This window comes from Diplocloster agilis (assembly GCF_019042275.1).
Classification (GTDB): Bacteria; Bacillota; Clostridia; order Lachnospirales; family Lachnospiraceae; genus Diplocloster; species Diplocloster agilis.
In genome coordinates this window covers 57,672-115,342 of the sequence record NZ_JAHQCW010000006.1, presented here as the reverse complement: position 1 = coordinate 115,342, position 57,671 = coordinate 57,672, and the positions used below count along the sequence as shown (strand labels likewise).

General features: G+C 50.0%; 54 protein-coding genes (1 of these 54 only partly in view). 38 read left to right on the top strand and 16 right to left on the bottom strand.

The genetic code is table 11. The features are described 5' to 3' along the window. Positions 1-22 precede the first annotated feature (22 nt). The 9 genes from KTH89_RS05590 to KTH89_RS05550 all read left to right on the top strand — a co-directional run bounded on the left by KTH89_RS05590 (position 23) and on the right by KTH89_RS05550 (position 11,399). Complete coding sequence (locus tag KTH89_RS05590; RefSeq protein ID WP_238720981.1) at positions 23-2,791, top strand: discoidin domain-containing protein; 2,769 nt, start codon at positions 23-25, stop codon at positions 2,789-2,791. Between the two features lie 294 nt (positions 2,792-3,085). Further along, entirely contained in the window at positions 3,086-4,990 is a 1,905-nt protein-coding gene (locus KTH89_RS05585) for a M56 family metallopeptidase (protein WP_238720980.1), read from the top strand. A 67-nt stretch (positions 4,991-5,057) separates the two neighbouring features. Continuing rightward, positions 5,058-5,408 carry a DsrE family protein gene (locus KTH89_RS05580; protein ID WP_238720979.1) on the top strand — a complete coding sequence of 117 codons (351 nt, stop codon included), beginning with the start codon at positions 5,058-5,060 and terminating at the stop codon, positions 5,406-5,408. Positions 5,409-5,558: 150 nt separating this feature from the next. Further along, a complete protein-coding gene (locus tag KTH89_RS05575; protein ID WP_158342799.1) occupies positions 5,559-6,869 on the top strand; it encodes a phenylacetate--CoA ligase family protein in 1,311 nt (436 codons plus the stop codon). 3 nt (positions 6,870-6,872) lie between these two features. After that, positions 6,873-8,615 (top strand): indolepyruvate ferredoxin oxidoreductase subunit alpha, encoded by a 1,743-nt coding sequence (iorA, locus tag KTH89_RS05570; protein ID WP_238720978.1) that lies wholly within the window; start codon positions 6,873-6,875, stop codon positions 8,613-8,615. After that, on the top strand, positions 8,615-9,184 hold the full coding sequence (locus KTH89_RS05565; protein WP_158342797.1) for an indolepyruvate oxidoreductase subunit beta: 570 nt from the start codon (positions 8,615-8,617) through the stop codon (positions 9,182-9,184). Before iorA ends, KTH89_RS05565 begins: the two co-directional genes overlap by 1 nt. An 11-nt stretch (positions 9,185-9,195) precedes the next feature. Beyond that, positions 9,196-9,603 (top strand): ACT domain-containing protein, encoded by a 408-nt coding sequence (locus KTH89_RS05560; RefSeq protein WP_158342796.1) that lies wholly within the window; start codon positions 9,196-9,198, stop codon positions 9,601-9,603. Between the two features lie 33 nt (positions 9,604-9,636). Next, positions 9,637-10,938, top strand: a complete 1,302-nt coding sequence (locus KTH89_RS05555) for a phenylacetate--CoA ligase family protein (protein ID WP_238720977.1) — start codon at positions 9,637-9,639, stop codon at positions 10,936-10,938. Positions 10,939-10,958: 20 nt separating this feature from the next. Continuing rightward, complete coding sequence (locus tag KTH89_RS05550) at positions 10,959-11,399, top strand: ACT domain-containing protein (protein ID WP_158342794.1); 441 nt, start codon at positions 10,959-10,961, stop codon at positions 11,397-11,399. Between the two features lie 763 nt (positions 11,400-12,162). Here the strand turns inward: KTH89_RS05550 and KTH89_RS05545 are convergent. Then, a complete protein-coding gene (locus KTH89_RS05545; protein ID WP_238720976.1) occupies positions 12,163-12,618 on the bottom strand; it encodes a MarR family winged helix-turn-helix transcriptional regulator in 456 nt (151 codons plus the stop codon). A gap of 306 nt (positions 12,619-12,924) precedes the next feature. Between KTH89_RS05545 and KTH89_RS05540 the strand changes: the two genes are divergently transcribed. The 4 genes from KTH89_RS05540 to KTH89_RS05525 are packed head-to-tail and all read left to right on the top strand — an operon-like array spanning position 12,925 to position 18,034. After that, entirely contained in the window at positions 12,925-13,395 is a 471-nt protein-coding gene (locus KTH89_RS05540) for a MarR family winged helix-turn-helix transcriptional regulator (RefSeq protein ID WP_158342792.1), read from the top strand. Next, complete coding sequence (locus KTH89_RS05535; protein ID WP_238720975.1) at positions 13,392-15,548, top strand: ABC transporter ATP-binding protein; 2,157 nt, start codon at positions 13,392-13,394, stop codon at positions 15,546-15,548. The genes KTH89_RS05540 and KTH89_RS05535 overlap by 4 nt, the downstream gene beginning before the upstream one ends. After that, entirely contained in the window at positions 15,545-17,389 is a 1,845-nt protein-coding gene (locus KTH89_RS05530) for an ABC transporter ATP-binding protein (protein WP_238720974.1), read from the top strand. The genes KTH89_RS05535 and KTH89_RS05530 overlap by 4 nt, the downstream gene beginning before the upstream one ends. A gap of 39 nt (positions 17,390-17,428) precedes the next feature. Next, positions 17,429-18,034, top strand: a complete 606-nt coding sequence (locus KTH89_RS05525) for a cytidylate kinase-like family protein (protein WP_238720973.1) — start codon at positions 17,429-17,431, stop codon at positions 18,032-18,034. A gap of 469 nt (positions 18,035-18,503) precedes the next feature. Here KTH89_RS05525 and KTH89_RS05520 read toward each other — a convergent pair whose 3' ends face one another. Continuing rightward, complete coding sequence (locus KTH89_RS05520; RefSeq protein ID WP_158342789.1) at positions 18,504-18,833, bottom strand: hypothetical protein; 330 nt, start codon at positions 18,831-18,833, stop codon at positions 18,504-18,506. 846 nt (positions 18,834-19,679) lie between these two features. Here KTH89_RS05520 and KTH89_RS05515 point away from each other — a divergent pair. From KTH89_RS05515 to KTH89_RS05490, 6 genes are all read left to right on the top strand, one after another. Next, a complete protein-coding gene (locus KTH89_RS05515) occupies positions 19,680-20,048 on the top strand; it encodes a GntR family transcriptional regulator (protein WP_158342785.1) in 369 nt (122 codons plus the stop codon). Then, on the top strand, positions 20,045-20,896 hold the full coding sequence (locus KTH89_RS05510; RefSeq protein WP_238720972.1) for an ATP-binding cassette domain-containing protein: 852 nt from the start codon (positions 20,045-20,047) through the stop codon (positions 20,894-20,896). The genes KTH89_RS05515 and KTH89_RS05510 overlap by 4 nt, the downstream gene beginning before the upstream one ends. Before the next feature lie 11 nt (positions 20,897-20,907). Further along, complete coding sequence (locus tag KTH89_RS05505; protein ID WP_238720971.1) at positions 20,908-21,636, top strand: hypothetical protein; 729 nt, start codon at positions 20,908-20,910, stop codon at positions 21,634-21,636. A gap of 1 nt (position 21,637) precedes the next feature. After that, on the top strand, positions 21,638-22,108 hold the full coding sequence (locus KTH89_RS05500) for a GNAT family N-acetyltransferase (RefSeq protein WP_275061752.1): 471 nt from the start codon (positions 21,638-21,640) through the stop codon (positions 22,106-22,108). 140 nt (positions 22,109-22,248) lie between these two features. Further along, the gene (locus tag KTH89_RS05495; RefSeq protein ID WP_158342781.1) at positions 22,249-22,464 is read left to right on the top strand and encodes a hypothetical protein; all 216 of its coding nucleotides are present in this window, start codon (positions 22,249-22,251) and stop codon (positions 22,462-22,464) included. A gap of 531 nt (positions 22,465-22,995) precedes the next feature. Beyond that, positions 22,996-23,199: a cold-shock protein gene (locus KTH89_RS05490; RefSeq protein WP_158342780.1), complete on the top strand. Its 204-nt coding sequence runs from the start codon at positions 22,996-22,998 to the stop codon at positions 23,197-23,199. A 125-nt stretch (positions 23,200-23,324) separates the two neighbouring features. Here the strand turns inward: KTH89_RS05490 and KTH89_RS05485 are convergent, their stop codons facing one another. Then, positions 23,325-24,605: a Gfo/Idh/MocA family protein gene (locus KTH89_RS05485; protein WP_238720970.1), complete on the bottom strand. Its 1,281-nt coding sequence runs from the start codon at positions 24,603-24,605 to the stop codon at positions 23,325-23,327. 245 nt (positions 24,606-24,850) lie between these two features. Here KTH89_RS05485 and KTH89_RS05480 point away from each other — a divergent pair, with 245 nt between their 5' ends. Beyond that, positions 24,851-26,566 carry a hypothetical protein gene (locus KTH89_RS05480; RefSeq protein WP_238720969.1) on the top strand — a complete coding sequence of 572 codons (1,716 nt, stop codon included), beginning with the start codon at positions 24,851-24,853 and terminating at the stop codon, positions 26,564-26,566. Between the two features lie 6 nt (positions 26,567-26,572). Here KTH89_RS05480 and KTH89_RS05475 read toward each other — a convergent pair whose 3' ends face one another. Continuing rightward, positions 26,573-27,127 (bottom strand): chromate transporter, encoded by a 555-nt coding sequence (locus KTH89_RS05475; RefSeq protein WP_238720968.1) that lies wholly within the window; start codon positions 27,125-27,127, stop codon positions 26,573-26,575. Continuing rightward, a complete protein-coding gene (locus KTH89_RS05470; protein ID WP_238720967.1) occupies positions 27,124-27,699 on the bottom strand; it encodes a chromate transporter in 576 nt (191 codons plus the stop codon). Before KTH89_RS05470 ends, KTH89_RS05475 begins: the two co-directional genes overlap by 4 nt. Before the next feature lie 238 nt (positions 27,700-27,937). Between KTH89_RS05470 and KTH89_RS05465 the strand changes: the two genes are divergently transcribed. The 3 genes from KTH89_RS05465 to KTH89_RS05455 all read left to right on the top strand — a co-directional run bounded on the left by KTH89_RS05465 (position 27,938) and on the right by KTH89_RS05455 (position 32,185). After that, the gene (locus KTH89_RS05465) at positions 27,938-28,822 is read left to right on the top strand and encodes a LysR family transcriptional regulator (protein WP_238720966.1); all 885 of its coding nucleotides are present in this window, start codon (positions 27,938-27,940) and stop codon (positions 28,820-28,822) included. Between the two features lie 50 nt (positions 28,823-28,872). Further along, positions 28,873-30,648, top strand: coding sequence for a diguanylate cyclase domain-containing protein (locus KTH89_RS05460; RefSeq protein ID WP_238720965.1), 1,776 nt, complete (start codon positions 28,873-28,875; stop codon positions 30,646-30,648). Positions 30,649-30,850: 202 nt separating this feature from the next. Continuing rightward, entirely contained in the window at positions 30,851-32,185 is a 1,335-nt protein-coding gene (locus tag KTH89_RS05455; protein WP_238720964.1) for an MATE family efflux transporter, read from the top strand. Here the strand turns inward: KTH89_RS05455 and KTH89_RS05450 are convergent. Together KTH89_RS05450 and KTH89_RS05445 are read right to left on the bottom strand one after the other, a co-directional pair. Then, complete coding sequence (locus KTH89_RS05450) at positions 32,182-33,420, bottom strand: MFS transporter (protein ID WP_238720963.1); 1,239 nt, start codon at positions 33,418-33,420, stop codon at positions 32,182-32,184. The two genes, KTH89_RS05455 and KTH89_RS05450, sit on opposite strands and share 4 nt — an antisense overlap. Positions 33,421-33,543: 123 nt before the next feature. Beyond that, entirely contained in the window at positions 33,544-34,182 is a 639-nt protein-coding gene (locus tag KTH89_RS05445; protein ID WP_158342773.1) for a TetR/AcrR family transcriptional regulator, read from the bottom strand. A gap of 497 nt (positions 34,183-34,679) precedes the next feature. Here KTH89_RS05445 and KTH89_RS05440 point away from each other — a divergent pair, with 497 nt between their 5' ends. Continuing rightward, positions 34,680-35,810, top strand: a complete 1,131-nt coding sequence (locus KTH89_RS05440) for an aldo/keto reductase (protein ID WP_238720962.1) — start codon at positions 34,680-34,682, stop codon at positions 35,808-35,810. A gap of 221 nt (positions 35,811-36,031) precedes the next feature. On the opposite strand, the gene sdaAA is transcribed toward KTH89_RS05440, so the two are convergent. Beyond that, positions 36,032-36,907 (bottom strand): L-serine ammonia-lyase, iron-sulfur-dependent, subunit alpha, encoded by an 876-nt coding sequence (gene sdaAA, locus KTH89_RS05435; RefSeq protein WP_408639956.1) that lies wholly within the window; start codon positions 36,905-36,907, stop codon positions 36,032-36,034. Then, a complete protein-coding gene (gene sdaAB / locus KTH89_RS05430) occupies positions 36,904-37,575 on the bottom strand; it encodes an L-serine ammonia-lyase, iron-sulfur-dependent subunit beta (RefSeq protein ID WP_158342770.1) in 672 nt (223 codons plus the stop codon). The genes sdaAA and sdaAB overlap by 4 nt, the downstream gene beginning before the upstream one ends. Positions 37,576-37,769: 194 nt before the next feature. Between sdaAB and KTH89_RS05425 the strand changes: the two genes are divergently transcribed. From KTH89_RS05425 to KTH89_RS05400, 6 genes are all read left to right on the top strand, one after another. Further along, entirely contained in the window at positions 37,770-38,027 is a 258-nt protein-coding gene (locus KTH89_RS05425; protein ID WP_158342839.1) for a TfoX/Sxy family protein, read from the top strand. Positions 38,028-38,038: 11 nt separating this feature from the next. Beyond that, the gene (locus KTH89_RS05420) at positions 38,039-39,412 is read left to right on the top strand and encodes an MATE family efflux transporter (protein WP_238720960.1); all 1,374 of its coding nucleotides are present in this window, start codon (positions 38,039-38,041) and stop codon (positions 39,410-39,412) included. 16 nt (positions 39,413-39,428) lie between these two features. Next, positions 39,429-40,106 (top strand): response regulator transcription factor, encoded by a 678-nt coding sequence (locus tag KTH89_RS05415; RefSeq protein WP_238720959.1) that lies wholly within the window; start codon positions 39,429-39,431, stop codon positions 40,104-40,106. Between the two features lie 6 nt (positions 40,107-40,112). Further along, positions 40,113-40,985: a sensor histidine kinase gene (locus KTH89_RS05410; protein WP_238720958.1), complete on the top strand. Its 873-nt coding sequence runs from the start codon at positions 40,113-40,115 to the stop codon at positions 40,983-40,985. A gap of 98 nt (positions 40,986-41,083) precedes the next feature. Then, positions 41,084-41,767 carry an ABC transporter ATP-binding protein gene (locus tag KTH89_RS05405; RefSeq protein ID WP_238720957.1) on the top strand — a complete coding sequence of 228 codons (684 nt, stop codon included), beginning with the start codon at positions 41,084-41,086 and terminating at the stop codon, positions 41,765-41,767. Continuing rightward, positions 41,760-44,306 carry an ABC transporter permease gene (locus KTH89_RS05400; RefSeq protein ID WP_238720956.1) on the top strand — a complete coding sequence of 849 codons (2,547 nt, stop codon included), beginning with the start codon at positions 41,760-41,762 and terminating at the stop codon, positions 44,304-44,306. The genes KTH89_RS05405 and KTH89_RS05400 overlap by 8 nt, the downstream gene beginning before the upstream one ends. Before the next feature lie 144 nt (positions 44,307-44,450). On the opposite strand, the gene KTH89_RS05395 is transcribed toward KTH89_RS05400, so the two are convergent. After that, positions 44,451-45,968, bottom strand: a complete 1,518-nt coding sequence (locus tag KTH89_RS05395) for a M56 family metallopeptidase (protein ID WP_238720955.1) — start codon at positions 45,966-45,968, stop codon at positions 44,451-44,453. Beyond that, positions 45,965-46,336, bottom strand: a complete 372-nt coding sequence (locus KTH89_RS05390; protein ID WP_158342763.1) for a BlaI/MecI/CopY family transcriptional regulator — start codon at positions 46,334-46,336, stop codon at positions 45,965-45,967. Before KTH89_RS05390 ends, KTH89_RS05395 begins: the two co-directional genes overlap by 4 nt. A 572-nt stretch (positions 46,337-46,908) precedes the next feature. On the opposite strand from KTH89_RS05390, the gene KTH89_RS05385 reads away from it, so the two are divergent. The 3 genes from KTH89_RS05385 (at position 46,909) to KTH89_RS05375 (ending at position 49,089) form a co-directional block, all read left to right on the top strand. Further along, the gene (locus tag KTH89_RS05385; protein ID WP_238720954.1) at positions 46,909-48,450 is read left to right on the top strand and encodes a DUF6056 family protein; all 1,542 of its coding nucleotides are present in this window, start codon (positions 46,909-46,911) and stop codon (positions 48,448-48,450) included. Between the two features lie 125 nt (positions 48,451-48,575). Then, on the top strand, positions 48,576-48,797 hold the full coding sequence (locus tag KTH89_RS05380; protein WP_238720953.1) for a hypothetical protein: 222 nt from the start codon (positions 48,576-48,578) through the stop codon (positions 48,795-48,797). Then, entirely contained in the window at positions 48,778-49,089 is a 312-nt protein-coding gene (locus KTH89_RS05375; protein WP_158342760.1) for a YbjQ family protein, read from the top strand. Before KTH89_RS05380 ends, KTH89_RS05375 begins: the two co-directional genes overlap by 20 nt. Positions 49,090-49,319: 230 nt before the next feature. Here KTH89_RS05375 and KTH89_RS05370 read toward each other — a convergent pair whose 3' ends face one another. Both KTH89_RS05370 and KTH89_RS05365 read right to left on the bottom strand, forming a co-directional pair. Further along, positions 49,320-50,114, bottom strand: a complete 795-nt coding sequence (locus KTH89_RS05370) for a helix-turn-helix domain-containing protein (protein ID WP_238720952.1) — start codon at positions 50,112-50,114, stop codon at positions 49,320-49,322. Positions 50,115-50,274: 160 nt separating this feature from the next. Next, positions 50,275-50,556 carry a GNAT family N-acetyltransferase gene (locus tag KTH89_RS05365; protein ID WP_238720951.1) on the bottom strand — a complete coding sequence of 94 codons (282 nt, stop codon included), beginning with the start codon at positions 50,554-50,556 and terminating at the stop codon, positions 50,275-50,277. Positions 50,557-50,709: 153 nt separating this feature from the next. Between KTH89_RS05365 and KTH89_RS05360 the strand changes: the two genes are divergently transcribed. Then, positions 50,710-51,045, top strand: coding sequence for an MmcQ/YjbR family DNA-binding protein (locus KTH89_RS05360; RefSeq protein WP_158342757.1), 336 nt, complete (start codon positions 50,710-50,712; stop codon positions 51,043-51,045). A gap of 5 nt (positions 51,046-51,050) precedes the next feature. Here KTH89_RS05360 and KTH89_RS05355 read toward each other — a convergent pair whose 3' ends face one another. Further along, complete coding sequence (locus KTH89_RS05355) at positions 51,051-51,509, bottom strand: YdeI/OmpD-associated family protein (RefSeq protein ID WP_238720950.1); 459 nt, start codon at positions 51,507-51,509, stop codon at positions 51,051-51,053. A gap of 58 nt (positions 51,510-51,567) precedes the next feature. Beyond that, a complete protein-coding gene (locus tag KTH89_RS05350; protein ID WP_158342755.1) occupies positions 51,568-52,152 on the bottom strand; it encodes a manganese efflux pump MntP in 585 nt (194 codons plus the stop codon). Positions 52,153-52,347: 195 nt separating this feature from the next. Here KTH89_RS05350 and KTH89_RS05345 point away from each other — a divergent pair, with 195 nt between their 5' ends. Both KTH89_RS05345 and KTH89_RS05340 read left to right on the top strand, forming a co-directional pair. Next, positions 52,348-53,799 carry an alpha-amylase gene (locus KTH89_RS05345; protein ID WP_238720949.1) on the top strand — a complete coding sequence of 484 codons (1,452 nt, stop codon included), beginning with the start codon at positions 52,348-52,350 and terminating at the stop codon, positions 53,797-53,799. A gap of 37 nt (positions 53,800-53,836) precedes the next feature. Continuing rightward, the gene (locus KTH89_RS05340) at positions 53,837-54,880 is read left to right on the top strand and encodes a DUF3089 domain-containing protein (RefSeq protein ID WP_238720948.1); all 1,044 of its coding nucleotides are present in this window, start codon (positions 53,837-53,839) and stop codon (positions 54,878-54,880) included. A gap of 92 nt (positions 54,881-54,972) precedes the next feature. On the opposite strand, the gene KTH89_RS05335 is transcribed toward KTH89_RS05340, so the two are convergent. After that, positions 54,973-55,782 (bottom strand): DUF368 domain-containing protein, encoded by an 810-nt coding sequence (locus tag KTH89_RS05335; protein WP_238720947.1) that lies wholly within the window; start codon positions 55,780-55,782, stop codon positions 54,973-54,975. 377 nt (positions 55,783-56,159) lie between these two features. On the opposite strand from KTH89_RS05335, the gene KTH89_RS05330 reads away from it, so the two are divergent. Together KTH89_RS05330 and KTH89_RS05325 are read left to right on the top strand one after the other, a co-directional pair. Further along, positions 56,160-57,203, top strand: coding sequence for a sensor histidine kinase (locus tag KTH89_RS05330; RefSeq protein ID WP_238720946.1), 1,044 nt, complete (start codon positions 56,160-56,162; stop codon positions 57,201-57,203). Beyond that, on the top strand, positions 57,200-57,671 hold the 5' portion of the coding sequence (locus KTH89_RS05325) for a response regulator (RefSeq protein ID WP_158342750.1). 242 nt of this gene lie beyond the right edge of the window; only the first 472 of its 714 coding nucleotides appear in the window; it begins with the start codon at positions 57,200-57,202; its stop codon lies beyond the right edge, outside the window. The genes KTH89_RS05330 and KTH89_RS05325 overlap by 4 nt, the downstream gene beginning before the upstream one ends.

The window sequence follows — 57,671 nt, the reverse complement described above, 5'->3', positions numbered from 1 at the left end:
TTCCTAGAAAGGAGAGCTTACTATGGGAGTTGGGAAAGTATTGGCGGGAGTAATCTGTCTGGTGGGATTCATGGGTTTTTCGGGGGGAGTCTGTCTCGCGGCGGAGACGGACGCTTCCGGTTGTACATTATATGTTGACCAGTTAAACGGTTCCGATGAAAATAACGGGGAGTCTTTGGAACAGGCGTTTCAGACGCTGGAAAAAGCCAGGGATACCGTAAGGGGGATGGAGCAGACAGCAGACATTACCGTCTGTGTGCACGGCACCTACCGTCTGGCGGTTCCTTTTACGCTTACGCAGGATGATTCCGGGAAAAACGGCCACAGGATCACATACAAAGGCCTTGAGGGGGATAAACCTGCGGTTTTGACAGGCGCGGTTCCGATAGAAGGATGGGAACTCTATGATGAGGCCGGGGGAATCTATCGGGCTCAAACCGGTACGGACCATTACACCAGAGATTTGTTTGTAAATGGTCAAAAGGCTGTCCGGGCGAGAGAAGTCAATCCGGACGGATTTCAGATGGACGCTTCCTGCGGATTTATCTGTCCGGAGAGTGGCAGGTTCAGTGAAATGGGGGCTTGGGGAAATATCCCGGATATCGAGATCTCCCAGCTTGTGAAGTGGACGAATCAAAAAGGGACCGTTGCGCAGATTCGGGATGGTAAAATATATATGAAGCAGCCATTCTGGGACAGCACCAGAAGACTGGCGCAATGGGGGATCGGTATGACAGAGCCGGCTGTGATCGAAAACGCATATGAGCTTCTGGACGAGCCGGGGGAGTGGTATTTGCAAAGGGACACCGGTTATCTTTATTATATTCCAAAAGACGGAGAGGATATGGAATCACTTTGTGTGGAAATGCCAATCCTCGAACATCTAATTGAGGCGCGGGGAGACATAGAACAGCCGGTACAGAATCTGGTGTTTGAAGGAATTACGTTCACCGGTACGACGAATCTGGCGCCGCTTCGGGCAGAAGGATGGCCGGATCACCAGGCGGGGGTCTGCGAACATCTCGGCTCAAACGCAGAAAGCTATGATGAAAAGGGGACTGCGGCTCTGGAGTTTGACTGGGCGCATGGGGTAACGGTCCGGGCGTGTACCTTTACCAATTTGGGTAATGGAGGAATAGCGTTTGATCTGGGCAGCCGGGAAAATCTGATTACGCAAAATACTTTAACCGGAATCGGCGGCAATGGAATCATGATCGGCGACATAAACTGGGGCGGAAGCGGTCTCAATGAGATCGGCCAGAGCGATCATCATCCGGAAGATGAGCGCTGTGTCGTCAGGGATAACACCGTCAGCTATAACCATATTACCAGGATCGGAGAGGATCTCACCAGTGCGGTCGGCATCATGGTTGGATATACATATGGCACGGTTATCGATCACAATACATTGGAAGACCTGCCTTATACGGCAATCTCACTCGGCTGGGGCTGGGGAAGCTCCGAGGAAGGTAATGTCAGAACGGATCTGACGGGATATAATCAGGTAACCTATAACCGGATCGCTAACTATATGAAGACCAACCTGGACGGCGGGGGAATCTATACCCTGGGGCAGCAGGAAGGCTCTGTGATACGTTATAATTATCTGTCGGGCCAGGACAATGAATATGCGTACATTTACCTGGATAATGGAACCGAAGATTATCTGGTGGAATATAACGTGATCAGCAGTGAAGAAGGGGGAAGAGGGACCCATTGGTATATGAGTAATAACATGGGAGGCGCATCGGAGATCCAGACATTCCGTAATATGTGCCGGTTCAACTACTATTCTTCCGGACTGAGTGTGTTTAATAATTCTCCTTACTGTACAGTGGGAGGAAATAAAGAACTTATCCCCGGACAATGGCCGGAGTATGCGCTTGAGATCGCGTCTAACGCTGGCATAGAAGGTTTAACAAACTCGGAACCGCCGGATTTTACAGATAATTTCGCCCTATGTCAGACGGCATTTTCAAGTAACTGTTACCAGAATAACCAGCTCTACGCGGCGGAGCGGGCCGTCGACGGGGATGAGAATACCAGATGGGCCTCCGATGAAGGCCAGGAATACTGGTGGCTGCAGGTGGATTTCACAAAAGAGAGAACGTTTAACCGGGTCGTCATAGATGAAGGCAGTTACAAAGGACGGATCAGAGATTATACGATTCAGTATTGGGATGGAAACGGATGGATTTCCCTGTACAGGGAGCAGACCCAAAACGCTTCAAAAACAATAGCGGTTGAAACTGTCTCAGCCTCGAAAATCAGACTTTGGATCGATGAGGCCGCTGTAGGTCCGACTATCAGTGAATTTGCGGTATACTATCAGGAACCGGAAGAATTGCTGTCGGAGAATGATTTTGAAGATAATATAGGTTCGTGGATGAAACTGGGCAGTGTCAAACTGAACACAGACAGGTTAAATCCGTTCGCAGGAGAGCGTTGTCTAATCATATCGGAGAGGACGGCTGAGTGGCACGGAACCCAGCAGAAAATAAAAGACCAGTTGGAGCAGAAGGGAAAGGGAACCTATCACCTGAAAGCTTATGTGAAATTATCGGAAGGTTCGGGGCATGCCAAAGTACAATTGAACCTGATTGACCAGGATGGTGCGCACTATCCAACGGTTACCGGGGAAGTCAGTTCACAAGGATGGACTTTAATAGAAGGGGATGTGGAGGCGGACTGGACAGGCCGGCTGCAAGACGGTTATTTCGCTGTCAACACGGTGGACGTCATCGATGCGGATCTTTATCTGGATCAGTGCAGTGTACAGTGGGTCCCTTAGAAGGCTAAAGTAAGTTATGCGGCGAGCCATAGATTTTGACTTTTGAATCGAAATCTATGGCTCATTTTATTCCACACGAGGAAAGTGCGCCTATGGAATAAAAAGACCTCGAGGGGATCGCACTGCGGCGGAAAGGAAGATGCCGCTTACGCGGCCCGCCGCAGGCGGAGAGTTTCGCAAGCGAAACTCTTTTTTTGTTGTAGTAACGGTCTATTCGTGATAGACTATAGAAAAGAATGGTCTATTGATATTAGACCAGGCCGGACAAATTTCGGGGATATGGGGGAAAACAAGATGGAAAAACTCTTTCTTACAATCTTAAACATGAGTATAACCGCAAGTTACGTCATTCTTATCATTCTGGCAGTACGAATGCTGTTAAAAAGGGCGCCAAAAATATTTTCCTACATACTTTGGTGCGCGGTGCTGTTCCGTCTGGTCTGCCCATTATCTATAGAAGGAATGTTCAGTTTGCTGCCTTCCGGAAATGCGGCAATTCCGGAAGTGACTGTGTATCAGGAGCCTGCCATGCCGGAAAATCCAAACCCTAATACAGCGGATAATTCCGGACAGGCCTTGCAGACGCCTGTCCGCCCGGCTGACAAAACACTACCTCAGCTGGGTATGATGGCGGCCGCAGTGATCTGGCTGTCGGGAATAATCGGAATGCTGGCTTACAGCATCCGGTCCCTGGGCAAGATGAGGAAGCTGCGAAGAACAGCCTGTCTATACAAAAAGGACGAAATCCAGGGGATACTTACAAGACGGAAAATAAATATCTATGAAGGGAAGCATGTGCAGACGCCTTTTGTAATGGGAATTCTCCGTCCGGCCATATATATACCAATCGGATTGGAAGAATCGGAGCGAAGCTACATTATATGCCACGAACAGGTCCATATCAAGCGGTTTGATTACCTGATCAAACCGCTGGCTTATCTGATCCTGTGCATTCATTGGTTTAATCCGCTGGTCTGGGTATCATTTCTGTTGATGGAAAAGGATATGGAATTATCCTGCGATGAACGGGTCCTGCACGACATGGGGAACCAGATCCGAAAGGAATACGCCTCGTCCCTGTTAGCGTTGGCCTCCGGACGAAGGGCCTTAAACGGAGGCCCTCTGGCTTTCGGTGAAAATGATATAAAAAGCCGAATCCGCAATGTGTTAAATTATCACAGGCCGGCTTTCTGGGGGATCCTTGGATCGGCGGTGGTGCTGATTATCGTATCTGCCGGATTGATATGCAGTCCTGCTGCCCGGGAATCCATGAAATGGGCAAAAAATTTAAGCTCGGAAGACATCACTAAAATCGAGCTGGTGGTTATGCCGGCAGACGAAGAAAAGCAATACCGTGTATTTGCTCCGGAAGAATATCCGGAGATAGTAAAGCTTATGAAGGACTCACGCGGCCGGTATGTGAGGGAACCGGAAGAGCTGGCCGGAGGAGAATTGAGTTTTTATATAACCACAACGGACGGGGTGAGGCACCGGTACGCCAACAGCGGCAACGTCTATCTGGTAATTGACGAGGACAGCTACCGCGCTTCCTACGGCTGGCTGTCCCGGTGGGACTACGAGGGCGATGACAAGCTGCCGGAAGGATTTTTTGATGGCGCACAGGATAACGGTGAAGAAATGACAGGCGGTGCGGACACCGGCGGGATTACATTTCCTTACTCCATGGGAATTACGCCCGTTACCCTTGCGGACAAAAGCAGTGTCGACGTGGAACTGGTAATGACAGATGGAAAATTATGGAGATCCGACGATCCGGACTTTATGTACGGCGGTTATTTTCAGGACGGAGAGAACTATGTGGGAAAGTTTGAACTGCGCACGCTTAAGGACGGCCGCGTCCTGGATCAGATGCCGGTACAGCTGTCCCAGCCGGAACTGTGCTTTTACGGCCCGGTGACCCTTGTGACGGCCGACTATAACGGAGACAAAAACCCGGAATTTACTCTTGGAAGCTGGGTGTGGAGCGGAGGAAACGAGTATAATCTATACAGTATAGACACCGGCGGCCGCCTATCCCTACTTAGCTACATCGAACGCCATGACGAAAGAGAAGCGTCCGTATTGCTGGATCAGCCGGCTCCAGGAAGCTTTGCTGTAAATTGGTATAACCAGCAGTCTGGAGAAGACGAGGCGGTTCTCTATCACTGGAACGGTAAAAACTTCGAGCAGGAGGAGTAAAATATAGTATAATAGAAAGGTAAACGGATAATAGGAAGGATAACAATAAAATGAGAGGAGATCTACTATGAAAGTGATATATCACATCGATGAGTCGGAAAAATGGAATATGGTATTGGACAATGTTACGAATATGCTGAATTATGGAGCGGAAAACAATACCGCCTTTGAAATTGAAATAGTAGCAAACGGGATAGCGGTCACCGGACTGTTCCGGCAGGAAGCAAAGGAAGCGAACCGCTATGCAAGGATGGAAGAGCTGCATACGAAGAAAGTTATATTTGCCGTCTGCAACAACGCGCTCAAAAAATTTGCTGCCCAAAATACCGTCCTGTGTCCCTTTGCAACGGTGGTACCTGCCGGTGTAGTGGAACTGGCAAAAAAACAGGAGGAAGGATATTCCTACATCAAACCATAATAGGCTTTTGCGGACGGTCGCGGAATTCCCGGTTCGTTACTCCACGACATTCCCCCAGTAAAGCGTTAAAGCCCTAAAATAAAACACGTGCAAATTTGAGAAATAGATGATATAATGCTATTTATACTATTGAACAATGGGGGAAATGACATGATTTGGGCAAAAGAAGAAACACTTCCCAGAGCCGAGATAGAAGAGATCCAGCTGGCCAGGCTGCAAAGTACCGTGTCCTATATTTACGAGCGGGTGCCTTCTTATCGGAAGAAAATGGAAGAGGCCGGCGTGAAGCCGGAGGATGTAAAAACATTAAAAGACCTTCAGAAGCTGCCGTTCACCAACAAGAGCGATTTCCGGGAGAATTATCCCACCGGGATGTTCGCGGTGCCGTCCAGTCAACTTCAGCGGGTGCATGCATCCTCAGGGACTACAGGCAAGCCGACCATTGTCGGTTACACAAAGAACGATCTGCATATGTGGACAAATAATGTATCCAGGATCGCCTGTCTGGGCGGCGCCACCGGTGATGATATCGCGCAGATCTGCTTTGGCTACGGGATGTTTACCGGAGCGCTTGGATTACATATGGGTTTGGAAAATATAGGCGCCTGTGTGATGCCGACTTCTACGGGAAATACGAAGAAGCAGCTGATGTTCATGCAGGATATGGGCACGACCCTTCTGGTGGCGACGCCATCCTATGCGCTTCGAATTGGTGAAGTGGCCAAATTAAACGGGATCGATCCGATTCGCGACCTGAACTTAAAGATCGGCCTGTTCGGCGGAGAAGGCATGACAGAGGCCATGCGCGCCGAGATGAAGAAGATGTGGGGAGAAGATTTCCTTTGTACGCAGAACTATGGGATGAGCGAGCTATGCGGGCCGGGGGTTTCCGGAGAGTGTGAATATCTGTGCGGCATGCACATCAATGAGGACTGGTTTATTCCCGAAATCATTGATCCCAATACAGGCGAGGTATTGCCTGCGGGAGAGAAGGGGGAATTGGTTATCACCTGTCTGGGCCGGGAAGCGCTGCCTCTTTTGCGCTATCGGACGAAAGATATCTCCAGGCTGTTCTACGAGCCGTGTAAATGCGGAAGAACCACCTGCCGGATGGAAAATCTGTCGGGACGTTCGGATGATATGCTGGTTATCAGAGGCGTAAATGTATTCCCGGGCCAGATCGAGGAAGTGCTGCTGAAGATCGAAGAGATCGGGCCGCATTATGAGATCCTGGTGGAGAGGAAGAATCATCTGGATGTGATGACGATCTCCGTGGAACTGGTGGACGACCGTCTGCTGGACAAATATTCCATGTTGAGCGCTCTGGAGACCAGAATCCGTCAGGGCCTGCGGGATATTCTGGGTCTGGACGCCACGATACGGCTTATGGCGCCTCAGAGCCTGCAGCGATTCGAAGGAAAAGCGAAGCGAGTTACAGATCTAAGAAAGGATGGACTATAAGATATGGCAGAAACAAAGATAATGCTGGGAAACGAGGCAATCGCCCGGGGAGCCTATGAGGCGGGAGTGAAGGTGTCCTCCGCTTATCCCGGAACTCCCAGTACGGAGATCAGTGAATACATAGCGAAATATAAAGGGGAGGTCTATTCCGAATGGGCGCCCAATGAAAAGGTGGCGACGGAAGTGGCTATCGGCGCATCCATCAGCGGTGTGCGCTCCCTTGCCTGTATGAAGCACGTAGGGCTTAATGTGGCCAGTGACCCCCTCTATACAGCCTCCTACTGCGGCGTGAACGGCGGAATGGTCATGGTAGTGGCGGATGACCCGGGACTCTACAGCTCCCAGAATGAGCAGGACACCCGTATGGTGGCCAGAGCTGCGCAGGTACCGGTACTGGAGCCTTCCGACAGCCGGGAAGCCAAAGATTTTGTAAAATTTGCATATGAGCTCAGTGAAACATATGACACTCCGGTGATCGTAAGGGTCACCACCAGATTATCCCATTCCCAGGGCCTGGTGGAGCTGTGTGACCGCCAGGTGCCTGAGGATAAAGCATACGAGAAAAATCCGGCGAAATATGTCATGGTTCCCGGCAATGCGAAATTCCGTCATCCGGTAGTGGAAGCCAGGAATAAAAAGCTGGCGGAGGACGGCTGTTCTTTCCCGGTCAACCGGGTGGAAATGGGAGATACCCGCATCGGCGTCGTCACCAGCGGTATCGCTTATCAGTATGTAAAAGAAGTGCTTCCAAAAGCTTCGATCTGTAAACTGGGAATCGTCAATCCGCTCCCGAGAAAATTGCTGGAAGATTTTGCTTCCAAAGTGGACACTCTGTATGTGGTGGAGGAACTGGAACCCGTCATAGAAGAACAGATGCGTTCCTGGGGAATTCCGCTGATCGGAAAAGAGATCTTCACCGTTCAGGGTGAATACAGCGCCAACCTGCTTCGAAAAGCAATCTTAAAACAGGATCTCGGTTTAAAAGATCCCGCTCAGATCCCGGTTCGGCCTCCGATCCTCTGTCCCGGATGTCCGCACCGCAGCGTCTACCATGTGCTGAAGAAACTGAAAATCCATGGAGCCGGAGACATCGGCTGTTATACGCTAGGGTCCGCGCCGCCTCTGGGCGTGGTGGAGACCACGGTCTGCATGGGCGCCAGCATATCCACCCTGCACGGCATGGAAAAAGCCAGGGGAAAAGAGTATGTAAAAGACTGGGTGGCTGTGATCGGCGATTCCACCTTCCTTCATACCGGCGTCAACTCCCTGATGAACATGGTCTATAACCAGGCCAGCGGTACGGTCATGATCCTGGACAATTCCACCACCGGAATGACCGGGCATCAGGATCACGCGGCGACCGGTAAAACCCTGATGGGAGATCCCACCTACGCCATCGATATCCCGGGCCTGTGCCGCGCCATCGGCGTACCCAATGTGGTAGTGGTCAATGCGTTTGATATCGAGGAGCTGGAGCGGGTGATCAAAGAGGAGACGGCGAAGGATGAAATTTCCGTTATTATCACGAAATCTCCCTGCGTCCTGTTGAGCAAAGAGAAAAAACCGTATTACGCGGTAGACGAAGATAAATGCAAGAAATGCGGTATGTGCATGAAACCCGGATGTCCTGCGATGACCAGAAGGGAAGACGGGATCATAAAGATTGACGATACCATGTGTACCGGCTGCGGTCTGTGTGAATCCCTGTGTAAATTCGGAGCAATTGAGAAGGCAGGTGAAAGATAATGGAGACAAGAAATATCATGATAGTAGGCGTCGGCGGTCAGGGAACCCTGCTGACCAGCAGAATCCTGGGCGGTCTGGCCATGGACGCGGGATATGATGTAAAATTATCCGAGGTACATGGAATGGCGCAGCGGGGCGGCAGCGTTGTTACCTTTGTCCGCTATGGGGACCAGGTTTCGGAACCCATCGTGGAAGAGGGCTGTGCGGATGTCCTGATCTCCTTTGAGCGGCTGGAAGCCATGCGGTATGCCCATTTCCTCAAAAAAGACGGCGTGCTGATCGTCAACGACCAGCGGATCGATCCGATGCCCGTCGTGATCGGAAGCGCGCAATATCCGGAACACATACTGGAAAATCTGGAAAAAGAATATAAGCTGTATTCGATCGACGCGATGGCGGAGGCCAGGAAACTGGGCAACACCAAAACGTTTAATCTGATCGTACTTGGAGTGGCGGCCCAGCATATGGATTTCAGCAAAGAGCAGTGGTGCAGGGTGATCGAAAAAACGGTTCCCCCGAAAACCATCCAGGTCAACCTGCAAGCTTTTGAAATAGGTTACACAAAATAGGAGGTTCGAACATGTTAAAACAGTTATCCGTTTTTGTAGAAAACCGTTCCGGAAGCCTGATGAATGTCACAAACGCACTTCTGGATGCGGATATTAATATCCGGGCCATCTCATCTTTTGATACCCCTGAATTCGGTATCCTCCGGTTAATTGTGGATGAGCCGGAGGAAGCCAAGGCGGCCCTGACTGCCAGAGGCTTCGTCGTACGGGTGGGAGATGTGCTGGCGGTGGAGCTGGAAGATAAAAAAGGCAGTTTAAACGCCATGTTAAAGATTCTCGCCGATGGAAACATCAGTATAAACTATATCTATTCTTTCGTGATCCGTGAAAACCAGGCGCCGGTGATGGTGTTCCACACCGATGATATCGAAGAAGCGACCCAGCTGCTGGAGAATCACGATTTGATCATAGTGGATTAATGGAAAACTTAAGAAAAGAGAGGATACACTTCAATGCCTAATTATTATCAGCCGGAAGTTGAATGCGCATCCCGGGACCAGATCAAGGCCTGGCAGGATGAGCGGCTTGTAAAGCAAGTGAAACATGTATATGACAATGTACCGTATTACCGCAATCTGATGGAGAAGAAGGGAGTGGTGCCGGAGGATATCAGATCCACAGAAGACCTGAATAAACTGCCTTTCCTGACCAAAGACGACTTGAGGGAAGCTTACCCTTACGGCCTGCTGGCCGTGCCGCTGTCCGACTGTGTGAGAATACAGTCCACCAGCGGAACGACAGGGCGCCGGGTGGTGGCTTTTTACACCCAGCACGACCTGGACCTGTGGGATGACTGCTGCGCCCGTGCCATCGTCGCGGCCGGCGGGACCAAGGACGATGTTGTCCATGTGTGCTATGGCTATGGATTATTTACCGGAGGCCCCGGCTTAAACGGAGGTTCCCACAAGGTGGGGTCCCTGACCCTGCCCATGTCTTCCGGAAATACGGACCGCCAGATCCAGTTCATGTGTGATCTGGGCTCCACGATTCTGTGCTGTACGCCTTCCTATGCCGCTTATCTGGCGGAGAGCATCTACGAGCGGGGCCTGCAGGATCAGATCAAGCTAAAAGCCGGTATCTTCGGAGCGGAAGCCTGGAGCGAGGAGATGCGCCAGGATATCCAGAATAAATTACATATCAAAGCCTATGATATCTACGGCCTGACCGAGATCTCAGGCCCCGGCGTATCCTTCGAGTGCAGCGCCCAGGGCGGTATGCATGTCAATGAAGACCACTTCATCGCGGAGATCATCGATCCGGTGACGGGAGAGGTACTGCCTGACGGCGAAAAGGGAGAGCTGGTGTTCACCAGCATCACCAAGCAGGCGTTCCCGCTTCTGCGCTACCGCACCAGAGACATCTGCGTGCTGAACCGGGAGAAATGTTCCTGCGGCAGAACCCACGTGCGCATGTCCAAACCAATGGGCAGAAGCGACGATATGCTGATCGTCAAGGGCGTCAACGTATTCCCGTCCCAGATCGAGACCGTATTGCTGAACAAGGGATATCCGGCCAACTACCAGATTATCGTTACCCGTGAAAACAACAGCGACAAGCTGGAAGTGCTGGTGGAGATGACCCCTGAGATGTTCTCCGACGAGCTGTCCAAGATTACGGTAAGGGAAAAAGAACTGAACGGTGCGTTAAAGGCAATGCTGGGCATCTATGCCGTTGTGAAGCTGGTCACACCTAAGAGTATCACCAGAAGTGAAGGAAAGGCTGTCCGCGTGATCGATAAGCGGAATCTATACTAATCCATTAGGAGGAGAAACTTATGACAGCGAAACAAATATCTGTATTTCTGGAAAATAAGCCCGGACAGCTGACGGAATTCGCCAAACTGCTGGAGCAGCACGGGATCAATATGCACGCGCTGTGTGTGGCGGACGCCAAAGATTTCGGAATATTGAGAATTATCGTGGATGATTCCTACAAAACCGCCTGTGTCCTGAAAGAAGCGGATTATGTATTTTCTATCACGCCGGTACTGGCGGTGGAGATGCCGGATAAACCCGGCAGCCTTGCCAGAATCCTGGATCTGCTGGCGGAGAATGAGATCAATCTGGAATATACCTATGCCTTTACCTCCAGGAAAGAGGGCTATGCCTATATGATCCTGCGGGTAACGGACAATGAAAGAGCCATCGAAGTGCTGGGCGAGAACGGAGTGAAACTGATCTGCCAGCATGATATGGGGGGGATTTTCTGCCAGTAGGGTTATTTGCTAAGGGCCGGAGCGGTCTGCCGCAAAGGCTGGCTGGCCGGGAGGGACAAAAAAGATCCGGCCGCAAAATCGCATCGGCCGGACCTAAGAACGGGTAACTTTCGAAGAGGACGAAACCTCTGATTCGCAGGACCCGGGGCGGTTCTTCCTCGGGTTTGGGTATGCCCGCTGCTTAAGACTGGGGTGCGTGTCGGTGTCCCTGGGATGCTCCGGGCAGCCGGATTCCTTTGTGTCTCCTCGGGAGCGCGGAGGGCTTGCGCTGGCACCCGCTAAGTGAAATCGAAAAGCCGGGTTCAGGAACCGAGCCTATTCACCAGGAACACGTGATGTGTTCCCGGTTCAGAGGCTCTTGCCCGTCGGACGTGAAGTCCGCCGGTCATCCTGAACCCGGCTTTCCGATTCCACTAAGCGGGAGCTCAGTCGCCCTATGCGCTCCCGGGGAGACACAAAGGAATCCGGCTGCCCGGAGCATCCCAGGGACACCGACACGCACCCCAGCCTTAAGCAGCGTGCATACCCAAACCCGAGGAAGAACCGCCCCGGGTCCTGCGAATCAGAGGTTTCGTCCTCTTCGGAGTTACCCGTTCTAAGGTCCGGCCTCAAGCGATTTTGCGGCCGGATCTTTTTTGTCCCTCCCGGCCAGCCAGCCTTTGCGGCAGACCGCTCCTGCTTTAAAATAAGCTATTGGGGAAAGGGCGGGGGAGCGTTTGAAAATGGTTCTCGCCTTATGATTTGAGTAGGCTTTGCATTAATTTCAAGGTATTCTTTTTAGTAGTTTTTCTTCTTCCGTAATGGAATCCAGCAGTTTCTTGGACAGATAGAAATATTCTTCTATTTCCTCCGGTTTAAAATGGGCAAAAACCCGGTTCATAAAGGCTGTTATGATTTCGATACTGTCGCTTAGGGCAGTATGGCCGTCTTCTGTGATTACTACATAGGTGATTCTGCGGTCCTGGCGGTCGGTCAGCCGCTGGATACAGCCCTTCATTTCCAATTTGCGGAGAGTGCGGGATATGGCGGGGAGCGTGACGTCCAGCTGCTTGGCGATGTCGGATACGGTAATATATTGTCCCGGATGGGTCTCGGATGCTTTCCAGAGAATATCCAGGATGGTTAGTTCTCCGTGGGGAAGGATATCGAGGGAATCGTAAAGGTTTAACAGCTTTAATTTTCGGATAATGCCATACTGACGGTTGATTTTTTCCAGCATTGCCGGCTCCATTTCTTTTTTACAATCAGATGGCCGCAGGTATACGATGCAGCCGGGGAGAGTGTTTGGATTTATTGAACGGTATTTTTATGAAATCTAACTATAAAATATCATAATATAGATCAGATTTCGTGTCAATCATGTTTGTGGTATCGATTACATATAAATTGACGAAAGACATGACTGTTATAAAAATTTCTTTGACTATTTTAGACATTGACTTTAGTAGATAGCAGAGTTAAAATTTTACAATGTAAATACATAACTATGTTAAATATTTAGTAAGATACGGAAAGGAATGAGGAAATGGACCGAGGAGGGGTAACCGAAGAGCTGTTAAAAGCTGCCGGTAGAATGAGACGAGTGAGGCTCGGTGCGCTGTTCCCGGATATTTCTCAGGGAGAATTCCTGGCTTTGGAAGTCATATACCGCTATACGCTTATACAGGATAAGGGAAGTAAGATCTGCGTATCGGATCTGGCCAAAAATATGAAGATTGCGTCCTCAGCAGTTTCCAGGATGCTGCATACACTGGAAGAGCGGGGATTAATCAGCAGAGAGGTGGACAGAAGAGACAGGAGAAATACGTATGTTTTCCTGACGGAAGCGGGACGGCAGAAACATCAGGATGCCGTGGATACCATGGATGATTTTTTAAAAAGCGTAGTAAACCGTATGAAAGAGGAGGATATCCGTCAGCTGATTGTATTATGGAACGAGTTAGCGGATATTATTGATGATGAGTTAGACAGCAGGACGAAAGGAGAGAGACGATGACAAAATTATTCAAATACCTGCGCGATGTAAAAGGCATGGTGGTACTGATTATAGCCTTATTGGTTATTCAGGCGTACTGTGACCTGGCATTGCCCCAATATACGTCCAATATTGTAGATGTTGGAATACAGCAGGGGGGCATTGAATATGTGGCCCCGGAGAAAATGAGGCCGGAGACCTTTGAGAACCTGAGCTGTTTTCTGGATGATGCGCAGATACAGACATTGTCGGCCAGTTATGACCAGGACGCGGACGGCAATTATGTGTTAAACACCAAAAAGAAAGAGACGCTGGAACAGTTAGATGAGATGCTGGGCGCTCCCATGATGCTGATCTCGTCCATGGAGGAATCCGGGAAGATGACCATGCAGTCCCTAAAGGGTATGATGGCTTCCGGGAAAATGACGAAAGACCAGGTCTTGAAAATGAAGGATCAGGCGTTAAGCCAGATGGGGGATCTGCAGGAGTCCATGATCACCCAAAAGGCTATTTTGTTCGTGAAATCCGAATACGAAGCGCTGGGGATCGATATGGGGGCCTATCAGACCCATTATCTGCTGAAATCCGGAGGCATCATGCTTTTGTATACGCTGGTGATGGTGGCGGCGGCTATACTGGCCGGTATGCTGGGGTCTTATTCCGCGGCGAAGATCGGCCGGAATCTGCGCAGCCGGATATTTCAGAAAGTGGTTAGTTTCTCAGGGAATGAGCTGGATCATTTTTCCACGGCTTCCCTGATTACCAGAAGCACCAATGATATCCAGCAAGTGCAGATGACGACGGTTATGATGCTTCGTTTCGTCATATACGCCCCTATTCTTGGAATCGGCGGGATTATAAAAGTGGCCGGAACGAGAACGGGGATGGGATGGATCATCGGCGTCTCGGTGGGGGCCAGTATACTTCTGGTTGCGGCCCTTATGTCCGCCGCTATGCCGAAATTCAAAAAGATGCAGCTGCTTGTGGATAAACTGAACCTGGTGTCCAGGGAGATTCTTACCGGACTTCCGGTGATCCGGGCGTTCAGCCGGGAACGTTATGAAGAAAAACGGTTTGAGAAGGCCAACAAAGACTTGATGTCCACCCAGCTGTTTACCAACCGGATCATGACTTTTATGATGCCCGCTATGATGCTGGTGATGAACTGCACCACTGTCCTGATCGTCTGGATGGGGGCGAAGGGAATCGATCTGGGAAATCTGCAGGTCGGTGATATGATGGCGTTTATCACGTATACGATGCAGATCATCATGTCCTTCCTGATGATTACCATGATGTCCGTTATGCTGCCCCGGGCAGGAGTTGCGGCAGGCCGGATCGACGAGGTCATGCAGACCCCATGTTCGATACAGGATAAGGAGAAAAACGCGGATGATAAGCTGTCCGTATGCCGGGGCGTATTGTCTTTCGAAGACGTATCGTTCCACTATCCCGGAGCCCAGGAAAATACCCTTCACCACTTAACCTTCACGGCAGAACCCGGTAAAACGACGGCGATCATAGGCAGTACCGGCTGTGGGAAGTCTACGCTGATCCACCTGATCCCGAGATTTTACGATGTTACGGGAGGGCGGATCACGCTGGACGGCGTGGATATCCGGGATCTGTCCCAGCATAAGTTAAGAGAGCTTCTGGGCTTCGTTCCCCAAAAGGGGATGCTGTTCTCCGGAAATATTGAATCCAATATAAAATTCGCCGGAGAGGACACGATATCGGACGAGGCCATGGTAGAGGCGGCCGGGATCGCGCAGGCGGTGGAATTCATAGACTCCAAACCGGAACAATACAAGAGCCGTATATCCGAAGGCGGGACGAATGTGTCCGGCGGCCAGAAGCAGAGGCTGTCGATCGCCAGGGCGATCGCGAAGAATCCGAAGGTATTTCTGTTTGACGACAGCTTTTCCGCGCTGGACTATAAGACCGACGTGGTTCTGCGTAAGGCCCTGAATGAGAAGGTTCAGGATGCGACCGTCATTATCGTGGCCCAGCGGATCAGCACCATTCTCCATGCGGACCAGATTATCGTGCTGGATGAAGGCAGGATCGTGGGAATGGGGAATCATGAAGAACTACTGGAAAACTGCGAGACCTATCAGGAAATCGCGAAATCGCAGCTTTCGGAGAAAGAACTGAAAGGAGGCCGCGCATCATGAGTAAAAAAGACAACAACACCAGTTCAAGGCCTATGGGACCCAGACATGGAATGGTGCCGGGCGAAAAGGCAAAGGATTTTAAAGGAACTATCGTAAAATTATTAAAATATATGAGCAGCTACAAAGTGGGAATTGTCTTTGTGCTGATATTTGCCATAGGCAGCACCGCTTTTAACATCGCCGGCCCGAAGGTGTTAAGTAAGGCAATCACCGAGATTTTTAACGGACTGGTGGGGAAGATATCCGGTTCGGGAGGCATCGATTTTACCAAGATAGGGCAGATTCTGCTGATTATGCTGGGCCTGTATCTGATCAGTTCCCTGTTCTCCTTCATTCAGGGCTGGATCATGACCGGTATATCCCAGAAGCTCTGTTTCCGGTTCCGTAAGGAGATTTCGGAAAAGATCAACCGGATGCCCATGAAATATTTTGAATCCAAGACGGTGGGAGAAGTCCTCTCGAGAATTACCAATGATGTGGATACGCTGGGAATGAGTCTGAACCAGAGCGTTACCCAGCTGATCACCTCCGTTACCATGATCATCGGCGTGCTGATCATGATGTTAAGCATAAGCCCGCTGATGACGCTGATCGCGCTGGTCATCCTTCCGATCTCCGTGTTGCTGATCGCAGTCGTGGTGAAAATGTCCCAGAAATATTTTATCACCCAGCAAAAATATCTGGGTAAGGTTAACGGACAGGTGGAAGAGGTCTTCAGCGGCCATAACATCGTCAAAGCTTTCAACCGGGAAGAAGCCGCCATTGAAGAGTTCGATCAGACCAATGACGTACTGTTCCAGTCAGCCTGGAAATCCCAGTTTCTGTCCGGCATGATGCAGCCGATCATGATGTTCGTCGGGAACCTGGGATATGTGGCGGTGGCAGTCAGCGGAAGTATTCTGGCGGTGAAACGGGTGATTGAAGTCGGCGACATCCAGGCATTTATCCAGTATGTCCGCAACTTTACGCAGCCGATCTCGCAGCTGGCGCAGGTATCCAACATGCTGCAGTCCACAGCGGCTGCGTCGGAGCGTGTCTTCGAATTCCTGAACGAGGAAGAAGAAATTGACAATGTGGAGAACCCGGTATCCGTACAAAATATACAGGGCAAGGTTTCATTTGAACACGTCCATTTCGGTTACAATCCCGATAAAATCATCATCAATGATTTCAGCTGCGAGGTAGAACCCGGGCAGACGGTGGCCATCGTAGGCCCTACCGGGGCAGGCAAGACGACCATGGTGAAGCTTCTGATGCGTTTCTATGATGTCAGCGGCGGCAGTATCAAGGTAGACGGCCATGATATCCGTGATTTCAACCGCAGTGAATTAAGAGAGAGTTTCGGAATGGTACTCCAGGACACCTGGCTGTTTAAGGGGACCATCATGGAAAATATCCGTTACGGCAGGCTGGACGCCACAGACGAGGAAGTCATCGCTGCGGCTAAAGCGGCCCATGCCCATCATTTCATCCAGACACTCCCCGGAGGCTATCAGATGGAGTTAAATGAAGAGGCGGATAACGTCTCCCAGGGACAAAAACAGCTCTTAACCATTGCCCGTGCCATACTGGCGGACAATAAGATACTGATCCTGGATGAGGCCACCAGTTCCGTAGATACCAGAACCGAAGCCCGGATTCAGAAGGCTATGAATAACCTGATGAGAGGCCGGACCAGTTTTGTCATTGCCCACAGGCTTTCCACCATCAAGGACGCAGATCTGATCCTGGTTATGAAGGACGGCGATATCATCGAGCAGGGCAGCCACGAAGAACTGCTGGCGAAGAACGGTTTCTACGCAGAACTCTACAACTCCCAGTTCGAGGAAGCGATCGCATAAATTTTGCCGCATACTGCATGAAGGAAAGGAAGGAGCAACATGTTAAACAGAAGCGTCACTATAGGCAGACAATACGCCAGCGGCGGCAGAGAGATCGGAAAGCTGCTGTCCCAAAAACTGGATATGCCCTATTATGACTATGAACTGGTTCTTCTGGCCGCTGAAAAATACGGCCTGAACCCGGGAGTCTTAAAGGAAAAAGATGAGATCCGGACAGACAGCCTGCTGTACAATCTGGCCGTCCTGACATCCGGAAATGCGCGGAATTTTGGAAAAGTAATGGAACCCTATGAGATCTTCCAGGCGGAATGCGAAACCATCCGCAGGTTATCGGAGAAGCACCCGGCCGTCTTCATCGGCCGGTGCGCCGATCTGGCGCTGATGGAGACCGGGAAACCGCTTCGGGTCTTCATTTACGCGACGAACATGGAGGACCGGATCAAAAGGGCCCACGAAGTCGATCACATCGACATGAAAAATATAGAATCCTACATAAAACGAAAAGACATGAAACGTAAGAGCTACTACAACTCCTTCGCCCCAACGGAGTGGGGGCGGATGGAAACTTACGATCTGTGCCTGAACAGTTCGGACCTGGGATACGAAAAATGCGCGGAGATTATTGCGGAAGCACTTGTTGAATGAGACTTTGGGGAGGGCCGGGAGGAATACTGTGAGCGGGGCATTCCGTGACGGGGGCATGGTCCGGGCGGAGGCGGAATTTCCCGGGAGACAGGGACAAGGAACCGGGCGGCGTATCGCATCGGGCGGGCCCAGGCAGATCTAGTTACGAAGGATTCGGAACCCTTTATTCGCGGGTCCGGGGCAAACTCGCCATTCGGCTCAGACAGTGCCCCGGACCCGCAGGGTTCCGAATCCTTCTCCACAAGATCTGCCAGGGTCCGCCCTCAAGCGATACGCCGCCCGGTTCCTTGTCCCTGTCTCCCGGGAAATTCCGCCTCCGCCCGGACCACGCCTCCGACACGGAACGCCCCGCTCACAGTATTCCTCCCTGCTTTACTAAAAGTGTGAGTTGCTGGTGCTGTAGGGGAGTAATTTAAGAGCGTGGTATGGCAGTGCTTGGGAGCAAAAGATCGGCCGGACAAACAGGAAGTTATCTTTTTCTATATTTCTTTTCTATTCGATTTGTATATATGATCATTAACAAAATACTAGCGATCATTAGTCCAACAATGGATAATAATATCCATGCTGAATTTTGCCCGGAAAGAAGCGGCAAGCCAAGTATAATAATCACGACGCCATATAAAGAAAATAATTTCGATATTGCTCTGTTGTAGGCTTTAATATCTGTCACCTCAAAGACATCGGCATTCGCCCAAAAACGCATTGGTTTTTTCGTAAATAAACTGTAAACAGCTAATATGATAAATAGCAAACCCAATGCAGACCAAATTATAAAACCAATTATTTTTCCATCCATTACTATTCCTCCTTCAAATTCCAAGCTTTGATTTCGATTTATCCGTTAAAGGCGCCTCAATTTTGGTTTATTGCTCTGCCGTAAAATATGAAACGGCCTTTGATTACCGCTCAAAAGTACAAGTTTAATCATTTTGATAATACCATATTTTAACAAGTGCCACCATAACATATGTGGATAAGACGGGTTCTGCCCAATTCAGATATTTCAAGCGGCAGTATCTCTTGAATGTGGAAGCTGCCGCTTATTTTATTTCCCTCCTGCGCCGGAAATTCAGCGGATTGTTCTTAATGACCGGGGACTTTGCCAGTACCTTTTTCAACACCTACTCTATGTGTTGGCTCTTATGAAATATATAGATAGATGGAAAGTAGATTTTAACAAAGGATTCTCCAGCAAAATACAACTTTTATTTCTCTCTTAGAAACTGGAAAAACGCTTTTTGTAAAGTAGGGGAGAGAGGGGCGGGGCGTGTTCTTTTGAAACCGGAGGGCGGCTCTCGCGGGGGCAAATCACTTGAGGCCGGGCCTTAGAACGACTTACGCAGAAGGTGGGAGAACCTCGCAGGGCCCGGAACACTGTCCGAGCCGTCCTTTGGCGAGTTTGTTCCGGGCCCTGCCAATAAGAGGTTCTCCCGCCTTCGGAGTTAGCCGTTCTTAGGCCCGGCCGAAGTGATTTGCCCCCGCGAGAGCCGCCCTCCGGTTTCAAAAGAACACGCCCCGCCCCTCTCTCCCCGGCCCCTTTCAAAAAATCCCAAAATCTCTATTGACAAATAAGAAGTAATCGTTTATTATTGTATTAGTTAATTACTCAACTAACTAACTGAAAGACCAAAGGGGGTATCTTATGAAGTTAGAATTTGAAGAGGAGAGGCCGATCTTTATTCAGATAGCGGAAGGAATAGAGGACGCCATTCTATCTCAGGCATTCCCCGAAGAAAGTCAGATACCTTCCATAACGGAATTTTCTGTTACCTATCAGATCAACCCAGCAACCGCGTTAAAGGGGATTAATCTACTGGTGGAGGAAGGAATTGTGTATAAGAAAAGAGGAGTCGGGATGTTTGTATCCAAAGGGGCAGTGCAGGTATTGAGAGAGAAGAGAAAAGAGCAGTTTTATGACCGGTATATCCGGACTATGGTGGATGAGGCAAAAAGATTGCAGCTGTCACCGCAGGACATAGTAAATTTAATAGAAAGAGGGTTTGAGGGATGAGCGGAATAGAAATAAAACAGGTGAGCAAACGCTTTGGCGATGTTACCGCCCTGGATCATGTGAATATCTGCTTTCAGAAAAATAAGATTTATGGATTGCTCGGAAGGAACGGAGCGGGAAAGTCCACGTTATTGAATGTGATTACCAATCGGATTTTCGCGGACGAGGGCGAAGTCCTGGTAGACGGGGAACCGTCTGTGGAGAACGACCGGGTTTTGAGAAAAATCTATCTGATGAGCGAGCAGAGCTATTATCCGCCCGGAATGAAAGTGAAGGAAGCCTTTCAATGGAGCGCGGAGTTTTATCCGGATTTTGACAAGGGTTATGCGGAAAAAACAGCGTCGCTGTTTCAGCTTCCGACGAAAAAGAAAATCCATGATTTATCTACGGGATATCAGTCCATCTTTAAGATCTGCATTGCGATGGCGGTAAATACGCCCTATGTACTGTTTGATGAGCCGGTCCTGGGGCTGGACGCCAATCACCGCCAGCTGTTTTACAAGCTTTTGATTGAGAAGTACAGTGATTCTCCCAGTACGATAGTGATCTCCACCCATCTGATCGAAGAGGTGGCGAATGTAATCGAACAGATCATTATTATTAAGAATGGCAGAATTATACGGGATGAGACGACGGAGGAGCTGCTGTCGAAGGGATATACGGTATCCGGAAACGCGGCGCTGGTGGACCGGTATACCGCGGGTCGCAAGCTTCTGGGTGAAGATACTTTAGGCGGCCTTAAGTCCGCTTACCTGCTGGGCAGTGTCAAAAAAGAGGAAGTGCCGGCGGGACTGGAAGTGTCAAAGCTGGATCTCCAGAAATTATTTATTCAGATGACGAACGATTAGGAGGGGAGAACATGAATATCAAAATTTCTGTCAAATACCAGTTTCAGGATATTACGAGAGCGCTGATTATATTTTGCGGTATTCTTTTGATCCTGATTCTGATGTTATTTATACCTGGTTTACAGGGAACCACCAACGGCCTGGAAATTTCCGCGTTTATTTTTCTTTTTGTTATTGGCTTGAATACATTTAAGGAAAACTTTGGGATGTTTCTGCAAAACGGGGTTTCCCGGAAAACCATATTTGCGGGTAAGCTGCTCTCTACCTGTGCGGTATGCGCGATTATGGCAGTGGCTCTGGTAGTCTTAAGCAATGTCGCCAAGCTGGGGATAGGCTATCGTGACATCCAGTTAGGGACTCTGTACGAGATATTGTATACGGAACGCATGGCTTCCATTTCGCCGGTCCTTGTTGTGTTGGAGAATCTGCTGCTGCTTTTCTGCTGCTGTTTTGCCTTTATGATGGTGGGATATTTTATAACGATCGCCTATTATCGGATGGATAAACATTGGAAACTTCTGATATCGGTAGGATTGCCGGTACTGTGTTTTGTACTGCTTCCTATCGTGGATACGGTGCTCGGCGGCGTGATCTTTCTGTCTATACTCCGGGTACTTATGTTCGCGACCGGACTGCAGTTTGGAAGCCCCTATATTTGTATGCTGTCGGCACTGGCGGTCACGGCCGTCTTCAGCGGACTTAGCTGGCTATTGATGCGAAGAGCGGTGGTAAAGAATTAATATGAAGATTAGACCCATAAAAAATGAAGAAATTATGCTTTTGACAGATTTCGTATATGAGGCGATCTATCAAAGAGATCTAAAAAATCCTTTGCCGAGAACAGTGATCCAAGACGCATCCATATGGGTTTATATTGACCGGTTCGGCTCAAAAAAAGATGATCATTGCCTGGTGGCAGAGGTTGGCGGCTATGTTGTAGGCGCTTGCTGGGTCCGCTGCATTCAGGCCTTCGGCCATGTGGGTGACTCTGTCCCTGAATTTGCGGTTTCCGTCTATCCCCAGTACAGGGGAAAGGGCATTGGCACCGAACTAATGAAAGAGATGCTTCTTCTTTTAAGAAAACAGGGTTACGCAGCAACCTCCCTTGCGGTTCAGAAAGACAATTATGCTGTCTCAATGTACAAAAAAGTTGGCTTTGAAATCATGGATGAAAATGATCAGGAATACATCATGATCTGCAATCTGCCATAACCGGATTTGAAGCTTGTACCCGCTTCTTTCCTTTAAAAATTGCTTTGAAAATATCGGGAAAAATATCGCACATGAAAACCTTGACAAGAATTGTATCCCGGCGTGATAATCAGAGATAGAGAAGGAAAGGAGGAGAAGCTATGCTGATCCGATTTAAAATGTTTCTAAAAAGAGACTGGTCGACATCGGAAAAAGTGCTGATGTTATTGAACGCCTATCTTTTGGGCTCGGTGCTGGGATTTTTATTTGCACCGATTAAAAAGGGAATCTATTGCGGTAATCATAATGGAAATAACAACGTAGCGGATGTAAAAGATAAAAAACCGAAAGTAGAGAAAGCAGAGAAAGCAGAATAAAAGAAAAAGAATTCCGGGCAGGCACCAAAAGCAGGAGTGGCGGGGCCGCGTAAGCGGCCTTGGGGGAGGGGCGCAAACGGATCGGGCGCGGAATCGCTTGAGGCCAAGCCTTAGAACGGGTTACGCAGAAGAGGACGAAACCTGGCAGGACCCGGGGCACTGTTTGAGCCGTCCTTAGGCGAGTTTGCCCCGGGTCCTGCGAATCAAAGGTTTCGCCTACTTCGGAGTTACCCGTTCTTAGGCTTGGCCGAAGCGATACCGCGCCCGATCCGTTTGCGCCCCTCCCCCAAGGCCCCTCTGCGGTCCCGCCACTCCGGACCATAGCCCCACCCCAATTTTATCCATAAATTTTGGTAAAAGTAGGATTTTTTATTTGACTTTTTTGTGCAGATATGCTATTCTAATTTTGGTATTGATAGGTTGATTAGATTCACATATTTTTGTAAGTCATCGATTTATTGGATGCTTTACAAAAATATGTGATTTTTTTTCACCCGGAATACAAATATTTTATTTTAGGAGGTATCTTTCATGAACAAAGGTACAGTAAAATGGTTTAATGCACAGAAGGGTTATGGCTTCATCACCAACGATAACGGCGGAGAAGATGTATTCGTACATTTTTCCGGTATTGCCGGAGATGGATACAAGAGCCTGGAAGAAGGACAGAGCGTAACGTTTGATATTACGAACGGAAACCGCGGACCTCAGGCAGTTAACGTCTGCGTTGCTTAATTAAGCCGACAAGGAAAATGACTTCGGAAGAGCCTTCCGAAGTCATTTTTTTCTTCTTTTCTTTTTTCTGTGTTTGCCTGTTTTCCGTGTTTCCCGCCGGGCCCGGGAATTTCCCGAAACCGTATCTAATATCTTTGGATTTCACCGCCCTTTTCCCTGGAAGCCTCTGCCAGAAAAACAAGTTTATGTCCTACCATGGAATCCGCTAAGGTCGTGCAGCAGGAAGAGCATGGTTCTCCCTTCAATATAAAGAGGAAATCTTGCACGATAGCCTGGTCTCCGTTACCGTGGGGATTGCCATGCTGATCCTTAGATACGTCAATGATCCGGCTGGTTCGTCCGCCCGGACTTTCGGGCGCTATCTTGTGTACGGTAAAAGATTCGCTTTCAAAATTTCCGATAATCTCGCCTTTGGTGCCGGTGATGTGAATATTTCTTGCGGAAGCGGAGGCTCCGCCGTTCATAGAGAAAGTACCGGTCGCCCCGTCGGAGAATTGAATCAGGATGGACTGATGATCGACAATTTTTAGCCCGCAGCGGTACACGCAGCGGCTGTAAGGATTGTCTATGTTGCGGAGAAGCCTTATTTTTTCTGCTTTTGTGGGAGAGTTGGCACCAATGTCATGCCAGATATTATTTGCCCAGCGCTGGGGATTCTCGATATACAGCCTTTTGGCGGAGTATATGCAGTCCCGTTCCGCAGGACAGTTGAGCAGACAGTGGGTGCCGGCATGCTCCGGCGCCATTTCCGGCAGGAACTGTATGACGGAACCAACGCTGGAAACCGTCTTTGGCAAATTTCCTTTCATGAGCCATGCCATAATGTCGAGATCATGGCTGCATTTCGATAAGAGCATACCGGAGCCGCACAGCTCGGGCGAGGCGTATTTTCCCCGCACATAAGACACAGATTCATGAAAATAGCTGACTTGCTCATTCATGTGAATATGTATGACTTTTCCGATTTCCCCGCTGTTGAGCACTTCCTGAATTTCCCTGTAAAAAGGCGCATAGCGCAGCACATGGCAAACCATAACGATACGGCCTGTTTCGTCTGCACAGCGCAGCAGCAGATCCGCTTCCTTTTGATTCACGGCAAATGGTTTTTCCAAAAGGACATCATATCCATGCCGGAGCAGCGGTATGGTCGTTGCCACATGCTGGGGGTCCATTGTGCCATTGATGACGGCATCTGCGAATCTGGGAACGGCGGTCAGTTCTTCCACGGAAGTGAAACAATGAGAGTCCGGGATCCGGAACAATTGCTGCGCGGTGCGTATCCGGTCTAAATTGACATCCACAACACCGGCAATGCAGAAAAGATCGGGATGCAGCAAAGCTTCCCTGGCATATATCATAGCCCTGGCCCCCATGCCGACCACAATCATGCGCAATGGTTTATTCATAAAATCTCTCGCTTTCTTAGTTCAAATTTACGTTCGGTTTATTTCCTGGTGTAACAAAAATAAGGTAAGTCTGTTTAAATTCTAGTATTTATGCAGATGGATGTCAATAAATATTAAAAACATTTTATTAATTGATGATTTCACGAAAAAATAAAAAACGTTAACATATTTAAACATAATGTGGTAAAATAAGATGGATCAAAATATTACATATGTAATTATTTCTGAAAGGAAGAAGGATTACGATGACAGAGAAACATAAATTGCGGGAGCATTCCTGCGCGCATGTTGTATTCGGGATTCTGTGCTTTATGGTAACGCTGGCTGCGGCAGCGCTGCAAGGAGTATATCTGCTGCTGGTCCGGCCCCGGGGCTACGAATTTACGACGGATTGGATACCGGTCTGGATCATCACGATTGGAATCGGGTTCTGCCTGTTGGGGTTTACATGCTTTTTATGGTGGAACAGGGGGGTGAGGATAGGTCTGCTTACGGCAGTGCTTGCCACCTTTGTAGTCGGCCTGCTGATTCTGCCTTCCTTTTTCACCAGGGAATCTCTGGTGAAGGTGAGCTTTTCCCCGGATTACAAACATCTGCTGGTTCTGAAAGGAGAGGAGGAGTCCGGACAGATCTTTGAGTACCGGACCCGTTTTTATCTGTTTGCGAGAAAACAGCAGCAGTTTTCCTATACCGTGAAGAACGACATGAAATTCCAATGGCTGGCGGATGATGTGTGCGCCGTCACCTATGAGTCTACGGATCAGCAGGTTCATCAGTATATCGCCACCTACGGGGACCGCGGCAACGGAATCAGTTATTACCAGGTGGGAGCGGTGATACAGGGAAAATGGACCATGGGGGATAAGAACACGGCCGGATGGTTTATGACGGCTAATAAGGACGGAATTACCGTGGGAAACGCGGGTTTTCAGGAGACCTATGCCTATGGGGACTGTGTGCAGTTCGGGACCCTGGCGCTGGCGCTTTGTAACAACGGGCTGCCACGCTATAATATTATCTTAAACGAAGACTGCAGTCTCTCGGACAGCGGCCTGATCAGCAGAGGCGGGACTGTTACGCTCTGTCAGGTATCCATGGATCGGACGGCCCCAATCGAGATGTTCTGCACCACGCCGGAAATAGAACAGGCGGTTCTGCCCGAGGAAGAGATGCCGACGCAGGAGGAGATGGAAGAGAGCGCCATTGCGCAGATGAAAAATTTCCTCAGCGAAGATCCCACCCTTTCCGGTATGGTTCCCCAGGATGGAATAATCAAGATAGAAAGCGATTCGGATAATCTCTACTGGATCGCCCTCCTGGCCCTGAAGGCAGAACGAATGGATTACGCCGTGAACGGGGTGGACGTGCGGGTACAGCTCAATCAGTGCGCGCTGACAGCCGGAGATAAAAAAGACTGCCTGCTTTCCCTGGAGACAACCGAGCTGGCGGTAACACCCGGCAATCAGGGAAGCCCGCCTGAGGGCGGGAGCACAACGATGCGGTACCGGATCCGTCTCATGAGAGGAGAAGGGGCATATCTGGCATTGATCCTATACAATGACGCGGATGGATCGCAGGGGCTGGATCAGAGGAAGGGGAATCCGGTGGATCTTTCCGCCGAACCGGCGTATCACTTTTTCATACCGGGCAGATATGACACGACCTACATGTATGTAAACAGGCTGAGCCCGGCGGACGCCGCGGAGAAACTTTATAAAAATGCCCTTCTTTCCGATTATCCCAAAGCGGTAAAAAGCAGGGACGAAAACTTCCCGGGATATCTGCTGGACGCAGAAACCAATACGTTCCTTTACTATGATGGAATCGCCCAGGATCTGAAAAATTACCGGTTTTGGCTGGTCCAGCTTCCTTCCGGTGATCTGGACAGCTCACAAGGGCTGATAACCACCATCGGAACTTATCAGGTCAATATCCTAAGCGGGGAATTCCGCAGTCTGTGATAAAGGTTAATACAGAAATATGCCCGCCAGCCCGCAAAGGGCCATCAACAAAATGGGATGGATTTTCCATTTCCGCAGGGCAAAAAAGGAGAGCGAGAACAGCCCTACAGCGGTCAGATTCAGAGGAAGGCCCAAAGTTTTGGTATCGCTTTGGAAAGCCAGGGACGCAATGGTCAGCGCACAGGATGCGATCAGACCTACGGAGGCTGATTTTAGGCCGCTTAGGACCGGCTGTATCCAGCTGGTCTGCCGATGCTTTTTAAAAAAACGGTATAAAAAAAGAGATATGAGATACCCGGAAATGATACAGCCGAAGGTGGCGGCCACCGCGCCGCCTAAGCCCGCAATACGCATTCCTACAAAAGTGGAAGTGTTCACGGCCAGCGGGCCGGGGGTCATCTGGGAAATCGTTATGATATCGGTGAATTCCTGTAAGGTGAGCCAGGCGTGCAGGTCGATGACCTGCTGGCGGATAAGCGGTATCGTGGCATAGCCGCCCCCGATACTGAAAAAACCGATTTGCAGGAAGGAATAAAGTAAAGATAAAAGCCGTCCGGTCATGATACACGCCTCCTTACCTGTTCCCGGATCTTGCACTCCGCAAGGCAAAGAAGGGCGCTTCCTGGGATCAGAAGACAGACATTGATATGAAAAACACTGCTGGCCAGAAACGTGGCGGGAACCAGCAGGGTAAGTATCAGCCTGCGCTCCCGGAAGATGGTCCGGCACATATCGATGGTCATATCTACGATCAGGGCGGCTACGCCGGCCTCCATGCCCTTGAGTATAGCAGAGACCACGCGGCTGCTGCTAAAGGCGTCATAGCCAATGGATATCATGGAGATCAGCAGCAGGGGAGGCAGGACCGAGGCGATACAGCTCACCGCGGCTCCCAGCCGGCCAAGCGTCCGGTAGCCGGAGAGGACCGAGAGGTTTACCGCTATGGCTCCGGGGGAAGACTGGGCGATAGCGGCCATTTCCAGCAGTTCTTCTTCGGAGAAGAGCTGCTTTTTTTCTACAAAATATCTGCGGATCATGGGGATGACCACGTAACCGCCGCCAAAGGTAAAGGCGCTGATAAAAAAATGAATGCCGAAAAGCCACGGCAGATTCTTGAAGGTATTGGATTTCATAAGCCAGTATTCCTTTCTGAATTTTAATACATCATGCAAATCAAAGGATTCCGTCATTGGATCTTCTATACCGCACTGCGGCGGAAAGAAAGGTGCCGCTTACACGGCCCGCCGCAGGCGTAGTTTCACAAGCGAAACTCTTATTCAGTATAAGGGTTGTTATAACATAAGTAAAATGGTATTATTTTATATAATCCATAACTAAATAGTAATGAATGAGAAAGGAGTGAAGGAGAGGATGACGATCAGGCATCTGCGTATTTTCCAGACCGTGTGCAGGCAGGGAAGCATCACCAGGGCGGCGCAGGCTCTTTATATGACCCAGCCCGCGGTATCTCATGCGATTAGCGAGTTAGAACAGGAAGCGGGCTGTGAATTATTTGACCGGATCTCCAGAAAAATCTATCTGAATGAAACGGGAAAGCTGTTTTTGGAGAAGGCATCCCGTGTTCTGGAAATGTATGAAGAATTAGAAAATGGAGCGCAGAAGCTGGAGGAGCAGGCAACTCTTCGGATTGGTTCCAATATTACCATCGGATACCACTGGCTGCCGCTTATCATGGAAGAATTCCGGGCTGTCTGTCCGGAGGTTCCGGTTCAGGTATCGGTAGCGCAGGCGAGAGAGATTACCGGACAATTATTAAAGCATGAAATTGACCTGGCATTGATCGAGGGACCGATGGAACAGGAGGAACTGATACGGATACCGTTCTCCTCTTACCGGCTGATTCCCGTATGCGCAACTGTATGCCCGCTGGCGGGAAGGGAAGCAGAGCTGGAAGAATTCCTGGAATACCCATTGCTGTTAAGAGAGCCGGGAAGCGCCATCAGGGATACCTTTGACAGTATGCTAAGAGTCCATAATCTGACGGCGAAGCCGGCCTGGACCAGCGTGAACAGCCAGGTTCTCATCCGGGCGGTGGAACGCAATCTGGGTGTCAGCGTTCTGCCGGATGTGCTGGCAGAGTCAAAGATCCGCGGAGGGACCGTGGCGGAGGTTCACATACGCAAATGGAGGCTTGCAAATACGAATCATCTCGTATATCATAAAGATAAGTTTCTCACTGCGCCGATGCAGTCATGGATACGGGTAGTGAAAACCATGAGTAAGCGTGCGGAATAAAAGGTTACAATTTTTATAAATAAAATGAACTGGCACACAGGAGGTAGGGAATGTCTCTGGAGCAGAACGCGCTTGAATTTATTGAACGAATGCAAACATTATATTTTGAACGCAGAGATCACGAAAACGTCCTGGCTATGATGACTGAAGATACCAGCTGGATCGGAACCGGTGAAAACGAGATGTGCAGGGGGCTTCAGGAAGCCAGACAGGCTTTCGCCCGGGAAAAACAGGAGTATCCCGGTTCTTTTGTCATATCGGGATCAAACTATACGGCTGTGCCGTTAAACGAGAGCGACTGTCTGGTATACGGAGAATTAAGAGCCCGCGCCGGAAGCCGGAATATGGCGGATCTGCACCACCGGGTCAGCGCCCTGTGCAGGAATACGCCGAAGGGCATGAAACTGATACATCTCCATCTCTCTGATCCGAATCTGGATCAGGAACCGAACCGTTTTTTCGTATCAAAAAACAACCTGACCGACCGGCGGAATATGAAGCAGCGGATGGAACAGACGGCGCTTGAGTTAAAAGCCCGGAACGAGGAGCTGGAAGAGCTTACGGAGAATACACCCGGCGGTGTCCACAGATGCCGCAATGACGCGCATCTAACCCTGTTATCCATGAGTGAGAGCTTTCTTTCGATTCTGGGTTACACCAGGCAGGAGGTTAAGGAAAATTTCAACGACCGGTTCCTGGATCTTATCTATCCTGCTGATCGGGAAGAGGTGATAAAAAGCCTGAAGCGTCAGTTGAGTATGGGGAATACCGTGGAGATGGAATACCGGGTTATCTGTAAAAACGGGAAAGTCCGCTGGGTCCTGGATAGGGGAAAACTGGCAAAGTCCTATGACGGTACGCAGACCTTTTACTGCATGATGATTGATATTACCCAGAGAAGGCAGGAGCAGGAGGCGCTGCGTCTTAGCCTGGAGCGGCATCAGGTGATCATGAACCAGGCGACCGATATTATATTCGAATGGGATATCCGTAAGGATACGCTTGATTTTTCTTCGAACTGGCAGAAAAAGTTCGGTTATCAGCCGATCAAAAGCCGGATCAGCCGGAAAATCCCTTCTTCCGCCAATATCCACGACGCGGATGTGCAGGCTTTCGTAAAGATCATGCAAGATACGGCAGCGGGAGTACCCTATTCCGAGGCGGAATTCAGGATCAAAAATATAAGCGGAATATACCGGTGGTGCCGGATACGGGCTACGACCCAGTATGATGAGGAAGGGAAGCCGTTAAAAGCCGTGGGCGTGATCGCAGACATTGATCAGGAAAAGAAGAACACCATGAAGCTGCTGGAGCGGTCGCTTAAGGACAGCCTGACCGGGCTGCTGAATAAGAAGGCGGCCGAAGAGTGGATTCTTCGGTGTATCAGGGAGCATAGGGTGGGAACCGCACATGCCTTTATGATTCTGGATCTGGATAATTTTAAACATATTAACGATCAGTACGGGCATTATTACGGGGACCGGGTGCTGTGTGAGGTGTCGGACCAGCTTAGAAAACTGTTCCGTTCCAGTGACGTTTTGGGTAGGATCGGCGGCGATGAATTTCTGGTGTTTATGGAGGATATCGACAGCCGGCAGACAGCGGCGGACAAGGCGGAGGCGATTTTGTTTCATATCAGTCAGATACATAGGCTGGAGCGGGTCCCCGCACCGGTTACCTGCAGTATCGGAATCGCGCTGTATCCGGAGGATGCGTTAAGCTACGACGGTTTGTATCAATGTGCGGATCATGCGCTGTATGAGGCTAAGAACCAGGGAAAGGGCAAATATTCTTTCTGGGCGGACGGTAAAGAAGAGAACCCGTAAGAAGTAGCGCAACAGATCTGTCATAGGAAAGATCGATAAAGAGAACAATAAAAATATAGGAAAAGCTTATCTCTGCGCCGCCGGGTTCAGAGATTAAAAATAAGCGTTCGGGTTTCCTGCCGTTAGGCCTTTGAAGGCGGGAAAATCGGGCGCTTTTATTCGCTTTCATAAAGAAACAGCTGAGTAAAGGCGGGAGGACAATATGAAAATCAAACAGAACACGGATTCCCTTACCCAGGATTTCGGCAAATATGTAAGCCTGAATGTATTAGGAATGCTGGGGCTTTCCTGCTATATCCTGGCGGACACCTTTTTTATTTCCAGAGGATTGGGAGCGGACGGCCTGACGGCGCTGAATCTGGCGATTCCGATCTACAGCTTTTTAAACGGAGCGGGCCTGATGACAGGAGTCGGCGCAGCTACAAAATACTCGATTCACAAAGCCCAGAAAAAAGACGGCGCGGCCAATGCTGTCTTTACCCACGCTTGCCTGCTCTGGCTGATTCTGGGAACCTTGTTTGCGGTGGCAGGCGCGGGGTTTAGCGGTCCGATTGCCGCTTTGATGGGGGGAGAAGGAAAAACCTATGAAATGACCAGAATATACCTGAAGACCATTTTGAGTTTTGCGCCTTTCTTTCTTATGAATAATATTCTCATTGCCTTTATTCGAAACGACGGCGGTCCACGGCTGGCCATGAGCGCAATGCTGGCCGGCAGTTTATCGAACATTCTGCTGGATTATATCTTTATATTTCCTTTTCAAATGGGAATGTTCGGCGCTGCGTTCGCAACCGGACTGGCGCCGGTTGTCAGTATCGGCGTTCTGTCCGTACATCTGATCCGGCGCAGGAACGGATTTCATATCTGCCGCTGCCGCATGCGGGGCAGAATACTTTTGGATATTTGCGCATTGGGTATGTCGGCTCTGATCACAGAGGTTTCATCCGGCATCGTGATTATTGTATTTAATATGGTCATTCTTCAGTTGGAAGGAAATACCGGAGTAGCCGCATTTGGGGTCATTGCGAATCTGGCGTTGGTGGTCATCGCGATATTTACCGGGATCGCCCAGGGAATACAGCCGATCGTCAGCACAAACTACGGAAAGGGAAATACCCGCGCCGCCGGGAAAATCCTGAGATTGGGGATCATGACGGCTCTGGGATTCGCCGTTCTTATCTATCTGCTGACTTTTGGATTTGCGGACGGATTGGTTATGATCTTTAACCGGGACAACGATCTGCATCTTAAGCAGCTGGCTGTGTCAGGATTAAAACTTTATTTCACCGCGTTTTTGTTCGCGGGCCTGAATATATTAGCCGCGTCCTATTTCAGCGCCACAGAGATGCCGAAACAGTCCTTCGCGGTCTCGATCATCCGGGGATGCGTTGGCATCATACCGCTGGTGTGTCTGCTGGCCCATTTCTTCGGCATGACCGGAGTGTGGATCTCTTACCCGGTCACGGAAGCAGGTACGGCAGTGCTTGCGGCCGGATTCCTATGGTACGTAAGCCGCAAGCAGATACCGGAAAATTAAGAATTTTTCAAAGTTCGGAATACTCTGGCGGATAAGATAGTGACAACGGCGGAGATCAGTACCGTACCCAAAAGGATCACCCAGGTCTGGTCTTTCAGCAGATCAAACAGGAAACCGTACATTCCCTGGCCGACCGGCTGTGCGCACATGGACAGCGTCATGGCGAAAGAGATTACTTTTCCGATCAGATGGGGCGGGGTTACGCTCTGCAGATAGGACAGGGTCTGCACGGTGAACATGGTGGCGCTTGCCATCAGCAAAAAGCTGCATACCGTGATAATCAGATAGGTTACCATGGCAGGTGCTTGAAGTAACAGGGCAATCCCGACCGGCAATGTGAAGATAGTGGCGGCCAGCAGGAGCAGATGGGAATTGGACACCTGAAGTTTTTTGGAGAGTATGCCGGTCAGAATTCCTCCGCACAGGCCGCCGAAGGCCAGTGCGCCTTCTGCGTAACCGCACAGCTTTAATGATAATCCCAGAGTCTGTGTAATGAGCACCGGAAACCCGACAATCAGCATGGAAGTGAGAAAAAGGTTGAAGACTGCGACGATCATCATAACTTTAAAAATGGTCGGGTTATCCTTGCGGATGTAGGAAACGCTTTCCCGGAAATCGGAGAGCGCCTTGGTCAGCATACTTGTTTTGACGGGCTGCCGCTCAAAAGGGATATGGATAAAGATTTCCATAATCGCGGAACAGGTAAAGCAAAAGATCCCAAGCACAAGGATCGGGGTAAGCCCGAAGGAACTCAGCAGGATGCCTCCGATGATCGGGCCTAAAAGTCCGGCCAGGGAGCTGACCTGATTGATGACCGCATTGGCAGAAAGCAGGTGTTCGGGACTTGCAAGCGCCGGCATGCTGGCCTGGACCGCGGGCTGGTAGGCGGCCTGGATTCCGCACAAAAGCATCATGGTGATGGTCATCAGCAGGACCAGATTCATCTGCGACATGGCCAGTGTGAAGATAAGAACCAGGGCAGCGGTAGTAAAATCCAAGATTACCATGATGTTTCGTTTGTTAACCCGGTCTGCGATGATGCCGCCGACCGGGGAGAGCAGAATCATCGGTATCATGGATAAAGCCAGCACTGTGCCGTAGATAGAAGAGGAGCCCGTAATATTCAATAGATAGAGGGGAAGCGCGAAACGCAGGATCGCATTTCCAAATAAAGAGATAATCTGGCCGATCACCACCAGCGTAAAGTCGCGGTGAAAAAGTCTGTTCTTGTTCAAGAGTAAATCCTCCTTTAATCATTTCCTTATAATTTTCTTACAATATAGATACCGACGTTTGGTATGTAAAGGCTTAAAAGAATATGCCCCGAAGGGCAATCCCATATTTCCGAATAAATTTCTCTATAAAAGATAATCCGTATAGACGGTCAGCAGATCCAGCATATCGTCATCCAGCAGGGGGATGCCAAGACTCTCCGTCATATCTTTCAGAAACCGGAATTTGTTGCGGACGTCCTCTTTGGAATCGCTGAAAACCATAGGATTCAGCCATAAATTCAGCAGAATCATCAGTGCCTGCGCCAATTCATGGGGATACTTTGAATGAATGGAGCCGTCGTCGATTCCCTCCTGGATAAAGGGTTCCAGCGCCGGTGCGATAATCTCTACGGAGTCATGAAGCTGCTCCGCCAGGAACTTCGGATTTTTTAATAAATTGGGGACAGCCTGGGCGAATTCCGTCTGTTCTTTGGAATCCAGGGATTTGCGGATCATCAGTTTTAATTTTTCCAGGCCGTTTAAATCTTCCCGGGAAATGATCTCCGTGATGAGCAGATCATACGTTGTGCTTCTGGAGATCACGGCGTTGATAATATCTTCTTTTGATTTGAAATGATGGTAAATAGCGCCTTTGCTCAAATCGCCGAGTTCATCCACGATATCCTGTATAGTCGTCTGTTCGTAACCTTTTTCCATAAACAGCTTGAAAGACACGTCCAGAATCCGTTCGATGGTTTCTTCCGGGTGTTTATTTCTTGCCATGGATTCACTTCCTTTACATACATTCGTTTGGTATGTATAACATAACACACAGAAAGGGGAGGTGTCAATAGAAGAATGCAAGAATTAACTATTACATTTTAGGGTAAAATTGGAAAAATGCTTGACTTAGAGCAAAGTTTAAGTGCTATGATAATAAAAAATAGTAGCGCTCGAAAAAGCCTCGCTGACTATTTTTCATGCATCGCACATAAGCGGCTAAAAAGCAGCCGCAAGTGCTCATAGCGATAAAAAATAGTAGCGCTCGAAAAAGCCTCGCTGACTATTTTTCATGCATCGCACGTAAGCGGCTAAAAAGCAGCCGCAAGTGCTCATAGCTATAAAAAATAGTAGCGCTCGAAAAAGCCTCGCTGACTATTTTTTATGCATCGCACATAAGCGGCTAAAAAGCAGCCGCAAGTGCTCATAGCTATAAAAAGTTGTGGTGTTAAAATATGGTATTTTAGAATATCAATAAGATTGGAATAGGAGAGGGATATATGGAAAACAGATATTTTGAGAGCATCAAAGAGGAAATTTCACTGCTGGGTTTTGGATGCATGAGGCTTCCGAGAATCTGTGAGGAAAAGCAGGAGATTGACGAGAAAAGGGCATTGGAGATGTTTGACTATGCCCATGAGCATGGGGTAAATTATTTTGATACGGCTTATCCTTATCATGAGGGGCTGTCGGAGCCCTTTGTGGGAAAAGCGTTAAAGAGGTATCCCAGGGAGAGCTTCCACCTGGCCAGCAAGATGCCGCCGTGGATGTTAAAGTCCGAATCAGATGTGGAACGGATTTTTGAGGATCAGTTAAAACGCTGTCAGGTGGACTATTTTGACTTTTACCTGGTACATAATATTTGCAGGGAACATCTGGAAATCGTGGAAAAATTCCATGTCTATGAGTTCCTGAAAAAGAAAAAAGAAGAGGGAAAGATCCGCCGCCTGGGATTTTCCTTCCACGATAAGCCCGCTCTGCTAAGACAGGTGACAGATCGGTACGAATGGGATTTTGCCCAGATCCAGCTGAACTATCTGGACTGGGAACTGCAGGATGCGAAAACCCAGTATGAGATCCTAAAAAGCCATCAGATTCCGGTGGTGGTCATGGAGCCGGTGCGGGGGGGAAGCCTGGCCGGCCTTTCAGAGCCGGCGGCGGAAGTTCTGAAAAAGGAGAACCCGGAATTGAGTACGGCGTCCTGGGCGGTCCGGTTTGCTGCATCCTTACCGGGCGTTATGACCGTGTTAAGCGGTATGTCCGATTTGGCGCAGGTACAGGACAATGTGAAGACGATGACGGATTTTAAACCGCTTACACAAAGAGAGCGGGAGGTGCTTACGGAGGCCTTGGATATCTACCGGTCGTCCGGGACGATTCCCTGTACCGGCTGCAGATACTGTATGGATTGTCCGGCCGGGGTGGATATCCCGAAAGTCTTTGCTATATATAATCAGTACCGGATCGATCATAATGAAAATTCCTTCCGCTCCACGTATGGTTATCTGGAGGAAGAAAAACAGGCGCAGCATTGTGTGCGATGCGGTAAGTGTATGGAGCATTGTCCCCAGCATATCCAGATCCCGGATAAGATGGAAGAGATACGGGATTTCGCGGCCGGCGGCAATTGATGGGAATGTTATAGACAATTCATGTAATTTATAAATTTTTTAGAAATTTTCGAATTCTTTTATAATATAGACACACTTTAAACATATTTCACCTTTATAATAAATATCAGATAGTTGATCACACACTCACTATCTCCCCCCCTCATAAAAATGTGCAAAGGGATGTGTCCAAGACACATCCCTTTGTTGTGTTATTGACTTTAAAGGATTATACGGTAATCTCAGGGTTTTGCATGAAGTTCCCTGGCTATGTCGCAGCCGGTTCTGGTAGCCGCCAATCCGCCTTGTCCGGTTTCTCTGAGACAGGAGGGCAGTAGAGTGCCGATATCGGCCATGGCGTCAATCACTTCATCCGCCGGTATGCGGCTTTCGATCCCGGCCAAAGCCATCTGGGCCGCGGAAAAGGCATTTACCGCCCCTATGACATTGCGCTTAACGCAGGGGACTTCCACGAGTCCTGCCACCGGATCGCAGACCAGGCCCAGCAGGTTTTTCAATGCCATTGCCAGTGCATGGGCTGCCATTTCCGGTGTTCCGCCCTGTTGGGTGACGAGAGCGGCCGCCGCCATAGCGGAGGCGGTCCCCACCTCGGCCTGACAGCCGCCTTCCGCTCCGGCGATCGTGGCGCGGGTGGCTACGACCTGTCCGAATCCGGCGGCTGTGTACAGAGCCTCGATGACCTGCCGGTCATCCGCCAGCTTACGTCGGTACAGGGGCAGTAAAAGAGCGGGCAGCACACCGCAGGACCCGGCAGTTGGCGCGGCGACGATCCGGCGCATACAGGCGTTGGATTCCCCCATTTGAAGAGCCTGCGCAATGATCTCGCCGATCAGGCCGTTGGACAGGGAATCTTCCTTTTGGATATATGCGGCCATCTTCGCGCCGTCTCCGCCGCTTAATCCACTTTTGGAGCGGAGCGCCCCGTCATAGGAGTCCCCGGATTCCTTCATGCGGGTCCAAAGCGTCTGCATCTGCTTCAAGGAAGCTTCGGCGGTGACGCCCCGGTCCCGGCAGTCATCTTCCAGAAACAGCCTCCACAGCGGAAGCCCTTTTTCACGGCATGCGGCCAGCGCCGCTTCTATGGTTTCAAACATCACATGTCCTCCTCGCTGGTATTCAGATAGGTTACTTTGAGCACGCCTTCCAGGTGCTCCGCCCAGCGGACCGCAGTCTGGGGTATGGGCTGGTCGGTTTCCACCACCATGACCGCCCGGCCGCCTCTACTGTCCCGGTACAGATGCAGGGTGGCGATATTGACGGATTTGTGGGCAAGCATGGAGGTGATCTCCGCCACATGCCCGGGCTGGTCGATATGCTGCACGATCAGGGTGGGAGAATCCCCCGTGAAGTCCGTTCTGATACCGTCCAGCTTCCGGATACTGATGCGGCCGCCACCCAGGGAACAGCCCTCCACCTGGAGAAATTTCCCGGAGACACCGGATACCTTAAGCACCACCGTATTCGGATGAGCGTCTTTTAAGCGGATTTCCCCGATCGACACGGCGATCCCCCGCTCCTTTGCAAGTTCCATGCTGGTGGGAATCCGCATATCATCCGACTGCATTCCAAGAAGTCCGGCCACCAGCGCGCAGTCTGTCCCATGCCCCTTCCCGGTGGCTGCAAAGGAGCCATGAAGAAGCATTTCGATCTCAGCAGGTTCTTCACCTAACAATTTTCGGGTAACGTAGCCGATGCGTACGGCGCCTGCCGTGTGGGAGCTGGACGGTCCAACCATAACGGGGCCAAGAATTTCGAACAGGTTCATATTTACCTCCGGTACCGCAACTATGACGGCCTTTCTCTAACGTACATATTTTCCATTCCGATCTTAAGTTATTCTAACATAAGTAAAAGTCACCGTAAAGGGCGGCTCCCCGGAAAAAGTCATTCCACTTGTTATTTAAAGAAAGATCAGGTATGATAAATTACAGATGTTTTGGCGATAAGGAGGAAAATGATGTGGGAGAGTTGGGAAAGTTGCCGAATATAGGAAAAGCCTTGGAAGAGCAGCTGGCTTACGTTGGCATTACGACACCGGAACAGCTTCGGGAAGCGGGCAGCAAGCAGGTGTGGCTGAAAATCCTGGGGATCGACGATTCCGCCTGCTATAACAGGCTGTGCGCCCTGGAAGGGGCCATCGAGGGGATTCGCTGGCATCAGCTTTCGCAGGAAAAAAAGGACGAACTGCGGGAATTTTATAAATCGGTAAAGAAGTAATGGTGGGAGATATGAAGAGAACAAATGATCTTGGCAGCGACCCGATTATAAGGTTGGTGCTTCGTCTCGCTGTGCCTACGATGCTGGCGCAGCTGGTGAGCGTGTTGTACAGCATCGTGGACAGAATCTACATAGGCGCGGGTGTGGGAGACCTGGGGTTGGCCGGCGTGGGCGTGTGCGGGCCTATCGTGACTTTCCTGACTTCTTTTGGTTCGCTGGTAGGCCTTGGGGGTTCCCCGAATATGGCTATGCGGATGGGAGCGGGGAAGAAAAAAGAGGCGGAACAGTTTATGTCCAGCGGATTCCTGATGCTGGTCGTAATTTCGCTGGTGCTGACTGTGGCGCTTCTGCTTTCGAAAGATTATCTGCTTATGTGGTTTGGAGCCAGTGAAGCGACCTTTCCCTATGCGGATACTTATCTGACGATCTATGCGGCAGGCACTTTTTTTGCGCTGATGGCTGTGGGAATGAACAGTTTCCTGATCTGCCAGGGGTTTTCGGGGCTGGGAATGCTTACCGTTGTGCTGGGCGCGGCGTTAAATATCGCGCTGGACCCTCTGTTTATCTTTGTATTTCATATGGGTGTGGCCGGCGCGGCCATAGCGACGGTGATCTCCCAGCTTGCGTCCTGCGCCTTTGTTTTATTTGCTCTGACGCGCAAAACTATGCCGGTCCGCCTGAATCTGAATGGATTTTCCATGCGGTTTGTAAAGCGGATTATCCGTTTCGGCCTGTCCCCGTTCCTGATTATCGCCTCCGACAGTATTCTTTTGATCCTGCTCAACACCATGATCCAAAAATACGCGGGGCCTGGTAAAGGGGATATCCTGATAACCTGCGCTACGATCGTGCAGAGCTATTTCCTGCTGATCTCCATGCCCATGGGAGGCATTACGCTGGGGAGCCAGCCGGTAGTGAGCTTTAATTACGGTTCCGGCGATACGAACCGGATCAGACAGGCGATCCGTGCGGTGACCGGATTGTGCCTGATTTTCTGCCTGGTTATGACGGTGGTGACTTATACGCTGTCGCCCCTGTTCGTGCGGCTTTTTACTTCCAACGGGGAGGTGGCGTCCATGACCGTGCATTATATTAAAATTTTCACCTTCATGATTCTGCCTCTGGCAGTCCAGTACGCGCTGGTGGATGAGACGACCGCCCTTGGCTATGTACAGCTGGCCCTGTTTTGTTCCATGTTCCGAAAATGTTCCTTTTTGCTTTTGGTTATATTCCTGCCCATGTTCTTCGGCGCGGAGGCAGTCTTTTTTTCGGAACCGATCGTGGATCTGGCGGCCGCTGTGATGACGGGATGCCTGTTTGCCCATTTTGTTCCGCCGATGCTGCGCAAAAGGGAACAGGAAAAAGAGTTGGAAAAGGTAAAGTAAGTTAGGTGGATACTCTATGGCTTCTATATTATTGGTAGAGGACGACCGCACATTGAGCGACGGGATCGTGCTGGCGCTGGAGCGGGACGGTCATCTTTTTACGAAGTGTTATGAATTAAAAAGTGCAATGGGGCAGATTCGAAAGCGCACTTTCGACTTGGTGATTCTGGATATAAATCTGCCGGACGGCAGCGGGTATTCACTGCTATCGAAACTGCGGGAGTCCTCCGGGACGCCGGTTCTGATGCTGACCGCCAATGATCTGGAGAGTGATGAAATACTGGGGTTGTCCATGGGGGCGGATGATTATGTGACGAAGCCCTTCAGCCTGCTGATCTTAAGAACCCGGGTCAATGTTCTTTTGCGCAGAAAGCCCGCGCAAAAACAGGATGTGTTCGAAACAGGCGAATATTTGTTTGATTTTCATAGAATGTATTATATGATTCACGGTCGAGAGATCATGCTGAACCGAACGGAGCAGAAGCTGTTATATCTTCTGGTGAAGAATAAAGGACAGATTCTGACCAGACGGCAGCTTCTGGAAAGCGTGTGGGAGAATGCGGCTGATTCTGTGGAGGAAAACGCGCTGTCCGTGGCCATGAACCGGTTACGGCACAAGGTTGAGGAGGACGCGGGCCGTCCCTCCTTTATACAGACGGTATATGGGATCGGCTATGTGTGGAGGGAGGAGTGAGAAGAGATGGAACCCAGAATGGGACGCGTCTACCGGCGGCTGAATGAGATGCTGGATCAGGCGATGGAGGGGGAGTTTTTAGAGAGCCGCTATGACGAGAGCGAGCTCTCCAGGCTGGAAACCAGATGGAAACAATACCTCAGCGCTTCCCGGCAGTCTGCCCGGGAGATTCAGGAAGAGCGCCAGAATCTTCAGAGTCTCGTATCGGATATTTCCCATCAGACCAGGACCCCGCTGTCGAATATTCTGCTGTATACACAGCTTCTGGAAGAAAAGGAAGGAATGCCAAAGGATGCGGGCAGATTGGTTGCGGCGGTGAAAGGACAGGCGGAAAAGCTGGACTTCCTGATCCAATCTCTGGTGATGGCATCCCGTCTGGAGAGCGGTATCCTGAAAATGCAGCCGGTTTTGCAGCCGGCGGGACCTATGGTATTCGATGCGGCGGCGGCCATAGAGCCCAGAGCCTGGGAAAAACAAATCCAAATCGTGATAGAAGAACAGGATTCGTTGAAAGAGAGGGAGATTACAGCGGTTTTTGACCGAAAATGGACCTCCGAGGCCCTGTATAATCTGTTGGACAACGCGGTAAAATATACCCAAGAGGGGGATACGATCCGGGTTGGTATTCGGGAATATGAGATGTTCGTGCGGATATGTGTGGTGGATCATGGAATTGGTATCCGTGAGGATGAGCTTGGACAAATTTTCCAGAGATTTTACCGGGGGAAGGATGTGCGGGAAAAGGAAGGCGTGGGAATCGGCCTGTACCTGTCCAGAAGTATCATAGAGAAGCAGGGCGGATATCTGAAAGCGGTATCCGGCCCGGAGAAGGGATCAGAGTTTTCGATATTCCTGCCAAAATCTTTGGGAAATTCTTAGAATTTGGAAAGATTGTGGAAAGATTTCTTTGTTATAGTCTATTTGTAAAGAAATAGGCTATTTTTTTATTCCATAGGAATAAGCATGGAGGATTTAGGATGAGTATTTTGAAAACAACCCATTTGCGGAAGTATTACGGAGAAGAAACGAATCAGGTAAAAGCTTTGGACGATGTGAATCTGACGGTGGAACAGGGAGAATTCGTCTCCATAGTGGGTACCAGCGGCAGCGGGAAATCAACGCTGCTTCATATGCTGGGCGGTCTGGATCTGCCCACGTCCGGCGGCGTAACTGTGGATGGAAAAGAATTATATTCCATGAAAGAGGATGAACTTACGATCTTTCGGAGAAGAAAGATTGGTTTTGTGTTCCAGAGCTACAATCTGGTGCCGGTATTGAACGTACTGGAAAATATTGTACTGCCTATGGAATTGGACGGAAATCGTACCGATACCGGCTATGTGAGGCAGATTATCGAAACGCTGGGTCTGCAGGAAAAGAAAAACAGCATGCCGAATCAACTGTCCGGCGGCCAGCAGCAGCGTGTGGCCATCGCCAGAGCGCTGGCGGCCAAACCGGCGATCATTTTGGCCGATGAACCGACGGGCAATCTGGACTCCCGCACGAGCCTGGACGTCATGGGCCTGCTTAAGACAACCGGCCGGAAGTTTGGCCAGACCATCGTGATGATTACCCATAATGAAGAATTGGCGCAGATGGCAGGCCGGATCATCCGAATCGAGGATGGCAGGATAACAGGAGGCGGTGAGACAGATGCGTAAGGTGCAGAACAAAAAAACCATCCGCAGGCTGGCGATGCGCAGTTATCATGCCGCGGGCGCCCGAAACCGGATTGCGGTGACCGCGATCGCACTGACTACGATTTTATTTACCAGCCTGTTCACGATCGGAAGCGGAGCTGCCTATTCGATTCAGCGCAATACGGTGCGCCAGTCCGGCGGAGACGGCCACGCGGTATTAAAATACATTACCGATCAGGAGTATCAGGATATCAGGAACCATCCGCTGATCCGCGAGATCAGCTATAACCGGATCATCGCGGACAGTGTCGATAATCCGGAATTTCTGAAGCGCCGCGTGGAAATGTACTACATGGATGATACCGGAAGAAAGCTGGGTTTTTGTGAGCCGTCCGTGGGAAGGACGCCGGAGAAAGAAAATGAGATTATTACGGATACCCGGACCCTGGAACTATTGAACGTGCCAAAAGAGATCGGGACAGCGGTCCCCCTGACCTATACGGCAAAGGGAAAGCAGCATACCGAGGAGTTTACGCTTTCCGGTTACTGGGAAAGTGATCCGGTATTCAATGTGGGATTTGTGATCGTATCAAAGGCATTTTTGGATTCCCATGCGCAGATGCTGGCATACGAGGGAAAAACGGAACAGGGGATGGCGGGAGCTGTTAATTCCTATCTGATGTTCGGGAATACGTTCCGCATGGAAGAAAAATTAAGGCGGGTCATTACAGAGAGCGGCTATACGACAAGATTTGAGGAGGAACAAAGGGAATCGCTGCCCACAGATATTGAGTGTAACGTGAACTGGGCTTACGGGATGGGGGAATTTACCAGCTTCGGTTCGGTCACAGCAATCCTGTTAGGGTGTCTCTTGATTCTGCTGACCGGCTACCTGATTATTTATAATATTTTCCAAATATCTGTATTGCGGGATGTACGGTTCTATGGGTTACTAAAGACGATCGGGACGACCAGGAGACAAATTAAGAAGATTATTACGATACAGGCGCTGCGCTTGTGCCTGATCGGAATCCCGGTGGGACTGGTCGTGGGCTATGGGGCCGGCGCTGCTGCGCTGCCGCTGATCACTTCCAGTATGCTGTCGATGGATGCCAGTATAAAACCAAATCCCGCGATTTTTGCAGGAGCGGTGTTATTCAGCCTGCTGACCGTCTGGGTCAGCACGAGGAAGCCAGGTAAGATAGCGGCCGGGGCCAGTCCTGTGGAGGCCGCCGGATATACCGGGATAGAAAATAAACGTAAAATCAAAGAAAAAGAGAGAACGGACGGCGGAAAATTATGGCGTATGGCCTTATCCAATTTGGGAAGAAGCAGGAGCAGGACGATTCTGACGGTGATTTCCCTGGCGCTGAGCCTGGTGTTATTGAACTCCGTTGTAACCCTGTCCCGGGGATTCGACATGGATAAATATCTGTCCCATTTTATGAAAACGGACGGTCTGATCGCGCATGCGCAGTATTTTAATTTTGAATACCGGGGCGGTGACCAGGATACGGTCAGTGACCAGGCAATACGGGCGGTGGAGAGCAGAGAGGAATTCCTGGATGGCGGGCGTATCTATTATGACCGGGGGATTCTGGTCACAGTAAAAGATCCCGGGGTTAAAGCGGGAGATTTAAGTTATATCGGAATGCCCATGGAGGATCTGCAGGTAGAAGACGGAGAATATTATGCATCCATATATGGTATGGATTCCTTTAACATCGGAAAACTGGATGTAATAGAAGGGGAGCCGGATGAAGAAAAGCTGGCCACAGGCAGATATGTGATCGCAGGCGTTACAACGGATGACCGGGGGAAACCTGTGCCTGAAAACCAGCATTTTCACACAGGGGACCGGATTATCCTGAACAACCGGGGGAAGATAAGGGAATTTGAAGTGCTGGCAGTGAATGCCATCCACACTTATGGCGAGACTACCCGGAACTTTGACGAATATACGTTTATTCTTCCATCCGGCGTGTATCAGGAGTTTACAGGATCTGATGAGGTGATGAGTTATACCTTTGATGTAAAACCGGATAAGATACAAAGCATGACGGAGTTTCTGGCTGCTTATACCAGGAATACGGAACAGGAGATGTCCTACGAGACAAAACAGTCCTATGTGGGTGAATTCCAGGAGATGCAGTATATGCTGCTTATGGTCGGGGGCGCTTTGAGCTTTCTCATTGGCCTGATCGGTAATCTGAATTTTATGAATTCCATACTCACCAGCATCCTGTCCAGGAAGCGGGAATTCGCCATACTTACCAGCATCGGCATGACCGGAAAGCAGATGAAGAAGCTGTTGGCCTTCGAGGGACTTTACTATGCCGCAGGTACCGGGATGACCGCGCTGCTCCTGGGAATCCTGACTTCCGTCTTCGTGATCGGCCGGGTAGGAGGCTCGATCTGGTTTTTCAGCTATCACTTTATAATCTGGCCGCTTTTGATCTGCATTCCTCTGCTGTTTCTTTTGGGAGTCCTGGTACCTGCAGCGGCCATGCGGGGAATGGTAAAAGAAAGCGTAGTCGAGCGGTTAAGAGAGGGTGAATAAATTCAACAACAGTATGACCAAAAGGAACAAAAGGGGACATGTCCAAAACGCCAAACAGCGTTTTGGACATGTCCCCTTTATGAGCCGGCAGCCCAGAGCATCCCGGCCCTGAGCAGCGGGCATACCCAAACCCGAGGAAGAACCCTAACGGATGACCGGGTGCACATAAGGATAATAACTCTGCAAAGCTGAAATATCCACCGCATTTCCCCGATAAGTTTCGAGCCACTCCCGATAGCCCGGGTTTTCCCATACGGTTCCATCCTGGAAAGTAACTTGTTTTATGCAAAACAGGGCATAGGCTGTCTGATTAGGTCCGCCGTCCCCGACCTTAGGCCATCCTTCCATCTTTTCCCCGTCGTACAGCGACCATCCGCCGTCGGGATCGGACGTCTGACCGGGCATAAGCGTCGTATCATCCTCCACGATCCAGTCATAAGTAAACTCCGCGCCGGAGTCCAGCAGTAACCACTTCAGTTTCAGGGGATTCCCGGCTTCATCGTAAGCCAGCATACAGTATTGGGTATCGACCACGGTCTGATCCGTTCGATTCGTGAGAATACGATGCAGATACGGCCAGCCGCCCTCATAATAGCGAAGCTCCACACGGTCAAATACCAATGCCTGCTCTAACGTTTCCACGTCCGGAGTCTCAATAAACGCACGGTCCGGGACCGGAACGGTTCCTGTACTGCCGGAAACGCTGCCGGAAGCTGCAAACCCGAACGAGAGACCGGCAATGATTGCTACAGACGCCAGCACGGCCCCAAATGTCGTCTTTTTATACTTCATAACCGCCTGAATCCTCTCCTCAATCGCAAACCTGCTAAAACCACTGGCAAAAGGAGCAAGCCCTCCTTTTCGCTCCTCCATGCTGATCAGCGCCATAGCATAAGTGGAGCGCACCGCCTGTCCCAACGCACGCACCACAGCTTCATCGCAGGACAATTCCAGATCCCGGTTGGCGAGCCCATACATAACCCAGACAAACGGGTTAAACCAGTGCACGCACAGAGCGGCAGCCAGGAAAAACTTAGTCAGTCCGTCAAACCGTCTCACATGTATGAATTCATGCCACAGAACACAATCCAAATCCCGAACATCCCAGTTTTTTTGCTTCGGAATAAGAATCACGGGCCTGAGAACGCCATAGCTAAGGGGAGCCTTCAGCCGGCTGCTCTGCCGTACCGTCAGCGGTCTTTTCAGCTCATGTTGCGCCAGCCAATCCGATACTACCTCACTCTCCGCAGGCAGCGCTTCCGCAAACAACCGCCGGCATCTAAAATAACAGACAAAGAAAAACACTGCGCACAGCAATCCCCCCGCAAGCCATACCAAACGCAAAACCCTGCCAACCGAAACAGACTCCTCTTCTGATCCAATCCCCGATACCCCGTCATGCTCAACAACCACATCGGAATTCAGCACGGGTAGGTTACCATCCGCCGCATTCGCCACATACCCGTTCGCCCCCCGCTCACCGATCACCGAAAAAATACTAACCGGTGAAGGAAAAGAAAACGGAATCAGCAGCCGCACCAGCACGATCCACCACAAGACAAGAAAAGTCTTCTTTGGAAGCCGGTGAAGCAGCAACAGCCGTACCACGGAAATCAAGGCGATCATGACTCCCGCAGACACGCTCATCTGCACAAGACTCATTCCCGATCACCTCCTGAATCCCCGACCATCCGCCTCAGCCTTTCAATCTGATCGGCAGACAGATTTTTCCGGTCAAGCAAACAAGCGAACAGCTTATCGACAGAGCCGTCAAAAACCTTATTAATCAGCTCATCCGTCTCCTGTTCCTGCACCTGTTCTTTTGGAATCAGGGCATGGCAGACAAAATGAGGTTCCCTGCGCTCGATAGCACCCTTCTTCACGCAACGCTTGATAAGCGTATAAGTCGTATTCACATTCCATCCAACCTGCTCCTTAAGCACATCCGCTATAAACTTAGCCGTAACATCCCCCTCCTTCCAAATAACATCCATCACTTTCAATTCCGAGTCAAACAATTTTATTCCCATACCGGTACCTCCAAACAACGAACCCTAACTAAATTCCAAATACATCTGTCAATTAATAATCCCCAACCATCCCATAACCCTCAGAGCCCAACCCATACTACCACAGTAGTGCCTCATACATCCATACTACCACCGTCGTAAAACAAAGTCAATACTACCACAGTAGTAAAAAACTTTCTCCCATGGAACCCAGCTATCACCAAACAGGAGCGGGAAGATGCGGGGAGCGGTGCCGGGCGCGGGGGACATTCGTATGGGGCGTCAAATCGCTTGAGACCGGACCTTAGAACAGGTTACGCAGATGGAGGGAGAACCTCGCAGGGCCCGGGACACTGTCCGAGCCGTCCTTTGGCGAGTTTGTCCCGGACCCTGCCAATAAGAGGTTCTCCCTCCACCGGAGTTACCTGTTCTTAGGTCCGGCCGATGCGATTTGACGCCCCATACGAATGTCCCCCGCGCCCGGCACCGCTCCCCGCATCTTCCCGCTCCGTCCCCATAGCCCCATTCCTTTCCAAACAATGTAAAGAACAATGTAAGTTTTCGCCTTGCATATTTTCTGCAAAGGAGGTAATATGAGTAAGATATTACGAAACCGCGTAGAAAAAAGCGCAGTGAATGTACAACTGGAGGTAAAGATGAACGAAAAAGTAAAAAAACTTGCCAGAAGCGAATATCTTCCTTTGTTGATCCTGGGTGTGGCCTATTTTGCCATCCATCTGGTAGTGCCCAAGATCGCAGATGATATATCGACTTATGATGCCTATAAGAACGTGGATTTCTTTTCACCCTCTTTTCTTTGGTTTATGGTGAAGGACTGGTACTTTAACTGGTCGTCCAGAATCTTTTTGGATTTCTCTATGGATTTCTTCAATATGGCTCCTCAGTTTATCTGGGTGATCCTGGATGTCCCGGCGATCCTGCTATTGATCTATTCGATTGCCCGAATTTTCCCTGCGAAACACAGGACCGCCTGCATGTGGGTGCTGGTGGGCTTTTTCTTCCTGTATGAATTCATCAATCTGGGCGGGACAGGCTTTATTACGGTAACGGTGACCTATCTGTGGCCTCCTGCGCTTGGAATGTATTCAATTCTGCTGACCAAGCGGCTGCTGACCGGCGAGAAGGTGCGCATGTGGCAATATATCCTGGCTGCGCTGGGGCTTGTGTACGCCACGAATCAGGAGCAGATGTGCGGGATCGGCCTGGTGCTCTTTACCTTCTGCTTTATCTATCAGTGGGTAAAAAAGCGGCCCAAGCTCTATATCGGTATAGAATGGCTGATCACCATGGCGAACTTTATCAATTTTGCCACCTGTCCCGGAAATGCGCAGCGGGCGATTTCGGAAGAGGCAAATTATTATGTGGGATACAGTACGATTTCATTTTTCAATAAGATCCGTATGGGGATCTATGCCACCGGAATGAAGCTTCTGATCGGGAACTGGCTGTTTTTCATGTTTGCCATACTGCTGGCGGTGCTGGTCATCCGCAAGCAGAAGCAGCTGTGGAAGAGGATTGTCGGGCTGATTCCGTTGGGGATCGCCATCGTTTTCGGTCCCCTGGCGCCCTATGCGTCCCGGGTATTCTGGGTGATCGACCGTATTCCCGACGGAGGCACCCTTTACGGTGATCCGGCGGCCATCGGCACGGTGATGGTAGGCAGGGAGATCTTGATGTTTGCGCTGATCTTGATAGCGGCTGTTACGGTTCTGCTGTCCCTGTACTGGATTTTCGGAAAATCCACGCTTACCTGGTGCCTGATGTTCGCGGTGATCATGGGGTACGCTACCCGCGCGGTAATGGGATTCTCACCGACGATCTGGGTGTCCGGCGAGCGGACTTATTTCTGGATGCATGTGGCTTTGATGTTCTGCAGTTATGTGATGTTTGACGAGATACTGAGTACCGCGGAGGGGAAATATGAATCGCTGGCGCTTATGGCCGTCGGTACGCTTCCTGTTTCAGGAGTCCCTCAGTCCATCTATTACTGGGTGATGATCGCGGGGCTATATTTGAAAAAGTCCCTGTCTTTCGCCGCAACCTATATGATCGTGCTGTGGATACCGGCTGTGGTACAATATTTTGAAAGCTTCCAATTCATATACCATCTGTGATGGGGATTTTCACAAAGGGCCGTTTGTGATCCTTCACAGTAAATTTCCAGTGGATATAAGCAGGGCGGCGTGGTATAATATTTCTGTTGTTAGTAAATGCCAGAAAAAGGCGGGGATATGTAAAAATGCATACAAAGAAACTGATTGCTCCAATCATTATTGCCGTACTGTTTATCCTTTATTTGACCGGGCTTTTGGTATTATGGACGAATTTTTATCTGCCTTTGTTCGCGAAAATAGTCGGGGTCTTAATACTGGTGGCATTGGCGGCTGTGATGATCTTTGTTCTGGTTGAAAGAATTCAAGAGATAAGGAGTGGAGAAGAGGATGATCTTAGTAAATACTGATTACATTTCCGGTAAAAACTTATCCATGCTGAGTTTGGTGAAGGGCAGTACCATTCAGTCAAAGAATATTGGACGGGATATTACCCAGGGCTTTAAAACAATTGTGGGCGGCGAACTGAAAGCCTATAATGAAATGATGAACGAGGCCAGGGCGCTTGCCACCAAGAGAATGGTAGAGGAAGCTGAGAAAATGGGCGCGGATGCGGTAGTGAATGTACGTTATGCATCTTCCGCGATCATGCAGGGAGCGGCTGAAGTAATCGCTTACGGGACGGCTGTAAAATTTGTATAGTTTTACATGTGCTTGTCCGGCCGGATCTGTATTATAAGAGCTTTCATGTGCATTCATTTGAATGGGAAATTCGGTTGTATATAGGCAGATTAAGGATGTAAGCGGATCCTGGGAATGAGAGAAATAGGAAGGGCCGATGTAGAAGGAGCGGCGGTCAATGTGTCCGCTGGCTTTCTGCATCGGCCCTTTTGTAAATTTTTCCGAAACGGGTCAGAAGTAGGAAATGTGCCCTAATGCCGGAAGGGCAGGGTCAAAATCTTTATAATGACAGAGGGGGTCCCGGGAAATTCGCCGAGAATGATTTCCCGGAACTGGGAGCCGGTAAGCATATGCATTTGCCGCTGCCCCGCTATTTCTATGAAGCCCGATACCTGATCGCCGACGGCGATATGCGCGTTGGCATAGCCGCCGATCGCTACGCGGGAGGCTATGGCGCAGCCTCCGAGGGAATAGATACCGACGGAAAAACCGCCGACGGCGAAGAGGCCCGCGGCGACTCCGCCCACCGCCAGAATACCTACGGCGACGGCGGCAAAGACGAAGGCTCCGATCCCCAGGGCCGCCAGCACAAGAATTCCGGCGCTGATGCAGCCGACGGACAGGAAACCGGCGCTTATGATTCCCAGGGAAATTAAGCCTACAGCAATATTTCCTATGGCGATAATCCCCTTGGCGCGGTAGAATCCTCTTCCCAGATTGATATGAACCAGAGGAAGGCCGAAAAGGGTCCGCTTACTCTTATATTCATAATGGGGCCGGTAAAGCCGGTAGGGGATATCAAAAGCCTGAGTTTCTGCGTCCCCGTTATCCGGGGAAACGAAGGCTTCCCCGGTATCCTTTAGCAGGCTGTCCAAAGACACCTGGAAGTATTCGCTTATGGCGACCAGATTGCCCACATCCGGGGTTGAGGCCCCGGTTTCCCATTTTTGGACTGCCTGCCGGGATACGCCCAAATGGCCGGCCAGGTTTTCCTGAGACAGGCCGCGGGCTTTGCGCAGCTGATATAGCTTTTCTGAAAAAGTCATTTTTCTCCTCCATGTGTGCATGTATTTTACTATCATCACGTCATGGGTATGGTAACAGAAAGGACTGTAAGCGGCTACCATCCCGGGTAAATATTTTGACAACCAGTGGTTGCAATCCGCTTAACAGCTAGGTTTATCGTTTGAAATGCTTTAAGGCTCCTCAGTGGTCTTTGCAGAGAATGTCCTGGAACTCCGGATGTTTCCCGAACCAGCGGGAGGCATAAGAGCAGGTGCAGACACATTTCAAATTCGATGCGCGGATCTGTTCGGCCGCTGCATGTACCAGCTGTCCGGCGATCCCCCTGCCCCCGAGACTTTCATCTACAAACGTATGATTGATATTGACGATGTGATCCATAACTTCCGGGAAGGTGATTTCCGCCAGAAGTTTTCCGGATTCATCTTTTTGGTAAATGCGGTTTGTTTCACGGATAAAATCCATTTGTAATACCTCCTTAGCATCGCGCCTGACACAGCGATTTCGTTTGAATGCCCCGTGTGGAACATGCATTCAGTTTACAACAGTTTCAAGGAACAGACAATATAAGAAAGCCCGGAAAGGAAAACTTTCCAAAGAGGACAAAGAGGATAACGAATGAAAACGAGAGAAGAGGCGATTGCCTTCTGTAAAACATTTCCGGAAGTCTATGAAGACTATCCCTTCCATGATCAGAACTGGACTGTGATGCGTTATAAGAAGAACCGGAAAAGTTTTGCGTTTATCTATGAGAGGCAGGGAACTGTCTGGATCAATGTAAAATGCGCGCCTGACTGGATCGAATTCTGGCGGAACGCCTTTGCAGGGGTGGTACCTGCTTATCATATGAATAAGAAATATTGGAATTCTATGATCCTAAATGGCAGTATACCGGATTCGGAAGAGAAGCGTATGATTTCAGAAAGCTATGACCTGGTAACCGGGGGGAGATAGCTGATTTATTTCAGCTTTTTCCCCTCTTTTAAACGTTCTACGGCCTGGCTGATCCTGCGGATCTTGGTATCTTCCCTTTTCGCATCCATTATCCAGCGGATATAATCCCGTCTGGAAGAATAGGAGAGAGATTCAAAAAAAGCGGCCGCCTTAGCATCTTTTAAAAGCGCTTTTTGAAAGGCTTCCGGCAATTCCAGGATTCTTTCTTCGTCATCTTTTTCCAGGGTGACATGGATCATGTCCCCAAAATCTTTTCCGCTCTTTTCCCGGATTTCCCGGGTGATACCGATCATATAGCAGCCGCCCATCCGTACCAGAGAGCCTCGGTATTTGATACCGTCAAAAGTGGCTTTGACCTTTACGCGCTTCGCGCCGAAGACTTCATATACGTCAAAGGGAGGTTCGATATAGCCGCCATTGATTCCTTCGTGCTGTTTGATTACCGCATCAAATTCAAGTTTCATGTCTACCTCCGAACCTTACTATTTTTTATAGCTATAGCTATGAGCACTTGCGGCTGTTTTATAATGTAAGGATACCCAAATGCTCCAATAATATTTTAGCCCCGAGGCAGATCAGGATTATTCCGCCCATGAATTCCGCTTTTGCCTTATAGCGGGAGCCAAACACATTACCAATCCTGACGCCCAGCATAGACAATAGAAAAGTAATGACGCCGATAAAGGAGATGGCGGGTACAATGCGGACCTTAAGAAAAGCGAAGGTGATGCCCACCGCCAGCGCATCGATACTGGTGGCCAGAGCCAGAATCAGCATGGTTCTAAAACTTAAGTCCGCATCCGCGGTATCGCAGCCGCACTCGTCGCAGCCGTCTCCCTTGCGCGCTTCCAGTATCATATTGACACCGATGGCTCCTAACAGGAGGAAGGCGATCCAGTGATCGATACTGGAGATCTGTTTTTGAAAGTTGACACCCAGAAGATAACCGATAGCCGGCATAGCCGCCTGGAAAAAACCAAAATAGAAACCGACCAGCGCGGCTTTTCGAAACGTGATCTTTTTCATGGACAAGCCTTTGCAGACAGCAACTGCGAACGCATCCATGGAAAGCCCTACGGCCAGTATAAAGAGTTCGGCAAAATTCATGACAGTTCCTCCAACGCTTACAATACCCTGTGTATAGGCAGTGCAATACACAAGCAAAACAACTATATCACATAGTTTACCGGTATTGCAATAAGATTACATTTCACATAAAACCTTTTGCCGAACCTTCCGTAATATGTTATAATTTTACAAATTGCGACAGATGAACAGAAGAATCTGCGCATGGAGGAAAAAATGAGCCAAAACGGAACGATGTTACAGTTATTCGAGTGGTATCTGCCCGCCGATGGGTCGCATTACCGACGGATCCAGGCGGAAGCCGCCGAACTTGGCAAAGCGGGGATCACAGCCGTATGGCTGCCGCCGGCGTACAAAGGGGCGGCCGGGACGGCGGATGTGGGTTACGCGGTATACGACCTGTATGATCTGGGAGAGTTTGATCAAAAGGGCGGTATCCCCACGAAATACGGTACCAGGCAGGAATATCTGGAAGCCATTAAAAGCCTGCAGGCGCAGGGCATACAGGTATACGCGGATATCGTGCTGAATCATCATATCGGCGCGGACGGGACGGAAGACGTCAAAGTTTGGGAAGTAAATGATAAAAACAGAAATGAAGTCACCTCACAAGAGGAGACGATCCGGGCCTGGACCTTGTTCCAATATCCGGGCCGGGCCGGAAAATATTCGGATTTCATCTGGAATCATAACCATTTTGACGGCATAGACTGGGATGAACAGTCCCGCAGAAACAGAATTTTCCAATTCGCCGGTAAGCATTGGGAGGGCGAGGTGGACGCGGAAAACGGAAACTATGACTACCTGATGGGGGCGGACGTGGATTTTGATAATCCGGAGGTTCTTAAGGAATTGTACCGGTGGGGAAAATGGTACCTGGACACCACCGGCGTGGACGGCTTACGGCTGGATGCGGTGAAGCACATCAACGCGGACTTCTATCAGCACTGGCTTCCCATGCTGCGGGAATATACCGGAAAAGAGCTGTTTGCGGCGGGAGAGTACTGGAGCCCGGAGGTGGCGCGTCTGGAGCAGTATCTGGACAGGGTGGACGGGAATATGTCCCTTTTCGATGTTCCGCTGCATTTTCATCTGTATCAGGCAAGTATCCAGGGAGAGCAGTATGATCTGAGAGGTCTGTTCCCCGGGACGCTGGCAGGGGAAAACCCGTGCCGTGCCGTAACCTTTGTAGATAATCATGACACCCAGCCCGGGCAGGCGTTACAGTCCTTTGTCCAGGCCTGGTTTAAGCCCATGGCATACGCGCTGATCCTTTTAAGGGAGGCGGGATATCCCTGTGTGTTCTACGGCGATTATTATGGGATACCTCATGACGGCATAGCCGCCGCAGAGGGCCTTACGCTTCTGCTTAAAGCCCGGTCTGAGTTCGCCTATGGCAGACAGCATGATTATATCGATGATCCCCGTGTGATCGGATGGACCAGGGAAGGGGACCGGGAGCATGAAGGTTCCGGAATCGCGGTTCTGCTGTCCAACGGAGCGGGGGGCAGCAAGCGCATGTATGTGGGCGCCGGCTTCAAAGGGAAGGTTTTTCGGGATTTTCTGGGAAAATGTGAGGATAAAGTAATGATTCAGGAGGATGGAACCGGGGTTTTCTTTACGGCGGACCGGTCGGTTTCGGTATGGTATGCGAGCGGGGAAGAGTAGATGGAGCAGAAATAGAATTTACAAGGCGGTCGGAGTATTGCTGGCGGTAGTATATCTGGGAGGAAGCGCCGGGTGCGGGCAGAGCGGCCGCGACAGCCAGTTTACCAAAAAAGAGACCGCCACCAAGAGCCTGGCGTCCAACGGGGATCTGATGGTGCGGACCGATTATTCCGATAAGAATAATTGGCTCTCCCTGCCGCTGTACCAGGATAAGCAGGTGGATATCTTTTATGTGTATCCAACCGCCTGGGGAATGCCGGAGGGAAGCACCTCGGTTGTGAGTACCATTGACAATGAAAAAATGCGCCGTACCGCGGCGGGTAACTTTGAGACACAGGCCACAGCCTTTCAGCCGGTGGGTAATATTTTCGCACCCTTTTACCGGCAGTTAGACGCAGGCTTTATCCTTAGCAAATCGCCGCTGGTGGAGCGGGCCTATATCGGTGTGACCCCGTATGCGGACATTGAGGATTCTTTTGACTATTATATCAAACATTATAATCATGGAAGGCCTTTTATACTGGCAGGCCATTCCCAGGGAAGCATGGTATTAAAAGAATTGCTGATGGTATATATGAAGGAACATCCCGATGTGCAGGAGCGGATGGTGGCTGCATATTTGCTGGGCTTTTCCGTTACCGGGGAGGATATGCAGAGAAATCACCATTTGAAATATGCGGAGGGACCGGATGATACGGGCGTCATTATCTCCTTTAACACAGAGGCGCCGGATCTGACGGTAGAAAATAAAACGGTACTAAAAGGGGCTCTGACGATTAATCCGATTACCTGGACCAGATCGGAAACCCCGGCCGGCGCTTATCTGAGCAAAGGCTCCAGGATCCGGGACGGGGAGGACTACACAGATATCTTCCAATTTGCGGACGCAACCGTGAATCAGGAGCGGGGAACGGTAATGTGTTCCACGGTCCGGCCGCAGGATTTTAAAAGCGGAAGCTCGGATCTGTTCCCGCTAGGTGTTTATCACGCGTATGATTACCAGTTTTATTATTATGACATAAGGGAGAATGCCCGGAACCGGGTAGAACATTATTTCCAAAACGCGGAGGCTGATAAATAGCCGGGGCCGCGGCGGATATGCTTTTACAATCAGACAGTGGCGCCGAAAGCGGGGAAACCGTATCGGCTGCCACTTTTTTCGTAAGGAAAAGATCAGTTTTCAAGAGCAGATAATTTCCGGATCAGGAAGAATCCGAACAAAAAGAGGAGCGGACAGAGCACCCATCCAAAACCGGAAGGAAGTCCCGGGAAGACCAGAATCACAGCGCCGAGCACAAACCCGAGAATAACCAGATAAGAGGCCTTTGTGTAATGATCCAGCACATATTCCAAAAGCCTGGTGGTCAAAAGGATGCCAACAACCCCTCCGATTCCCAGCGGAAGCAGATAGGGCAGATGCAGGGTGGTGATCGCGTACATGGTGTCCTCATACATGCCCAGCATCAGCAGCATATAAGAGACACTGATACCCGGCAGAACCAGAGCGACGGCGGTGATAATCCCGGCCAGCCCCAGCATGAAAAAATGAGTAAAGCCGCTTCCTACCCGGCTGCCAAACATACCGGCCGGCAGAAGGTTCATCAGATAGACCAGCAGGATACCGATCAGAGGATATAAAATGACGCCGGGTGAAAACTTTTTCACAGCGGCTTTACGAAATATCATCGGAATACTGCCGGCTACAGCCCCCATAAAAAAATACATGGACGGCAGGTGGAATGTGTCTACCAGGAAGAGAAGAGGTTTCGCAAAAAGCAGCATACCCAGTAGAGCGCCGGCAGTAAAAGTAATAAGAAATATCAGATTTTGGCGGATATCTTTCAAAAAGGAACTTACACTTCGGATCAGGGCGTCATAGATCCCAAGAATCATAGCCATAGATCCGCCGCTTACACCGGGAACCAGAAGAGAACCTCCCACAACGATACCTTTTCCAAATATAACTAAATGAGGTTTTTTCATAAAATACTCCTTCATTTAGGATACCGCCCGGTTAAAGCCGTGTACTTTGAAAGCTTTATTATTTTACCATGCTACCACACTAAAATACAAGGGGATATCCTGTTTCTTTATAAAAAATTTATATTTACATCATTACCATAGAGTTGTCTGGCGAATAATCCTTGAAAATCTTATACAAAAACTTATCATGGTCTATTTAACCTTATGATATACATCCTTCATTCAGACCGGACTTTTCAAACGGCAGGACAAAAGAAAGAGAACGTCTCCGCCCCGTCTTGAGATTCTTAACAACATTTTAGCGTGGAAACCTTGGTAACCGGCCTCCAACTATAGTATAATGCTATGAAGATGAATGAACGAAAGGGGGCCTCCCGGTGGAGTTCTGGAAAGACGGCCTGAAAACATTATCGATTCTGGCGGCAGCCACATTGCTGAACTATGCGGTCATGCGGCTGACAGACAGCCCGTATAATGTGGCAATTATTTATCTGCTGGGTATTATGCTGACAGCCAGGTTCACCAAAGGATATTTTTGGGGGATCGCAGCGGCCGTCAGCAGTATCGGCTGTATTAATTTCTTTTTTACCTATCCTTTTATGGCCCTGAATTTTTTCCTTCAGGGGTATCCGATCGCGTTTATTGTTATGCTGTCGGTGGCGCTGCTTACCAGCACCATGATGACCAATATCCGTAAACACCAGGATCTGGTGATTGAGACGGAGAAGGAAAAGACCAGGGCGAATCTGCTGCGCGCGGTTTCCCATGACCTGCGCACGCCCCTGACCAGTATCATCGGTTCCAGCGCAACGCTGCTTGAGAACCGGAACATGCTGGATGAGGAGGAGCAGAACGAAATGCTGGGGCAGATCCATGAGGATGCCAACTGGCTGCTGCATATGGTGGAGAACCTGCTGTCCGTAACCCGGATCCATGATGACCAGGTAAAAGTGACGAAGGTATCGGAACCGGTGGAGGAGGTGGTGTCGGAGGCCGTGGCGCGGTTGAAAAAGCGGTATCCGCAGGCCCAGATCGACGTAACCGTCCCGGTTGAGTTTCTGATGGTTCCGATGGATGCCACCCTGATCGAGCAGGTCATCATTAATCTGCTGGAAAACGCGGTGAAATATTCCGGATCTAAGAAGCCGGTGGGGCTGTCTGTGGAAAAAAACGGGAGCGCCGCGGTGTTTCATGTGAGGGATTATGGCGTCGGCTTAAGCAGCACCCAAATGGAAACACTGTTTGACGGACTTTCGAATCCGCAGGGGAATTCCGTGGATAAGACAAAAGGTATGGGAATCGGCCTGTCCATCTGTCAAACGATCATACATGCCCATGGAGGCGGGTTAAAAGCGGTCAATCATTCGGAGGGTGTGGAATTCATTTTTACCCTTCCGCTGGAAGGAGGAACTACTGTATGAACAGGAAAATATCGGCCCTGATCGTAGAGGATGAACAGAATATCTGTAATTTTATCTCCACTACGCTGCTGGCAAACGAATATAAGGTACTGAAGTGTGCCTCAGGGGAGGAGGCTTTGTCCATGATTCCTTCCTATTGTCCGGAGATCGTGCTGCTGGATCTGGGGCTGCCGGATATGGATGGAATGGAAATCATCCGGCAGGTGCGGCAATGGTCCGCGGTACCGATTATCGTTATCTCAGCCAGAACCCAGGAAAAAGAGAAGGTGCGGGCGCTGGATCTGGGAGCGGATGACTATATCACGAAGCCCTTCGGGACATCGGAGCTGCTGGCCAGGATCCGAACGGCCATGCGCCACAGCAGCAGGGCAGGAGGCGGTTTGAGCGGCCCGAACCAGAAGTTTAAGGCAAAAGATTTTTGTATCGATTTTGATAAGCGGGTGGTCAGCGTGGGGGGACAGGATGTGC

Bases quoted from the DNA above. Each gene is read 5' to 3' on its own strand.
- KTH89_RS05590 (WP_238720981.1), top strand. From the start codon at position 23: ATGGGAGTTGGGAAAGTATTGGCGGGAGTAATCTGTCTGGTGGGATTC.
- KTH89_RS05585 (WP_238720980.1), top strand. From the start codon at position 3,086: ATGGAAAAACTCTTTCTTACAATCTTAAACATGAGTATAACCGCAAGT.
- KTH89_RS05580 (WP_238720979.1), top strand. From the start codon at position 5,058: ATGAAAGTGATATATCACATCGATGAGTCGGAAAAATGGAATATGGTA.
- KTH89_RS05575 (WP_158342799.1), top strand. From the start codon at position 5,559: ATGATTTGGGCAAAAGAAGAAACACTTCCCAGAGCCGAGATAGAAGAG.
- iorA (WP_238720978.1), top strand. From the start codon at position 6,873: ATGGCAGAAACAAAGATAATGCTGGGAAACGAGGCAATCGCCCGGGGA.
- KTH89_RS05565 (WP_158342797.1), top strand. From the start codon at position 8,615: ATGGAGACAAGAAATATCATGATAGTAGGCGTCGGCGGTCAGGGAACC.
- KTH89_RS05560 (WP_158342796.1), top strand. From the start codon at position 9,196: ATGTTAAAACAGTTATCCGTTTTTGTAGAAAACCGTTCCGGAAGCCTG.
- KTH89_RS05555 (WP_238720977.1), top strand. From the start codon at position 9,637: ATGCCTAATTATTATCAGCCGGAAGTTGAATGCGCATCCCGGGACCAG.
- KTH89_RS05550 (WP_158342794.1), top strand. From the start codon at position 10,959: ATGACAGCGAAACAAATATCTGTATTTCTGGAAAATAAGCCCGGACAG.
- KTH89_RS05545 (WP_238720976.1), bottom strand. From the start codon at position 12,618: ATGCTGGAAAAAATCAACCGTCAGTATGGCATTATCCGAAAATTAAAG.
- KTH89_RS05540 (WP_158342792.1), top strand. From the start codon at position 12,925: ATGGACCGAGGAGGGGTAACCGAAGAGCTGTTAAAAGCTGCCGGTAGA.
- KTH89_RS05535 (WP_238720975.1), top strand. From the start codon at position 13,392: ATGACAAAATTATTCAAATACCTGCGCGATGTAAAAGGCATGGTGGTA.
- KTH89_RS05530 (WP_238720974.1), top strand. From the start codon at position 15,545: ATGAGTAAAAAAGACAACAACACCAGTTCAAGGCCTATGGGACCCAGA.
- KTH89_RS05525 (WP_238720973.1), top strand. From the start codon at position 17,429: ATGTTAAACAGAAGCGTCACTATAGGCAGACAATACGCCAGCGGCGGC.
- KTH89_RS05520 (WP_158342789.1), bottom strand. From the start codon at position 18,833: ATGGATGGAAAAATAATTGGTTTTATAATTTGGTCTGCATTGGGTTTG.
- KTH89_RS05515 (WP_158342785.1), top strand. From the start codon at position 19,680: ATGAAGTTAGAATTTGAAGAGGAGAGGCCGATCTTTATTCAGATAGCG.
- KTH89_RS05510 (WP_238720972.1), top strand. From the start codon at position 20,045: ATGAGCGGAATAGAAATAAAACAGGTGAGCAAACGCTTTGGCGATGTT.
- KTH89_RS05505 (WP_238720971.1), top strand. From the start codon at position 20,908: ATGAATATCAAAATTTCTGTCAAATACCAGTTTCAGGATATTACGAGA.
- KTH89_RS05500 (WP_275061752.1), top strand. From the start codon at position 21,638: ATGAAGATTAGACCCATAAAAAATGAAGAAATTATGCTTTTGACAGAT.
- KTH89_RS05495 (WP_158342781.1), top strand. From the start codon at position 22,249: ATGCTGATCCGATTTAAAATGTTTCTAAAAAGAGACTGGTCGACATCG.
- KTH89_RS05490 (WP_158342780.1), top strand. From the start codon at position 22,996: ATGAACAAAGGTACAGTAAAATGGTTTAATGCACAGAAGGGTTATGGC.
- KTH89_RS05485 (WP_238720970.1), bottom strand. From the start codon at position 24,605: ATGAATAAACCATTGCGCATGATTGTGGTCGGCATGGGGGCCAGGGCT.
- KTH89_RS05480 (WP_238720969.1), top strand. From the start codon at position 24,851: ATGACAGAGAAACATAAATTGCGGGAGCATTCCTGCGCGCATGTTGTA.
- KTH89_RS05475 (WP_238720968.1), bottom strand. From the start codon at position 27,127: ATGACCGGACGGCTTTTATCTTTACTTTATTCCTTCCTGCAAATCGGT.
- KTH89_RS05470 (WP_238720967.1), bottom strand. From the start codon at position 27,699: ATGAAATCCAATACCTTCAAGAATCTGCCGTGGCTTTTCGGCATTCAT.
- KTH89_RS05465 (WP_238720966.1), top strand. From the start codon at position 27,938: ATGACGATCAGGCATCTGCGTATTTTCCAGACCGTGTGCAGGCAGGGA.
- KTH89_RS05460 (WP_238720965.1), top strand. From the start codon at position 28,873: ATGTCTCTGGAGCAGAACGCGCTTGAATTTATTGAACGAATGCAAACA.
- KTH89_RS05455 (WP_238720964.1), top strand. From the start codon at position 30,851: ATGAAAATCAAACAGAACACGGATTCCCTTACCCAGGATTTCGGCAAA.
- KTH89_RS05445 (WP_158342773.1), bottom strand. From the start codon at position 34,182: ATGGCAAGAAATAAACACCCGGAAGAAACCATCGAACGGATTCTGGAC.
- KTH89_RS05440 (WP_238720962.1), top strand. From the start codon at position 34,680: ATGGAAAACAGATATTTTGAGAGCATCAAAGAGGAAATTTCACTGCTG.
- sdaAB (WP_158342770.1), bottom strand. From the start codon at position 37,575: ATGAACCTGTTCGAAATTCTTGGCCCCGTTATGGTTGGACCGTCCAGC.
- KTH89_RS05420 (WP_238720960.1), top strand. From the start codon at position 38,039: ATGAAGAGAACAAATGATCTTGGCAGCGACCCGATTATAAGGTTGGTG.
- KTH89_RS05415 (WP_238720959.1), top strand. From the start codon at position 39,429: ATGGCTTCTATATTATTGGTAGAGGACGACCGCACATTGAGCGACGGG.
- KTH89_RS05410 (WP_238720958.1), top strand. From the start codon at position 40,113: ATGGAACCCAGAATGGGACGCGTCTACCGGCGGCTGAATGAGATGCTG.
- KTH89_RS05405 (WP_238720957.1), top strand. From the start codon at position 41,084: ATGAGTATTTTGAAAACAACCCATTTGCGGAAGTATTACGGAGAAGAA.
- KTH89_RS05400 (WP_238720956.1), top strand. From the start codon at position 41,760: ATGCGTAAGGTGCAGAACAAAAAAACCATCCGCAGGCTGGCGATGCGC.
- KTH89_RS05395 (WP_238720955.1), bottom strand. From the start codon at position 45,968: ATGAGTCTTGTGCAGATGAGCGTGTCTGCGGGAGTCATGATCGCCTTG.
- KTH89_RS05390 (WP_158342763.1), bottom strand. From the start codon at position 46,336: ATGGGAATAAAATTGTTTGACTCGGAATTGAAAGTGATGGATGTTATT.
- KTH89_RS05385 (WP_238720954.1), top strand. From the start codon at position 46,909: ATGAGTAAGATATTACGAAACCGCGTAGAAAAAAGCGCAGTGAATGTA.
- KTH89_RS05380 (WP_238720953.1), top strand. From the start codon at position 48,576: ATGCATACAAAGAAACTGATTGCTCCAATCATTATTGCCGTACTGTTT.
- KTH89_RS05375 (WP_158342760.1), top strand. From the start codon at position 48,778: ATGATCTTAGTAAATACTGATTACATTTCCGGTAAAAACTTATCCATG.
- KTH89_RS05370 (WP_238720952.1), bottom strand. From the start codon at position 50,114: ATGACTTTTTCAGAAAAGCTATATCAGCTGCGCAAAGCCCGCGGCCTG.
- KTH89_RS05365 (WP_238720951.1), bottom strand. From the start codon at position 50,556: ATGGATTTTATCCGTGAAACAAACCGCATTTACCAAAAAGATGAATCC.
- KTH89_RS05360 (WP_158342757.1), top strand. From the start codon at position 50,710: ATGAAAACGAGAGAAGAGGCGATTGCCTTCTGTAAAACATTTCCGGAA.
- KTH89_RS05355 (WP_238720950.1), bottom strand. From the start codon at position 51,509: ATGAAACTTGAATTTGATGCGGTAATCAAACAGCACGAAGGAATCAAT.
- KTH89_RS05350 (WP_158342755.1), bottom strand. From the start codon at position 52,152: ATGAATTTTGCCGAACTCTTTATACTGGCCGTAGGGCTTTCCATGGAT.
- KTH89_RS05345 (WP_238720949.1), top strand. From the start codon at position 52,348: ATGAGCCAAAACGGAACGATGTTACAGTTATTCGAGTGGTATCTGCCC.
- KTH89_RS05335 (WP_238720947.1), bottom strand. From the start codon at position 55,782: ATGAAAAAACCTCATTTAGTTATATTTGGAAAAGGTATCGTTGTGGGA.